Annotated in this window: 55 protein-coding genes, 1 pseudogene and 1 other annotated feature (2 of these 57 only partly in view); of the genes and pseudogenes, 11 read left to right on the forward strand and 45 right to left on the reverse strand. The window is 36.2% G+C overall.

Translation table 11 applies throughout. The features are described from left to right. From msrA to I586_RS01675, 4 genes are all read right to left on the reverse strand, one after another. Positions 1–343 carry the 5' portion of a peptide-methionine (S)-S-oxide reductase MsrA gene (gene msrA, locus I586_RS01660; protein WP_010764913.1) on the reverse strand. It extends 167 nt beyond the left edge of the window, so the window shows 343 of its 510 coding nt (coding positions 1–343); the start codon lies at positions 341–343; its stop codon lies beyond the left edge, outside the window. Positions 344–356: 13 nt separating this feature from the next. Beyond that, positions 357–1,034, reverse strand: coding sequence for a YpmS family protein (locus I586_RS01665; RefSeq protein WP_010764912.1), 678 nt, complete (start codon positions 1,032–1,034; stop codon positions 357–359). Between the two features lie 5 nt (positions 1,035–1,039). Next, positions 1,040–1,924 carry an SGNH/GDSL hydrolase family protein gene (locus I586_RS01670; RefSeq protein WP_010764911.1) on the reverse strand — a complete coding sequence of 295 codons (885 nt, stop codon included), beginning with the start codon at positions 1,922–1,924 and terminating at the stop codon, positions 1,040–1,042. Positions 1,925–2,094: 170 nt separating this feature from the next. After that, positions 2,095–2,937, reverse strand: coding sequence for a DegV family protein (locus I586_RS01675; RefSeq protein WP_010764910.1), 843 nt, complete (start codon positions 2,935–2,937; stop codon positions 2,095–2,097). A gap of 129 nt (positions 2,938–3,066) precedes the next feature. Between I586_RS01675 and trhA the strand changes: the two genes are divergently transcribed. Continuing rightward, positions 3,067–3,720, forward strand: coding sequence for a PAQR family membrane homeostasis protein TrhA (gene trhA / locus I586_RS01680; protein WP_010764909.1), 654 nt, complete (start codon positions 3,067–3,069; stop codon positions 3,718–3,720). A 160-nt stretch (positions 3,721–3,880) separates the two neighbouring features. Next, positions 3,881–4,081 (forward strand): hypothetical protein, encoded by a 201-nt coding sequence (locus I586_RS01685; RefSeq protein WP_010764908.1) that lies wholly within the window; start codon positions 3,881–3,883, stop codon positions 4,079–4,081. 76 nt (positions 4,082–4,157) lie between these two features. Here the strand turns inward: I586_RS01685 and I586_RS01690 are convergent, their stop codons facing one another. The 13 genes from I586_RS01690 to I586_RS01750 form a co-directional block, all read right to left on the reverse strand. Then, positions 4,158–4,670 carry an adenine phosphoribosyltransferase gene (locus I586_RS01690; RefSeq protein WP_010764907.1) on the reverse strand — a complete coding sequence of 171 codons (513 nt, stop codon included), beginning with the start codon at positions 4,668–4,670 and terminating at the stop codon, positions 4,158–4,160. A 2-nt stretch (positions 4,671–4,672) separates the two neighbouring features. Continuing rightward, complete coding sequence (recJ, locus tag I586_RS01695; RefSeq protein ID WP_010764906.1) at positions 4,673–6,985, reverse strand: single-stranded-DNA-specific exonuclease RecJ; 2,313 nt, start codon at positions 6,983–6,985, stop codon at positions 4,673–4,675. 121 nt (positions 6,986–7,106) lie between these two features. Beyond that, positions 7,107–7,544, reverse strand: coding sequence for a LapA family protein (locus I586_RS01700; RefSeq protein ID WP_010764905.1), 438 nt, complete (start codon positions 7,542–7,544; stop codon positions 7,107–7,109). 29 nt (positions 7,545–7,573) lie between these two features. Next, positions 7,574–8,374 carry an SDR family NAD(P)-dependent oxidoreductase gene (locus I586_RS01705; RefSeq protein WP_010764904.1) on the reverse strand — a complete coding sequence of 267 codons (801 nt, stop codon included), beginning with the start codon at positions 8,372–8,374 and terminating at the stop codon, positions 7,574–7,576. A gap of 12 nt (positions 8,375–8,386) precedes the next feature. Beyond that, positions 8,387–9,316, reverse strand: coding sequence for a ribonuclease Z (gene rnz / locus I586_RS01710; protein WP_010764903.1), 930 nt, complete (start codon positions 9,314–9,316; stop codon positions 8,387–8,389). Positions 9,317–9,384: 68 nt separating this feature from the next. Beyond that, entirely contained in the window at positions 9,385–10,680 is a 1,296-nt protein-coding gene (locus I586_RS01715; RefSeq protein ID WP_010764902.1) for a sensor histidine kinase, read from the reverse strand. Further along, the gene (locus I586_RS01720; RefSeq protein ID WP_010764901.1) at positions 10,673–11,365 is read right to left on the reverse strand and encodes a response regulator transcription factor; all 693 of its coding nucleotides are present in this window, start codon (positions 11,363–11,365) and stop codon (positions 10,673–10,675) included. The genes I586_RS01715 and I586_RS01720 overlap by 8 nt, the downstream gene beginning before the upstream one ends. 94 nt (positions 11,366–11,459) lie before the next feature. Beyond that, positions 11,460–12,023 (reverse strand): hypothetical protein, encoded by a 564-nt coding sequence (locus I586_RS01725; RefSeq protein ID WP_010764900.1) that lies wholly within the window; start codon positions 12,021–12,023, stop codon positions 11,460–11,462. Between the two features lie 69 nt (positions 12,024–12,092). Then, on the reverse strand, positions 12,093–13,961 hold the full coding sequence (locus I586_RS01730) for a carbohydrate-binding domain-containing protein (RefSeq protein ID WP_010764899.1): 1,869 nt from the start codon (positions 13,959–13,961) through the stop codon (positions 12,093–12,095). Between the two features lie 9 nt (positions 13,962–13,970). Then, positions 13,971–14,648: a DUF4956 domain-containing protein gene (locus I586_RS01735; RefSeq protein WP_010764898.1), complete on the reverse strand. Its 678-nt coding sequence runs from the start codon at positions 14,646–14,648 to the stop codon at positions 13,971–13,973. Continuing rightward, positions 14,638–15,366: a polyphosphate polymerase domain-containing protein gene (locus tag I586_RS01740; protein WP_010764897.1), complete on the reverse strand. Its 729-nt coding sequence runs from the start codon at positions 15,364–15,366 to the stop codon at positions 14,638–14,640. The genes I586_RS01735 and I586_RS01740 overlap by 11 nt, the downstream gene beginning before the upstream one ends. Before the next feature lie 190 nt (positions 15,367–15,556). Further along, entirely contained in the window at positions 15,557–16,870 is a 1,314-nt protein-coding gene (gene obgE, locus I586_RS01745; protein ID WP_010764896.1) for a GTPase ObgE, read from the reverse strand. Between the two features lie 180 nt (positions 16,871–17,050). Further along, complete coding sequence (locus I586_RS01750; protein WP_010764895.1) at positions 17,051–18,034, reverse strand: DUF4003 family protein; 984 nt, start codon at positions 18,032–18,034, stop codon at positions 17,051–17,053. 197 nt (positions 18,035–18,231) lie between these two features. Here I586_RS01750 and gap point away from each other — a divergent pair, with 197 nt between their 5' ends. After that, complete coding sequence (gene gap, locus I586_RS01755) at positions 18,232–19,242, forward strand: type I glyceraldehyde-3-phosphate dehydrogenase (protein ID WP_010764894.1); 1,011 nt, start codon at positions 18,232–18,234, stop codon at positions 19,240–19,242. Between the two features lie 121 nt (positions 19,243–19,363). On the opposite strand, the gene I586_RS01760 is transcribed toward gap, so the two are convergent. From I586_RS01760 to I586_RS01815, 12 genes are all read right to left on the reverse strand, one after another. Further along, positions 19,364–20,392, reverse strand: coding sequence for a 3-deoxy-7-phosphoheptulonate synthase (locus tag I586_RS01760; RefSeq protein ID WP_010764893.1), 1,029 nt, complete (start codon positions 20,390–20,392; stop codon positions 19,364–19,366). 84 nt (positions 20,393–20,476) lie between these two features. Continuing rightward, positions 20,477–20,719 (reverse strand) — a binding site (T-box leader). Positions 20,720–20,782: 63 nt separating this feature from the next. Continuing rightward, entirely contained in the window at positions 20,783–21,280 is a 498-nt protein-coding gene (fur, locus tag I586_RS01765) for a ferric iron uptake transcriptional regulator (RefSeq protein WP_010764892.1), read from the reverse strand. Between the two features lie 123 nt (positions 21,281–21,403). After that, positions 21,404–22,273, reverse strand: a complete 870-nt coding sequence (locus I586_RS01770; RefSeq protein ID WP_010764891.1) for a CvfB family protein — start codon at positions 22,271–22,273, stop codon at positions 21,404–21,406. Between the two features lie 19 nt (positions 22,274–22,292). After that, positions 22,293–22,619, reverse strand: coding sequence for an AzlD domain-containing protein (locus tag I586_RS01775; RefSeq protein ID WP_010764890.1), 327 nt, complete (start codon positions 22,617–22,619; stop codon positions 22,293–22,295). Next, complete coding sequence (locus tag I586_RS01780) at positions 22,612–23,316, reverse strand: AzlC family ABC transporter permease (protein WP_010764889.1); 705 nt, start codon at positions 23,314–23,316, stop codon at positions 22,612–22,614. Before I586_RS01780 ends, I586_RS01775 begins: the two co-directional genes overlap by 8 nt. A gap of 264 nt (positions 23,317–23,580) precedes the next feature. Next, positions 23,581–25,521: a cell division site-positioning protein MapZ family protein gene (locus tag I586_RS01785; RefSeq protein ID WP_010764888.1), complete on the reverse strand. Its 1,941-nt coding sequence runs from the start codon at positions 25,519–25,521 to the stop codon at positions 23,581–23,583. A 158-nt stretch (positions 25,522–25,679) separates the two neighbouring features. After that, complete coding sequence (rpoD, locus tag I586_RS01790) at positions 25,680–26,786, reverse strand: RNA polymerase sigma factor RpoD (protein WP_010764887.1); 1,107 nt, start codon at positions 26,784–26,786, stop codon at positions 25,680–25,682. Positions 26,787–26,864: 78 nt separating this feature from the next. Then, entirely contained in the window at positions 26,865–28,775 is a 1,911-nt protein-coding gene (gene dnaG / locus I586_RS01795; protein ID WP_010764886.1) for a DNA primase, read from the reverse strand. A 271-nt stretch (positions 28,776–29,046) separates the two neighbouring features. Beyond that, entirely contained in the window at positions 29,047–29,955 is a 909-nt protein-coding gene (locus I586_RS01800) for an SPFH domain-containing protein (protein WP_010764885.1), read from the reverse strand. 52 nt (positions 29,956–30,007) lie between these two features. Further along, entirely contained in the window at positions 30,008–30,241 is a 234-nt protein-coding gene (locus I586_RS01805; protein WP_010764884.1) for a hypothetical protein, read from the reverse strand. Between the two features lie 39 nt (positions 30,242–30,280). After that, entirely contained in the window at positions 30,281–32,617 is a 2,337-nt protein-coding gene (locus tag I586_RS01810; protein WP_010764883.1) for a cation-translocating P-type ATPase, read from the reverse strand. A 286-nt stretch (positions 32,618–32,903) separates the two neighbouring features. Continuing rightward, on the reverse strand, positions 32,904–33,521 hold the full coding sequence (locus I586_RS01815; RefSeq protein ID WP_010764882.1) for a lysozyme family protein: 618 nt from the start codon (positions 33,519–33,521) through the stop codon (positions 32,904–32,906). Positions 33,522–33,696: 175 nt separating this feature from the next. Here I586_RS01815 and I586_RS01820 point away from each other — a divergent pair, with 175 nt between their 5' ends. Together I586_RS01820 and mprF are read left to right on the forward strand one after the other, a co-directional pair. Beyond that, positions 33,697–34,416 carry an alpha/beta fold hydrolase gene (locus I586_RS01820; RefSeq protein ID WP_010764881.1) on the forward strand — a complete coding sequence of 240 codons (720 nt, stop codon included), beginning with the start codon at positions 33,697–33,699 and terminating at the stop codon, positions 34,414–34,416. A 10-nt stretch (positions 34,417–34,426) separates the two neighbouring features. Beyond that, positions 34,427–37,015, forward strand: a complete 2,589-nt coding sequence (gene mprF / locus I586_RS01825; protein ID WP_010764880.1) for a bifunctional lysylphosphatidylglycerol flippase/synthetase MprF — start codon at positions 34,427–34,429, stop codon at positions 37,013–37,015. A gap of 87 nt (positions 37,016–37,102) precedes the next feature. On the opposite strand, the gene I586_RS01830 is transcribed toward mprF, so the two are convergent. The 11 genes from I586_RS01830 to I586_RS01875 form a co-directional block, all read right to left on the reverse strand. Further along, the gene (locus I586_RS01830; protein ID WP_010764879.1) at positions 37,103–37,978 is read right to left on the reverse strand and encodes a PhzF family phenazine biosynthesis protein; all 876 of its coding nucleotides are present in this window, start codon (positions 37,976–37,978) and stop codon (positions 37,103–37,105) included. Between the two features lie 82 nt (positions 37,979–38,060). Continuing rightward, positions 38,061–39,248, reverse strand: coding sequence for an elongation factor Tu (gene tuf / locus I586_RS01835; RefSeq protein ID WP_010764878.1), 1,188 nt, complete (start codon positions 39,246–39,248; stop codon positions 38,061–38,063). A 267-nt stretch (positions 39,249–39,515) separates the two neighbouring features. Continuing rightward, on the reverse strand, positions 39,516–39,920 hold the full coding sequence (locus tag I586_RS16870; protein WP_010764877.1) for a hypothetical protein: 405 nt from the start codon (positions 39,918–39,920) through the stop codon (positions 39,516–39,518). A 702-nt stretch (positions 39,921–40,622) separates the two neighbouring features. Further along, positions 40,623–40,784, reverse strand: coding sequence for a hypothetical protein (locus tag I586_RS17340; RefSeq protein ID WP_010764876.1), 162 nt, complete (start codon positions 40,782–40,784; stop codon positions 40,623–40,625). Between the two features lie 356 nt (positions 40,785–41,140). Then, positions 41,141–43,123, reverse strand: coding sequence for an N-acetylglucosamine-specific PTS transporter subunit IIBC (gene nagE / locus I586_RS01845; RefSeq protein ID WP_010764875.1), 1,983 nt, complete (start codon positions 43,121–43,123; stop codon positions 41,141–41,143). Between the two features lie 21 nt (positions 43,124–43,144). Further along, entirely contained in the window at positions 43,145–43,978 is an 834-nt protein-coding gene (locus I586_RS01850) for a PRD domain-containing protein (RefSeq protein WP_010764874.1), read from the reverse strand. A gap of 302 nt (positions 43,979–44,280) precedes the next feature. Further along, on the reverse strand, positions 44,281–44,907 hold the full coding sequence (gene rpoE / locus I586_RS01855; protein ID WP_010764873.1) for a DNA-directed RNA polymerase subunit delta: 627 nt from the start codon (positions 44,905–44,907) through the stop codon (positions 44,281–44,283). 75 nt (positions 44,908–44,982) lie between these two features. Next, positions 44,983–45,417 carry a YwiB family protein gene (locus I586_RS01860; RefSeq protein ID WP_010764872.1) on the reverse strand — a complete coding sequence of 145 codons (435 nt, stop codon included), beginning with the start codon at positions 45,415–45,417 and terminating at the stop codon, positions 44,983–44,985. Positions 45,418–45,550: 133 nt separating this feature from the next. Then, the gene (locus tag I586_RS01865) at positions 45,551–46,492 is read right to left on the reverse strand and encodes a sugar-binding transcriptional regulator (RefSeq protein ID WP_010764871.1); all 942 of its coding nucleotides are present in this window, start codon (positions 46,490–46,492) and stop codon (positions 45,551–45,553) included. Positions 46,493–46,494: 2 nt separating this feature from the next. Then, positions 46,495–47,484 (reverse strand): alpha-ketoacid dehydrogenase subunit beta, encoded by a 990-nt coding sequence (locus I586_RS01870; RefSeq protein ID WP_010764870.1) that lies wholly within the window; start codon positions 47,482–47,484, stop codon positions 46,495–46,497. Then, positions 47,481–48,479: a thiamine pyrophosphate-dependent dehydrogenase E1 component subunit alpha gene (locus tag I586_RS01875; RefSeq protein WP_010764869.1), complete on the reverse strand. Its 999-nt coding sequence runs from the start codon at positions 48,477–48,479 to the stop codon at positions 47,481–47,483. The genes I586_RS01870 and I586_RS01875 overlap by 4 nt, the downstream gene beginning before the upstream one ends. Positions 48,480–48,674: 195 nt before the next feature. Between I586_RS01875 and I586_RS01880 the strand changes: the two genes are divergently transcribed. From I586_RS01880 to yidA, 4 genes are all read left to right on the forward strand, one after another. After that, on the forward strand, positions 48,675–49,034 hold the full coding sequence (locus tag I586_RS01880) for a hypothetical protein (protein ID WP_010764868.1): 360 nt from the start codon (positions 48,675–48,677) through the stop codon (positions 49,032–49,034). Beyond that, positions 49,027–49,887, forward strand: a complete 861-nt coding sequence (locus I586_RS01885) for a lipoate--protein ligase family protein (RefSeq protein ID WP_010764867.1) — start codon at positions 49,027–49,029, stop codon at positions 49,885–49,887. Before I586_RS01880 ends, I586_RS01885 begins: the two co-directional genes overlap by 8 nt. Before the next feature lie 187 nt (positions 49,888–50,074). After that, the gene (locus tag I586_RS01890) at positions 50,075–51,445 is read left to right on the forward strand and encodes an HD domain-containing protein (protein WP_010764866.1); all 1,371 of its coding nucleotides are present in this window, start codon (positions 50,075–50,077) and stop codon (positions 51,443–51,445) included. 24 nt (positions 51,446–51,469) lie between these two features. Beyond that, a complete protein-coding gene (gene yidA / locus I586_RS01895; protein ID WP_010764865.1) occupies positions 51,470–52,279 on the forward strand; it encodes a sugar-phosphatase in 810 nt (269 codons plus the stop codon). Positions 52,280–52,341: 62 nt separating this feature from the next. On the opposite strand, the gene I586_RS01900 is transcribed toward yidA, so the two are convergent. Both I586_RS01900 and I586_RS01905 read right to left on the reverse strand, forming a co-directional pair. Then, positions 52,342–52,785, reverse strand: coding sequence for a PTS sugar transporter subunit IIA (locus I586_RS01900; RefSeq protein WP_010764864.1), 444 nt, complete (start codon positions 52,783–52,785; stop codon positions 52,342–52,344). Between the two features lie 367 nt (positions 52,786–53,152). Continuing rightward, entirely contained in the window at positions 53,153–53,596 is a 444-nt protein-coding gene (locus I586_RS01905; protein WP_010764863.1) for an NUDIX hydrolase, read from the reverse strand. Between the two features lie 173 nt (positions 53,597–53,769). On the opposite strand from I586_RS01905, the gene gloA reads away from it, so the two are divergent. Together gloA and I586_RS01915 are read left to right on the forward strand one after the other, a co-directional pair. Further along, positions 53,770–54,144, forward strand: a complete 375-nt coding sequence (gene gloA / locus I586_RS01910) for a lactoylglutathione lyase (protein ID WP_010764862.1) — start codon at positions 53,770–53,772, stop codon at positions 54,142–54,144. 163 nt (positions 54,145–54,307) lie between these two features. Then, a complete protein-coding gene (locus I586_RS01915) occupies positions 54,308–55,027 on the forward strand; it encodes a gamma-glutamyl-gamma-aminobutyrate hydrolase family protein (RefSeq protein ID WP_010764861.1) in 720 nt (239 codons plus the stop codon). 87 nt (positions 55,028–55,114) lie between these two features. On the opposite strand, the gene I586_RS01920 is transcribed toward I586_RS01915, so the two are convergent. The 3 genes and pseudogenes from I586_RS01920 to I586_RS01930 all read right to left on the reverse strand — a co-directional run. Beyond that, positions 55,115–55,939, reverse strand: a complete 825-nt coding sequence (locus I586_RS01920; RefSeq protein ID WP_010764860.1) for an aldo/keto reductase — start codon at positions 55,937–55,939, stop codon at positions 55,115–55,117. A 320-nt stretch (positions 55,940–56,259) separates the two neighbouring features. Then, positions 56,260–56,742, reverse strand: a pseudogene (locus I586_RS17505) (glucosaminidase domain-containing protein); the annotation flags it as partial. 446 nt (positions 56,743–57,188) lie between these two features. Further along, on the reverse strand, positions 57,189–57,671 hold the 3' portion of the coding sequence (locus tag I586_RS01930) for a DUF6612 family protein (RefSeq protein ID WP_010764858.1). Its footprint extends 210 nt past the window's final position; the window shows 483 of its 693 coding nt (coding positions 211–693); its start codon lies off the right edge, out of view; its stop codon occupies positions 57,189–57,191.

Here is a 57,671-nt window from a genome sequence, read left to right on the forward strand (position 1 = left end):
CGTTTCGACTTTTTTCTGCAATTTGCTTTTGCTCATCATTTGTATAAAAGATAACGGGTCGATAATTATCACCGCGATCCTCGAATTGACCTAGTGCATCCGTTGGATCTGTCTGTTGCCAGTAAATTTCAACTAACTTTTCATAAGGCATTATAGCTGGGTCGTATTCGATCTCAACCGCTTCAGTATGACCCGTTGTATGACTTAATACTTGTTCATAAGTAGGATTTTCAACATGTCCACCTGTATAGCCCGACGTGACAGAATGTATCCCTGGTTGTGTATCAAATGGTTGAATCATACACCAAAAACAGCCACCTGCAAATATTGCTTTTTCGCTCAATTCGTTTCCCCCTTTAGTCAGTTGTATCGTTAGTATCTTTTGGTAAATAAATATTCATGCGAATATCATCATCTACTAAGTTTATCTTTTCTGCTCGTATGAATAAACCATTTTGCATTCTAAACTGATCTAAGCGAAGTAATATCGTGCTATCATCTGGATTTACTTCTACCCAATTAGGTAATTTATAATCTCTTTGAACAAACTTTAAGATTTCTTTCATAGGCAACCCTAAAGTTCCGATTGACAAACTTTTTGCTTTTAGCTGTACATTTCCATCATCCATTACATATGGATCAAAATAAAGATAAAATTGAATTGGGTGCCCCAAAACTTTAAAGGTTCCATTTAACATTGCTTCATTTTCTAAATAGAATTTATACGTAATATCTGATCCCTTTTGGAAATCACTTAGGTAAAAATCAATCAATTCGTTTACTTGTTTTTTCTTTGATTGGATCGCGATTACAGGGGTTCCGTCTTTTTCGACAAGTTCCGGAACAGGTTTATAGTTTGGCTCACGAACTTGTGTTATTCGCATAAAAACAAACCCTATACTTGCGATGATCAGTGCAACTAAAACAAGAAAAGCAACTTTCCAACGGTTGATTGTTTTTTTCGTTTCTAATGGTTTCCTTTTTCGTTTGTTTCCTTTTTTTTCTGTGTTTTTTTCTTCTGGTTCATTTATCATCTGTGTTACTCACTCCCTTTTTTTAGCCACTTATCCTGTGTTTTTGCCATTTCATCCCGAACCGCACTAGCCATGATTTGATACCCTAGATTATTAGGATGAAAATGATCTTCTTCGTACAATGCATTATTTTTAATATCTTGTTCACTACTAGAAGCGGTGGATTCGCTGCTTACGATTCCTACCTCATCACCAGCCCCTTTATATAATAAGTCATTGATTGGAATAAAATAGGCGTTTTTCTCAGATTTAACTACTTCTTCAGTGCCATTGTTCCAGCTATCTACTATATCCTGCATTTCTGTAATATCAGGAAAATAAAGATAAAATGGATTGTAAATCCCTAAAACATAGATTGGTGCATCTGCGTTATATTTCCGGATTTCTTTGAGTAGTTTTTCTACTTCTTTTTGATAATTTTTTAGTGGTCGACTAAAGGAATCTTTGGTCAAACGAAATACATCACCTTTGATTACTTTCATAAGATCATTTCCGCCAACAGTCAAACTGATCATATCGGCTGAAGCCAATCCGTTTTGGATATCTTCATTTTTTTTGATTCGTTTGAGTATTTGATCACTGCGATCACCATTTTTACCAAAATTATCTATTTGGACACCGTTCAAATGGTAATGTTCCTGTAAATCACGTGCAACCAATGGAACAAAACCACCAGAATTTGTTAAATCACCGATTCCTTCTGTCAATGAATCACCGATTGCTGTGTAATGTATTACTTCTTTTGTTGCACTTTTTGTCGCTTGATTAGTACCTGTACCTAAAATTGGTTTCGCTTTTGGAATAGCCACTATCAGGAATAAAAAAACAATAATGGTCGTGATGAAGAACAGTGCAACACTTGACCAGTTCTTTTTAAAAAATAATTTCATTGGATCCCTTCCTTTGCTGTAAATCATTGAAGAAGCAATTCGCTGATAAACAGGAGTTGGATGATTTACTTCTAATTAAAGTAAATTATCTCTATTTTTCTTTCATTTGTACAGAAAAATTTATAAAAGTTTTTATTAAAAAAAGCAGATCAGTTTGATCTGCTCAAAACTTAGTCCGTATAGTACATGATTGCAAAAGCATTCTTACCTGTGTGAGTTGCGATGACAGGATTGGTATGCAATACAGGAATATCCATATCAGGAAATAGTGCCTGTAAGCCTTCTTTAAATCCATTCGCTAATTCTAGTCCGTCTGCATGAGAGATACCAATTTGTCGCACGTTTGATAAAGTACTTAACTCGTTTTTTAGTTCTTCAAACCATTTGTTGAACGTTTTCATCCCTCGGCCTTTAGCCACTGGAATCAGTTCAGTATGATCAAAATCCATGACAACTTTCATATTAAAAATACTAGATAAAAGACCTGTTGCCCGACTGATTCGACCGCCTTTAACTAAATTATCTAAAGTTGATATTCCAATAAATAGCTTTGTATTTTCTTTAACGTGATTGATTTCAGCTAAGATCTCTGAAACGCTTGCGCCATTTTTAGCAAGTTTAGCTGCTTGAATCACTTGGAAAGATAGTCCTTGATCAGTAAAATCACTATCGATCACTGTTACATTAGCAGAACTAAGATTTCCAGCTTGTCTGGCCGCTTCTACTGTGCCACTCAGCCCTTTTGTCATATGGATGGAAATAACTTCGCTGCCGTCCGCACCTAAACGGTCGTATAATTCTACGAATTCACCAATCGGTGGTTGGCTCGTTTTGGGAAGTGCTTTTGCAGCGCTCATCAATTCCATAAAATGTTCGCCTTCTAAATGATCATCATCAGCATATACAACGCCATCGATCATTACAGATAAGGGCATCATATGAATATCTAAATCATCGCGTACACTTTTCAGCATTGTGCAAGAAGAATCGGTCACAATTTTAACATTTGTCATAATTTTATCACTCTTTCTTTAAAAACAACCTCAATTCATGGTAAAATACCTTTGAGGCTTAATGTCTGTTTATATTATAACAGACAAAGAATTATTTTTCACCAAATTAAAATGAAGGAAGCTGATTTCTTGGAAAAAGTAAAATTCTCGAGAAAATATTTGATTTTAAATGAAGTTCTCAATGCAGTTACCCATGGGATTGGTGCTGGATTAAGTATTGCAGGTTTAGTGATCTTGCTCGTCAAAGGAGCACGACTTGGGTCTGCTGTCCATGTTGTTTCTTATGCAATTTATGGAGCAACACTGATTCTTTTATTCCTATCTTCAACACTATTTCACAGTTTAATTTTTACTAGAGCGAAGAAGGTATTTCAAGTCTTTGATCATAGTTCCATTTTCTTATTGATTGCTGGAAGCTATACACCGTTTTGTTTGCTCAGTATCAAAGGTTGGCTCGGTTGGTTATTATTTGTTCTCATTTGGGTAATGGCGATCAGCGGTGTCGTTTATAAGTCATTGACTCTTCATAAACAAGAAACCGTAAAAAACGTTTCAACTGTGATTTATATTATTATGGGTTGGCTTTGTATAACTGCAGCCAAACCTTTATATGACTCTTTAGGGCCTATTGGTATTGCTTTATTAGTAGCCGGAGGTGTTTCTTACACGTTAGGAGCTGCTTTTTATAGCTTAAAAAGTGTTCGCTTTATGCACGTCGTTTGGCATTTGTTTGTCATGTTAGGAGCAGGTTTTATGTTCTTTTCCATTTTACTTTATACTTAAATAACTGAGAAACCTTTATTTAAAGGCTTTAGGATACTTCTTTTTGATTAATTTAAAAAGAAGTATCCTTTTTTCGTATTTATCTCTTTACAAACCGAACAAACATTCGTATAATAACTATACAAACGTTTGTTCGATAAAAATTATGAGGTGATTAAGAATGAAAGCAGTTCGTCGTGGCGGGTTATTATTTGTTGTATTGATTATTGGTATTTTCTTAGGAACATTAGGCTTACAGTCCGCTTTACTTATTGTTAGCCCTCTATTTATTATATGGTTCATGTTGTGGGACGAAAAAAGATACACGCACAATAGAAAAAAAAATGAACACCAACAATATGTCTATCGTAAGTACCCATAGATCATTACAAAGCATTTTACAGTTTTAACAAAAAAAGATCTTTACTCTGTATAAATTAAGAGTAAAGATCTTTTTTCTAATATTCCATCAAGGTAACGATTTCGTAGTCTGTAATTTTATCTCTTCCATGTAAATCCATCAATTCGATTAAAAATGCGCAACCCACAACAATACCGCCTAATGATTCAATCAATTCGATCGTTGCTTTGATCGTACCTCCAGTTGCTAGTAAATCATCACATATCAATACTCGTTGACCAGGTGTGATCGCATCTTTATGAAGGGTTAGTGTATCTGTTCCATATTCCAAATCATACGTTACTTCGATTGTTTCACGAGGTAATTTCCCTTTTTTACGAACAGGAGCAAACCCTACGCCTAGCTCATATGCAACAGGACATCCTACAATAAATCCACGTGCTTCTGGTCCTACTACCATATCGATTCTTTTTTCTTTGGCATAATCTACGATTTGTTTAGTTGCTTCACGATAAGCTTCACCATTTGCCATCAATGGTGAGATATCTCTAAAGATAACTCCTTTTTCTGGGTAATCCGGAATACTAGCAATATAATCTTTTAAATCCATTTTTATACTTCCTCCTCATTCCACAGCCATTGTTGTAATGTCTCACGATCGCTGTATAACAAAAATTCTTCTGTTTTGATTTTTTTTAAGCGAGTTTGATAGACCGTACTTTCCGTCAAAGGATGATTTTCAGGACTTTCTACTTTTCTTAAAACACCGTTTTCTATTGTAACAAATCCTAGATCAAAAAACACCTGAATCATAAAAATTAATAATTTTTCTTGAATTTTTAGATGACTTGCAACAACATTTAACTTGTATCGAACATCAACTTGTTCCTGTTGTCTCACAAATTTATAGAGTTGTGCATATTGTTCTCTTGTTCCAGTACCGTTTAAATAGGCCTCTTCTTGTGAAATCCCCATCATATATACTCGCTCAATTTTACCAGCTTGTGTAATCTGCTTTAGTAAGTTAACGTCACTTGGACAATCAACAAAAACTAATTGTTGGCTGTTGGTGTTGGTTATCGTTTCTACGATTTCATCAATCGTACTAAATAAGTGTTGATGAACTGTTTGGTCCTGGATCAATTTTTGACTCTCCTTATTGAAATAAACATACAGTGTATTTTCAGTAGGAATTTCCTTTTGACGAGCGTTTTTTCCTCGTAAATCAAATAATTGAACACCATCAACTGAAAAATCACTCACCATCAATTGAGGCTTCTTATTGCCATTCCACTCATTAATCGATAATTGTCCAGCAATGTTCGTTGTCCCTTGACCAAATTCATCGACTTGGTTTCCCATTTGAAACGCAATGGCGTCCAGTTTGACTCCTGCTTGACTTAATTGGAATTTAAGATGACTTTTATCTGCCCCGATTTGACGACCTTGTTCTACTAATACATCTTCAAACAAGAAATTGGGCACTGGGTTGTCCGTTCCAAATGGCGAAAGGATTTTTAACTGTTGAATAAACGGGATTGTTGCTTCCGAAACTTGTAAAATTTCATCGATCAACAATTCTTGCCCTTGAGAAAGATCGATTTGATGTGTTTCAAGGTAACTAATCAAGTGTGCCTTTACTTTACTAAGATTCTCAACAGGCAACGTCATACCAGCTGCCATGTGGTGACCACCGAAATGAGTAAAGGTTTCACGTATTTCGCTCAATGCGTCATATAAGTTTAATGCTGAAACACTACGCCCTGATCCTTTTGCCGTTTCATTGTTCTCATCGATAGTAAGAACGATAGTAGGTTTCCCAGTATCTTGCATGATTCTCCCCGCAACGATTCCAAGAACTCCTTCATGCCAGCCTTTTTTTGCAACAATATGGATAGGCTCTGTTGGGTCAATTAATTCAAATGCTTCCTTTGTGATTGACGCAACAATTTCCTTTCGTTCATCGTTTTGCGCATTGATATAAGTAGCGATTCTTTCAGCTTCTTCTTCATCGAACGTTGTCATCAGTTCTACACCTGGAGAGGCATCTCCAAGTCTGCCTAATGCATTCAAGCGTGGTGCAATCGTAAAGCCGATATTTTCTTCGCTGATCGCTTCCTTTTTAATATCAGCCAAATGTATCAGTATATCTAAACCGATTCTCTCACCATTTTGAATCATTTCCAGTCCCATTTTAACAAGCACTCTATTTTCATCTGTCAAAGAAACTAAATCAGCGATCGTTCCAATCGCAACTAAATCAAGAAATTCTGCAGGAAGCTCGCCTAATAACGCTGTCGCAACTTTAAAGGCAACACCGACTCCTGCTAATTCACCAAACGGGTATTGTCCTTTAGGATGCTTAGGATGGATAATCGAAAAGGCATGCGGTAATTCCGGTGGGAGCTCATGGTGATCCGTTACAATAACGTCAATCCCTTGCTCCGTCGCGTAATTGATTGCTTCATGACCTGCAACGCCGTTATCGACCGTGATAATTAATTGAACGCCATTTTCGATTTGTTCCTTGAAAACATCCAAGTTTGGCCCATAGCCGTGAATAAATCGATTCGGTAAGAAATAATCCACTTCTCCTCCGATTAATTCAATGGCTTCTTTCATAACCGTTGTACTTGTGATCCCATCAGCATCATAGTCACCATAGACTAAGATTTTTTCACCTTGTGCCACAGCATCTTGAATTCTAGTTATCGTTTTTTCCATATCGTACATTAAAAAAGGATCATAAAGATTCTCAACTGTCGGACGTAAAAATAATGCCAAATCCTCCTCAGATTGAATCCCTCGATGCCATAAAATCTGCCCTAGTAATGGATTAATTTGTTCTTTTGTTAGTATATTTGAAAATTCTTCTGGCAATTCACTTTTTTCACGTAATTGCCATGTATATTTTGCTTTTTTCACGACGTCACTCCTAACCAAGTAATTATATCAAATAGAGAGAGAAAACTAAAGAAAGTATACAAATTCAGCAAATTAAAAAGCAAAGATAAAATGTTGCTACTTTATCTTTGCTTTTTTAATGCTATATTTCTTCACCATTCCTTGGTTTCGTAAAATGATCTACGCGACTTCCAACAGGCTCTGTATTTGTAACAGGCGCAATTGGCGCTTGTGCGAGTGCTTCCTCATATTTCGCTTGCAAATCAGCTAGTTGATTTTCATAACTTCGTTTAACTTTTGCAACTTCTTCTTGAGCCAATTTCTCTGCATCGTTTTTATACACATCGATGTCTTTTTTTAATTCTTTTACTTGTTTTTTTTGTTTCCACATTGTTGTTGTAGATGTTAGTAGACCAATCAGAGCCCCAACAATAGCTGAACCTAAAATAATTAGGATTAACGGTCCTGAAATTTTTGTAAAGCCAAAACTGACTGGCACTGTTTGATTATTTAGTACAGCAAAAATGACAATAATCAAAACTAATACAAGCCCCATAACCACACGCCATTGGTTTTTCATAGTTACATCCTCCTCAATTAATACATAACTTATTTTTTATTTAATACGCCGCCAGCTAGTAAATCGCCTATATGCGGAAACAGTGTATACAATCGGTACGCACCTTCCATCACTCTTGGGCGGTTGATTTCACGTTTGCATGTTCCCATAGCACTTACAATTTCTTTCGCAAGTTTATTTGGTTCTAAAACAAAGGCATCAACCGATGCTAAATAATCGCCTGATGGATCAGCCTTGTCAAAAAACTCTGTTTGGATAGGCCCTGGGTTAACAGTCGTCACAGAAATGCCTAGAGGTTTTAATTCCAACCGTAGGGCATTAGAAAATCCCAAGACGGCAAACTTAGTGGCAGAATAGACTGTTGATTTTGCAGTCGCCATTTTTCCAGCCATGGAAGCGATATTGATAATGTGCCCTGTTCCTCTTTCAGCCATTTGAATCGCTGCTTTTTGAGTGAAGACCATCATTCCTAAAACATTTACTTCGAACATATTTCTAGCAATAGCTAAATCAATATCGACAAAGTTTTCGAATAAACCAAAACCAGCGTTATTGACTAAAATATCGATGGGTCCGACTTCATCTGCAATTTTCCCAAAAACAGTTTCTACATTTTCAGGATCAGAAATATCTAATTGAAATGAATAAGCTTGTCTCCCGCTTAACTCTTCGCACATTTCTTTCACTTTACCGATTAAATTGATTCGTCTAGCACAGATAACGACAATTGCACCTTTTTTAGCAGCTTCATAACAAATTTGTTCCCCTAAACCTGCAGAACCACCAGTTACAACCACCACTTTATCTGTTAAATCATGTCCTTTATACATTTCATTTCCTCCTTACTCTGCTTTGAATGGGATCTCTATAATTTCCATATCTTTCACGATTTTGGTATTGGGAAAAATCTCTTTGGCTTCATTTTCTAATTGAATAATATCGCCTGTTAAATAACGTGCACTGATATGTGTCAATATAAGTTTCTCTGCCTGTGCTTCTAAAGCAACTTGCGCCGCATGATGACTTGTTGAATGATAATAGGCTCTAGCCATTTTTTCTTCTTCTTTATTGAATGTACTTTCATGAACAAGAATATCAGCATTTTCTGCAAGAAGTACACTGTTTTTGGTCTTTCTAGTATCGCCTAAAATAGTAACGATTCTACCTAATTTCTTCTCACCGACAAAATCTTTACCGTTAATCACGCGTCCATCTGGCAATTCTACGCTTTCGCCACGTTTAAGTTTTCCATATAAGGGTCCTGATGGAATATTTAGAGCAGTTAGTTTCTCTACCTGTAGTTCTCCTTCATGATCAGCTTCTACAATTCTATACCCAAAACTAGCGATTCCATGATCTAACGCTTTGCAGCTAACTGTAAATTGCTTATCTGAAAATACGATACCTTCTTTGACTTCAATAATTTTTAATTCATATGACAGTCGCGTTTGTGATACTTTCAATGCAGTTCGAACATATTCGGCAATACCAACTGGCCCGTATATTTCTAGTTTTTCGTTTCCACCTTGGAAAGAGCGGCTACTTAATAATCCTGGTAATCCAAAAATGTGATCCCCATGTAAATGAGTAATAAAAATTTTTTCGATCTTTCTTGGACGAATAGTACTTTTCAAAATTTGTAATTGTGTGCCTTCACCACAATCGAATAACCACACTGCATTTCTTTCATCTAATAATTTTAATGCGATACTGCTTACGTTACGATGTTTTGCTGGAACCCCAGCTCCTGTACCTAAAAATTGTAATTCCATGGGCTACCTAACTTTCTTTAAACTTCTTCTTTATTTTAGAAGAAAGTTGTCGCTTTAGCAAATAATATTTATTTTACAGGAAAACGTAAAATAACTGTCGTCCCTTTTGGTATAGTATCTGTTAATTCGATCTTCCCCTGATGTTCATCTACGATCCATTTAGCGATTGCAAGGCCGATACCATAACCACCTGTTTTACGATTTCTAGATTCTTCTCCGCGATAAAATCGCTCAAAAACCGCCGTTTTTTTCTCATCAGTGATCCCAATACCCGTATCGCTGATTTTGATTGACCATTCATTATTTTTCACCGTTGAAAAAACAGTTATTCTCTCACCTTGAGCAGTATATTTCAATGCATTATCCAGCAAGATAATCATTAACTGGTGAATCCGTTTCTTATCAAAAGATAGTTGCTGTTCCTCACCTAAATCAATGATAAATGTTTTATCTTCAGCTACAGCTAATTCTTGGTAAGGTAACAGAACCGTATTCAAAAAGTCATTGATTTTCACAGGTTCTTTCTCCAATGTCAATGAATTAGAATCTGAACGTGCCAACAGAAGTAAATCACTAGTCAATTGACTCAATCGTTGAACCTCATCTAAAGATAACGCAATTGTTTCTGATTCTTCTAAAATTGTATGATTTGGCTTCGTAAACAATTTTTCTAACTTTGCTTGAATAATCGTCAGAGGGGTTCTTAACTCATGTGAAGCATTCTCAACAAACTCTTGTTGTTTTTTCCAAGAAACCATAATAGGTTTCATAAACCACTTAGAAAGAAAATAGCTCAACGCAATTGAAAGCAATCCGAAAATAATCATACAGATAATCAAAATCTGTTTAAATTGCTCGACTGTTCCCTTAATCGGATCTGTATTCACAAGTAGTTGGATATAAGCCACTTCTTCTTGGTTTTCGACAGGTAAAGTGATGGAACGAAATTGCAACGAACGATCGTTGCTATCTTTCGTTTGGACACTTCTTATCTTTTCTAAGTTATCCGTCGATAATTGTAAATTTTGAAAATCATAAAAACGAGAACCCAGTTCTGTCTCATTTAAAATTTCTCCCTCTTTTGACCAAAGAATCACTTGTTGTTGAAAATTATTGGGAGGTGGTGTATCAAATTTTCCTAGCTGAGGAGAATTTCCTTGCATACGTTTCGTTTGCATTAATTGATGTTGAATAAACTTTTGATCTGTTGCCAATTTTTCTAAATCGTGATCGACTGTCTGATAAATGGATGTTTGTACCAATTGAAACACGATCAAACCCAAAATAAGAAAGATACTGGCAAATGAAATCAGATTCATCAAAAAATAATTGAACCTCTGCTTTTTACTGAGCTGTTTATTCATGTTCAACATCCTCTACTGCTTCAAAAAGGTACCCAACATTTCGCAACGTTTTGATCCAACGATCAACGCCCCAGGGTTTTAAGTTTTTTCGCAAGTTACTCATATATACTTCAACCACCGTTAATGTAGTATCTGATTGAAATCCCCAAATGCGATCAAACAATTGATCTTTTGTAATGATTCGCCCCTGGTTTTGCATTAAATAGTGCAATAAGTTAAATTCTTTCCCTTGAAGAGTCAATTCGTTTCCTTTGAAATGTGCCTGACGATTATCGAGATCTAAACACAATGCTCCAACAACTAGTTCATTTTTCCCATTCATACCTAATGAACGACGAGCTAATGCTTGAACACGTAGTAATAATTCTTCGCGATGAAATGGTTTGGTTAAATAATCATCTCCACCGTTTTTAAACCCATTCACTTTATCCTGCAAACCATCTTTAGCCGTTAAAATCAAAACAGGAGTGTAAATATTTTTCTTTCTCAAAGCAGTTAAAACTTGTTCTCCAGACATTGAGGGTAGCATTAAATCCAGTACAATCAAATCATAAATACCTCGTTCGCCTTCATATAATGCTTCTTCTCCGTCATAAATTTGAACAATCTCACCAATTTCAGATAAAATTTCTAAAATACTGTCTGAAAGGATTTCATCATCTTCTACTAATAATATTTTCAACATTCACTTCCACATCCCTATACTCAAAAAAGAAGACGAGCAGAAAAAAATTTCTTGTCACGTCTTCTCACTTATTTAGTTTATCATACCGTACTGATTATTTTTCGTTTGAATCTTGTTTTTTATCTTGCCAAGATTTTTCGGCAGAGTCTTTTGTTTCTTTTTCTACTGCTTTAGCATTTGAAATTTCTTTTTCTACGTCTTCAAAATCTAAGCGGGTAATTTCGCCGCCCAACTCATTCATGATTAATTGATTTAAAGGACGATTGTCATCTTCTTCGGCAATTAAAATCAAGCCCGTTTCGCCTTCGCCAATTTGTTTTGTGACATGTTCAAAGACAGTTTGTGCACCTTGGATTTCTTTGGCATCTTGAGTAGCACCAAAGATACTTCCGGCAAACCAGCCTAATAAGATACCTAAAGGACCCCCTAATATGCCAATCAACATACCAATCATACTATTCGTTGATGTATGATTATTACCTGTAAAATCTAAGAAATCATCGATTTTAAACTGATGAACGCCATCATTTACATGGGTTACGACAGCCATTTGTTCACCTTTGATTTTTTTCTCAACATATAATTTTTTTATTTCTGAAAATGCTTGATATGCTTGGCTCTCTACTTCAAAATGCATAATAATAACTCGTTTAGACATTTGACCACCTCGTTCTATTTGATATCCTTATTCTATCAATAAACTAGCTGTTAAAGCAATGAAAATCGTTTATTGAGGTGGTTGACCACCAGGACCACCGCCCATTTGGCCACCACTCACTTCAGTACCAGATTGATCAACCGAAGTGAGTATGTCATTGATCGAAATTTTGGTCAGTTCTGTCCCATTTGAATAAGTACCATTCGTGTATACACCATTTTTTTCAGTACCCGAATCTTTTCCTCCAGTAGAAACCGTGATAGCTTCGCCTACTTTTAAGTTAGACGAACTGATCGCTAGATGAGAAAAGTCTTTTTGTGGTGCAAAAGAAATAACTGTATCTCCAGCAGCATTTTTTATATTGATCAACGTTCCAGCTTTTTGTGTTTCATCAAAGTATAGGCTTAACGCTGCTTGGGAAGAAGTATCGCTGGCACTCATTGCCATGCCGGCACTTCCACTTGCAGCAAGAGTGCCGCCATCCATTGTAAAGGTCCCGTCATAATCAAGTGCTGCATTCCCGTTATCTGTTGGCCCGTTTACAATCAATGTTCCATTTGTCATACGGACATCACCATTACTATCGATGCCGTCTCCATCTGCATTTACATAAGTTGTACCACCATTTATTTCGATAAATTTGGTGCTGTCTCCACCACCACCTGGTTGTCCAAATGAGTCTGCACCAAATTGACCTTCTTCGCTTGCTTCACCAGAGCTTCCCCCAGCAGCATTAATCCCATCATCGGATGCATTAACGATAATATCACCCTCATTGATTGTAACTGTTGCACCTTCTAATCCTTCATAAGAGTTATTTACAGCGATTTTCCCATTATTGATCACTAAATCTGTATCCGCATGAATCCCATCATCACCACTAGCTAATGTGAATGTCCCATTGTTGAGTGTAACCGCCGCGTTGGCATGAATTGCATCATCGGCTGTGTTTAATGTAAAGGATCCATCATCTATGACGATATTGTTTGACGCTTTTAGTCCTTTGTAACTGGCAGTTGAATCGGCAGATTGTGTCTCGTAGCCATCAGCTGTTTTTATGTTGATATCAGCATTCGCAATAGATAAATTTGTCTCTGCCTGAATCCCATCATTGCCAGATTGAATCGCAAACGTACCTCCATCGATCGCAATCCAGCCTTTCTCAGCTTCAGTGCTATTATTTGCTTGGATACCGTCACCTTCTGTTGTGTTTAAAGAGAATGTTCCTCCTTCAATAGATACAGAATCTTTCCCTTTGATGGCATTATTTTTTGCTGTTACTGTTAATTTTCCATTTGTAATAACTAAATCATCTTTGCTGCGAATCCCATTGCTGTAATTACCATTCACTTCAAGAGCTCCCGCACCATTAATCGTCAAATCATCTTTGCTAAAAAATGCTGCATCTGGCTCTGTTTCATTTGCTGAAGCAAATGTATAATCGCTGCCATCCGATAGTTTATTTTTCGTTCCATCTGCCAATGTAGTAATCACTTTTCCTGCTTGTTCAACATAAATTGCAGACGAAGAATCATTCGTAATCATCACATTGTTTAGAACTAAATGAACTGTTTCGTCGTTCGCACTTATTTTTATTTGCCCATTATAACTACCAGATAAAATATACGTCCCACCCGCTGTAATAGACAGAACATTGTCTTTTTCTGAAGCACCTGAACCGTCAATTTCGCTATTAGAGTCTTTTAATTCGATTTTCGTCGCTGTTTTTTCATCATAACTTTCATCAAAATCATCCTCGTCATATGTCCCATATTTCGTTTCGGATGTTTTTTTCGCTGCTTGAACAGCAACAACTTGTTCAGCACTTTTAGATGTCGAAGTTGCTGTTGTTGTGCTTGTTGTTTTTTCTTTTGTGCATCCAGCAAATAAAATGAGAACTATCGTCAACGCAGTTAAACTAAATCTTGTTTTTTTCATCCTACTCACCTACAATTCTTCTCTATTTGTTGAAACTTTCCCTGACACTATTGTTAAGTTACCATTTCTAACACGCATCGCATCCATCAGCTCTTTTTCCATTCGACTATCCTTTAATGTCACACGATAACGCAATTCATACAAACTACCCATATTGGTTGTTTTAACTGAATCTAAATTCGCTGAATAAGTATATTGCTCAAAGAGGTCGTCAAACAAACCTGGATAATCTAAATCTTCTGGTATCGTAATTTTGACTTCTCGCTCAGCAACCTTTTGCTTTTCACCAAAATGAATAGTATTTAAAATTAATAAAAATAATGCAATGATTACAGAGAATAATGCAATGTAGCCAACGTATCCCATTCCAGTAGCAAGTCCTATGCCCATTGACCAAAAGATGCTTGTGATTTCTTTGGCACCACCTGCTACAGAACGAAATCGAATTAAACTGAATGCGCCCAAAACAGCAACACCTGTTCCTAAATTCCCATTTACCAACATAATGACCAATTGGACTAAAACGGGTAAAATAGCTAATGTGATCACAAAATTCTTACTATAAACATTTCTATACATATGGACACGGGCCACTAATAGACCTAATAAAATAGATGTAATAATACAGACAAACAGTTGTTTATAGGACAAATCAACTGAACTTTCTACTAAAAGACTAGACAACATGCTGGAAATCCTCCTTACAATATAAATACCGTTGATACGTTTGAGCATATTTTGAAAATGATGTTGGGTAGATTTCAAGTTCGGATAAAAGATCGGAGAACCAAACTGGATAGGCTCCTAACGCTTTCACTTCCATTAAAACATCGATTTCTGGTGCTACACTTTCACCCTGATCATCAATTGTGTGGGCTAACTGTTCTTTCCGATAACGAATATTAAAGTCAAACGTAATTCGAAAATCTTCGTTTTTTAAATCAAACAACGCTCGCCGATCATACGCAATCATCACTTTAGGTTCCAACCTTTTTCTGGCGAATAACCAGTCAATTTCCTGTTTGATTTGCTGGTCTTTTTTTGTGTTTAGCTTAAAAGAATGAGGTTTTTGAATATAACTTTTCGCTGACTGATAAGTCAATGCCACTCTTCTTTTATATACGACACCACTTACCTTCTTTTTGATCTCAAGAAAAACAGTAGAGTTTTCATGAGGAATACCGTAACTTCTGATTCTAAATTTTTCTTTGTACACTGGTTTTGCTATCGAATGACGGATCATCTCGTAGTTTTTCGTATCAAAATAAATCGAAATAATTGTATGTAATCCATATTCATCTTCCAACATATAAAAGGCTAATTTCTCTCTCAATTGTTGGTAAGTCGAATTAGATAAAGCATACTTTTTTTCTTTTCTTTGAAAGCTATTTTTTAATTTCACCATTTTATTTCCTCCTTTGATTGAATTCAGTATATAAAAGGAAACATAAATGAAGCTTAAAGATAAAAAGAAAATGTTATGATGTATAAAAAAAGCTAAGGTACAACTCAAAGAGTTATACCTTAGCTTTAAAACTATTCAGATATCCAGTAGCTTATTACCAAAGCTAGGTGCGCTTGGCAAACCATCTTCTTTATTCTACAAATTCAAATTCATATTCACCAATTCTTACGATATCGCCGTCTTTTGCTCCACGAGCTCGTAATGCTTCATCGATTCCCATACCACGCAATTGGCGAGCAAATCGCATCACACTTTCATCGTGTTCGAAGTTGGTCATTTGGAATAATCGTTCTAATGATTCTCCTGATAAAATCCAAGTAGCATCTGAATCGCGATCGATTGAAAACTCTGGTCCTTCTGGCTGGAAACCATAATGAACAGTATCTTCGATGACTTCTTCTTCATATAATGGGAATTCAGGTGTTATGTCGATCAGATCTGCTGTTGCATTAAGCAACGGTTCAATTCCTTTACGAGAAACACCAGAGATTGGGAAAATAGGTAAATGATCCGCATACTCATCCGTACGTTCTTTTTCAATTTGTTCTTTGAATTTTTTTAAATTCTCTTCGGCTTCCGGCATATCCATTTTATTTGCTACAATAATTTGCGGACGTTCCATCAGACGTAAATTGTGAGAAGCTAATTCTTTATTAATTGCTAAATAATCTTCGTAAGGATCTCGGCCTTCCATACCACTCATATCGATTACGTGTAATATAACTCTTGTCCGCTCAATATGACGTAAAAACTGTGTTCCAAGACCAACACCTTGAGACGCTCCTTCAATCAACCCTGGTAAATCAGCTGCAGCAAAGCTACGGCCATCACTTGTAGACACCATGCCAAGGTTCGGCACAAGGGTTGTGAAATGATAGGCACCAATTTTAGGTCGAGCTGATGAAATAACGGACAACAACGTAGATTTTCCAACGGATGGAAAACCAACTAAACCTACGTCAGCCAAAACTTTCAATTCTAATTCAATTTTTCTTTCTTGACCTGGCTCACCATTTTCAGCAATTTCTGGAGCTGGGTTTTTAGCCGAAGCAAAACGAATATTTCCTCGTCCACCTCGTCCACCCTTTGCAACAGTCAGCGTTTGGCCATTCTCAATCAAATCACCGATCAAGGTGCCAGTCTCAGCATCACGAACGGTAGTACCAGGCGGAACTTTTACAAAAGTATTCTCTGAACCACGACCATGCATACCTTTACTCATCCCATTTTCACCTGGTTGTGCTTTAAAATGACGGTTGAAACGGAAATCCATCAATGTACGTAATCCTTCTTCTACAACGAGGATCACATCTCCTCCTTGACCACCATCTCCTCCGGCAGGTCCACCATCGGGTACATATTTTTCTCTACGAAAGGCAACCATTCCATCTCCGCCTTTACCAGCCTTGACGTCAATTGTTACCTGATCTAAAAACATGGACATATTTTGTCCTCCTATCTTAAAGAGATTGACATAAAGTCGTACTTTATCTCAACATTTCTTCGAGTTTCATTCTTTTACAAATCTAATGGTTAGTTTTGTATCGCTTTTTCACAACATTTTCAGTTTGAAAGCCTTTCTTATTGTAAAGGGTAAACCCGAATTTGTCTAGCCAAATTCGTTTTATGAACTAGAATTAGAAGCTGATATGGCGATTACCGCTGCTGCAGCGCTAGCCTCTTGTGCCATCATCATTGTGATCGTTAACGCCGATATATTTAAATTAGCATCGGATAAGCCGCTCATTTCCTCTTGTACAAGCAAACCTAGTGCTAAAGTAGAACGAAAATCCTTATAGAAACGTAAATGTGTTTTTTCTTCAATTAGTTCTAAATATTCAGCTAATACCTCATACCTTACTTTTTTCATAGTGCCTAAAAATGCAAGCATCACAATACTTGTGTAAAACTCAACTTTAAGCCTAATGCCCATTTGTTTCAGTGCACCTACCACATCGTTTATTCCTTCAATCAACTCAAAAGAAAATGAACCTGTCAGCATCGCTGCACTAGCTGCAGCAAACTGTAACTGGTTTGATTTAAAGAATCCACAGTCGTTCAATGCTTGATAATAGGCTTCTACCAAATCACCTACTTGTTCTGTCGTAAGGGATTCTAATTTTTCTTGTTGTGCTAAAGAGATTGCGATTGTTCCGTCTTCGGCTCCAGTAAGAAAAGAATGACGTGCTTTTAATTTTTCAAAAATACTTTGACCACGTCGTACAACAAATTCTTTTTCTGCCACTTCTGTAAATTGAAGTAAATAAGCTGAAAAATAGGAATAAGAAGATAGTAAAAAACCAGCCTCTCGTAATCGTTGATAATCCGAAATCAATGTGTGAATATCTAACTCTTTTGTTTTACCATTTGCTAACATCATCCCTAATAAAATACCACGGACAGGTTGTCCTAGCACGTTAAAAACACCCAATTCTTCTTTAATGACCTCTTCCATACGACGATAATCACTATCTGAAAAAAGACGTTCTTTTGATACAAACGTTCGAGCAATTGTATAGGAAACTCGTTTATCAAACCATTTTCCCTTACCTTCTTTAATTGCTTCATAATTTGTTTGGAGTAACTCAACAACACGACTTCTATTCATTTTTTTCCAACTCATTTCCTATAAAGTTCAGATTTTTGACAAAAATTTAAAAAGCGTTCATGCTACTAGTATAGCGTATATAATCGTTTTTTTAAATATGCGATTATGGGCTGAATTTTTTGCACCATTGTCTGTCGTTATGTTTTTTTAGGATCAACATGTTCGTTACGCATTTAATCTAAAGGAGGAAATTTAGTATGACAGTAAAAGTAGGGATCAATGGATTTGGAAGGATCGGTCGCCTTGCATTCCGTCGCATCAAAGAAGTTTCCGATGATATTGAAGTGGTAGCAATCAATGATTTGACAAGTCCGACAATGTTAGCCCATTTACTACAATTTGATTCAACGCATGGCACTTATCCTGGCAAAGTGACTGCAACAGATGATTCCATCGTCGTGGATGGGGAGAAAACGAAAGTTTACGCAGAAGCGGACGCTAGCAAATTGACATGGGTCGAAGAAAATGGAGTGGACATCGTTCTAGAATGTACTGGATTTTACACTTCTGAAGCAAAAGCACAAGCTCATTTAGACGCAGGTGCGAAACGTGTCGTTATATCAGCACCCGCAGGAGACATGAAGACGATTGTTTACAATGTTAATGATGACACATTGACGCCAGAAGACAAAATCATCTCTGCTGGCTCATGTACCACAAACTGTTTAGCTCCTATGGCTTATTTCTTAAATAACGAATTTGGTATTGAAGTGGGCACTATGACAACGGTTCATGCTTATACTTCGACACAAATGCTTTTAGATGGACCAGTCAAAGGGGGCAACTTACGTGCTGCTCGTTCTGCCGCGGATAATACAATTCCCCACTCAACAGGAGCTGCTAAAGCGATTGGCTTAGTGATTCCAGCGTTAAACGGAAAATTACAAGGTCATGCGCAACGTGTACCTGTTGTCGACGGGTCACTAACTGAACTAGTTTCTATTTTAAAAACCAAGGTTACTGCTGACCAAATCAATGAAGCAATCAAAACACACACAGTTGATAACCCTTCATTTGGCTACGACGATCGTGAAATTGTCTCAGGTGATGTGATTGGAACAACAGAAGGATCTATTTTCGATCCAACGCAAACAGAAGTAACCACTTCTGGTGATTTCCAACTAGTCAAAACAGTTGCTTGGTACGATAATGAATACGGCTTTACATGCCAAATGATTCGATTACTAGAAAAATTTGCTAATCTATAGAAAAAATAATCATTCATGATTTATTTTGTAAATGAGGGTGGGAGCAAAAGCTTATTTCCTAAGGAAGTGCTTCTGCTCTCACTATTTATTTAGCCTCATTTTAATTATTCTTTTTTTTCATTCAAGCATGTTCTGCAATGTATTTCACCAATTCTTCCGTCTCATCCCAACCTAAACAAGGATCCGTGATGGATTGTCCAAAAACTTTTCCATCCGCTTCTTGACGACCACTTTCAAGAAAACTCTCAATCATGAAACCACGAACCCATTTTTTCATCTCTTCATTCCACGTACGATTGAACAAAGTCTCCTTAACGATTCGGATTTGTTCTTTGTATTGTTTTCCAGAATTGTCATGATTTGTATCGATGACAATAAATGGATTATCATACTGGCCCGCCTTGTATAGACCAACCACTTTTAATAAATCTTCGTAATGATAATTTGGACTATTTTCACCATATTCGTTCAAACCACCTCTTAATACGACATGAGCAAGTGGATTAGAGCTTGATTCAACTTCCAATCCGTTGAAAATGAATTCTTGTTTTTGTTGTGCTGCATATATTGAATTGAATAATACGTTTAAATTCCCACTTGTTGGATTTTTCATACCGGTGGGCTGATCGATTCCGCTAGCAACAAAGCGATGTTGTTGATCTTCTACCGAACGTGCGCCAACAGCAATATAGCTAACAAGATCTTGAACAAACTCAAGATTTTCAGGATAAAGCATTTCATCAGCAGTTGTTAAACCCGTTTCGGTAATAACACGGTTATGCAAACTACGCACAGCAGCAATTCCTTTGATCAAGTTACTTTCACCTTCTGGATTTTGTTGATGTAAGAGTCCTTTATAGCCGTCGCCATTCGTCCTAGGTTTATTCGTATACACACGAGGTACCATAAAAATCTTATCTTGAACTTTTTCTTGCAGTCTCGCTAAACGGTGGACATATTCCATAACCGCCTCTTCATTATGAGCGGAACAAGGACCAATCACTAAAAGAATTTTCTCGCTTTTTCCTTCGATGATATCTCGTAATTCTTGATCACGAATTGCTTTGTTTTGTGCTTGTTTCGGTGTTAGTTTAGATAGTGATTTGACCTGTTCAAAATTGATTGGTTGACTTAATGCTTTAAAACTCATACGATAACTTCCCTTCATTTTTCATATAATCAAACAATAAATATAAAATCAGTAAAATAAAAAAGCCTCGTCCTTTTCATTTCTGAAAAGGACGAGACCGAATGATCCGTGTTACCACCTTTGTTTACAATCAGTTTACACTCATTGACTTGTCAGGTACAAAATTATACCTTGGCACAATAACGGGTGCACGTAACCGTCACAGCCTACTCGATTCGGTGTGAAGTTCAAAGAGGAATTCAGATACATTAGGTTTATGCGCCTCTCAACGACCGGCTACTTTCTGTACACCTGTATTATCTTACTAGTTCTTATCAAAACTTTTATTGTTTATTGAAGTCATTGTATGAGATTCTTTCATAATTGTCAATCTTTTTCAAAAAAGAATGCTTACTCTGCACTTGAAAGACCCGAAATGACTTCCTCACTGGGCTGATTTTTCTTTTTTTGTTGACATTCTTCGCAAATTCCATGGAACGTTAAGCGATGATCTTTTACCATAAAATGATAACGTTGTTCAATTACTTGTTCGACTTCACCTAACAAATCCTCTTCTACCTCTTCAATATTGCCACATTCCAGGCATAAAAGATGGTGATGAAAATGCTTAGCGCCTTCTTTGCGTAAGTCATAACGAGCCAATCCATCGTTGAAACTTACCTTGTCTACGACTTTTAAGTCAGTTAAAATTTCTAATGTACGGTAAACAGTTGCCAAACCAATCTCAGGGCTTTTTTGCTTTACTAAAAAGTAAATTTCTTCAGCCGATAAATGGTCCTTTTCATTTTCTAGTAAGACTAAAACCGTTGCTTCACGTTGAGGCGTCAGTTTGAAACCAGATTCATGCAATTGTTGTTTTGTTTTTTTTAAAGCAGCAGTAGAATCCATAAATGCAGCCCCTTAATTATAATTATTTCAATCTAGAACCATATTTTACAGTAACAAATTATAATAAGTATAAAATAACTCGAAAACATTTGCAAGTGATTCTCAATTAGAATAGAAAAACAATTACTTTTCAGCTGATTCTTCTTTCAAACTAGTAAAACCTGCTTCTTGAGTAATCTTGCCTTGTTTCAATAAATTACCGATTGCGCGTTTAAACTGTGCTTTACTAATACCGAAAGTTTGTTTGATCTCTTCTGGATTAGATTTATCCGTAAATGGAATTTTATGATCAGCAGAACGTTCTAAAAAGGTCAAAATCATTGCTGCATCATCACTGATCACTTCATATCCACGCGGCTTTAAGGAAATATTCAATGTACCATCTGGCCGTACGCCAATCACACGCCCATTTACTCTTTCACCTAAACGTGGTTCTTGATAACGCTCTGACGGATGGATAAACGCAATATAAAAATCATCAGTCAATACAAATGAACCAATCATTTTCAAACGATAAACAACACCGCTGATATTTTCATTTTTTAATTCTTCTGTTCCAGGTTTAGCCATAGCCTTGAAGATTTTCTCATCTGCCAATTCGCCCCAAATACGCTCTTTATTGTCAACCTTTAAAGACACCATCAACTGATCCCCTTTTTTAGGCCATAATTCACGCATTACAGGTAATTCGTCTAAAGATACCACAACGTCCTTATCTTTTAAACCAATGTCCACAAAGGCACCTAAATCACGTCTAGTACCCGTTACTGTTCCAAAGGCATATTGTCCTATACGAGCCGTAGGAATCATCGTTGTCATCTCAGGTTCTTGTTTTTGATTCATATAACCAAAACCTTCTACTGCTTCACCGATTTCATGATGTCCTTCCTCTTTGGATAATCGCAAAGTAATACCGTTTTTTTGTAAAAAGTAATAACTTTCATTTTCATCGATCACTAATGCTGTAAAAATTTGCGCTAATAGTTCGTTCATAATTTTCTCCTTCTGGCACTTAGCCTAAAAAAATACGTAATAATGCAATCGTAACAATTCCTACTACAACTGTCTTCATTAAATCTTTGGTACGAATAGCAACAAGTAAAGTAGGAATACAACTTAACGCTTCTAACGTTTTTACTTTAGGAAAGCCTGTTGCCTGAACATCTAAAATACTCTGAAATAAGAGTGCCGTCAAGATACAAATTGGGATGTACGATAAAAATCGAAGAAACCAGTCTGGAAAATCCACTCGTTTAGAAATCAAAAAAGGAAAAATCTTCGGAATCCATGTAACGATCGAACAACCTAAAATTGTTAATAATACATAATTGCTACTCATTATGAGACACCATCCCAACTGTACACCCTAAAAGAGTTGAAAATAAAACTGAAATCTCTGGCGAAAAAAAGCCCATAAATACGTACAAAGATATACAAACCGTGCCTAAAACGAGCAATGTCTCTTTCGTGTATTTCTTTATCGGCCCGTCAACTTGCAAAATAAATAGCCCAGCAAACATTGCCACTAAAGCAAAATCCAGCCCTAATAAATATGGATCTGGAATCCAAGTACCTAATAACCCGCCCACAATGGTGGAAAAAATCCATGTCAAATACGCCGTAATATTTAACCCATGTGTCCAAGCAGAACTAACTCGATGATCGTTTGACAAAGCTGCCATGAGGACGCCATATGATTCATCTGTCAAAAGTGTTCCGATCCCGATACTCGTAATTAGCGGTTCTTTTTTAAAATAAGATGCCACTGACATGCTCATTAGAAAATGTCGTAAATTCACTAAAAAAGTTGTAAAAATAATTGCTGAAATTGGTGAATAAATCGCAAGCATACCACAAATAATGAATTGTGAGCCACCTGCATAAATCAAAATAGACATCAATGCTATCTCAAGAATTGATAGACCAACATTTTTCCCGACCACCCCAGCCGCAATCCCAATTCCCAAATAACCTAAAATGGTTGGTATACACGCGTTTACACCTTCTTTAAAAGTCATATATTCTTTGTTTTCCATACTGTTCTCCTTGTGTAAAATCAATCGTCATTGATTTTTTACTTTAGTAAACACTAGAAGATAAACGAGGTTTGGACAGTAATGTTTAACTCCGAGAAATAAGAGGAAATTCACGAAAATTTGAAAACCAATTTTCGTGAATTTCTGTTTATTTCCAAAGCTTCAACGCTTAGTGTTTTAGCACTTAGAATTTGATATGATCGAAGTGTAACGCAGTCGTTGCTCTGCTCCCAGCCTCATCTTCTTTTCTAAAGTAACAACCCGTTATCTTCCAGCATTTCTTGATGCATTTCCTTTGAACCATCCAGTTTTTGCATTGATTGTTACGAGATACTGGTTATCAGATCCATATAAGTTGTAGTACCCTTCGCCATTAATAATTCTTGCTGGTTGTAATGAGTAGCCACCTGCTGTAATATAACCACGCTCAATACATGTTGCAATTACTTTTTCCTGAACGCCTGGCGCCCAAGCCCAAGCCGGATTGCTCATGTCACTTACATCTGTTGGATTAACTGAATATACAGGATCTGTATAAACACCTTGAGCATTTGGCGCTGAAAAAGTATTGGAATCTGGCTGCGCACCATTCGTTGTTTGGGTATTATTCCCTTGATAATCCGTTACCCCATTCAATTCTGTTGGTGTTTGATCAGGCGCAACTTGTTGGGCAGCGAAAGCCGCTTCAGCATCTGTTAACGATTGATCTGCTTTTACTAATACATCGTTTAAAGGTTTACGCAATGGTTCACTTTTTACTTTATCAACCTCTGCTTTTGCTGCATTATAATTGTCTCTTGTCAACGCTTCAGTCAACTCATTATATTGATAAATGACATCCACTACAGCTTTTGCCTTTTGTAATTGGTCGTATTGACTCACCCCTTGAGCTATTGCTTGATTGAGCAATTTATCAAAGTCATCTTTTTCTTCACGTTTAGCAAGGTCAATCTTTTTATCTGCTTTGATTGCTACATCTTTTAATTTGTTTCCATCAACAATTGGTTGAGCAAACAATTCATTCACTTTTGTGATTGCTGCCTGCTTGTCGGTCACCTTTTTGTACAGAGACTCAAGATCTTTGTAGTTGGTTTCGTCTTTAAGCGTAGACAAATTCTCTTCGATTCCTTTGGGACTAACGCTAACCATTTCTGGTTTAAGAAACATCAGCTTTTCATCAGTGAAATAACTCTTTAATTCTTTTTCAGTCTGAGTCGCCAATTTTTCTTGTTTTTTAGTTACTTCTTCACCAGTTGCAGCTTTTTTTTGTGTCTGATCATACGCAAACCACGAGCCACCTGCAAGAACGACAACTGCTGCTAAAATAATCGACATTTTTTTGTAATTTTTATTAGATGATGATTTTGATACGTTACTTTCCGAATTTTGGACCGTGGTTTCTTTAGGTTTCTCGAATTGATTTTTTGATTTTTTTACTTCTTCCGCATCTTTAAAAAAGATTGGTGCTGCATCCATTTCGATTTCTTCTGGCTTTTTACTTTTTGATGGAATGCTAGTTGTTTGATTCGGTAATGCCTTAGGTCCAATTGTTTGAGATTCCTTAGGTTCTATTTCCGGTTTAGTAAATTTTGTAATTTCCTCTTTTGGTGTTGGTGATTTCTCAGTATCTTCTGTCGATTTTTGCTCTGATTCGTTTGATTTCACGTCATCTTGTCCTTTATCTTTTGATTCTGAAGGCTTACTAGAAACGCCAACAGGCTGTTTTGTTTCTGTATTTGTTTCTTCAGTCGCTTCTATATCAGCTGGTGCTTCGATGATTGGTTTGTCATTCTTATGTGCATTGATGTATTGATCTAAAGCAGCAGTATTCAACAGTTCATCTTTTTTTTCGTCATGCGAAATAGTGTCTTTTTCGACAGGTTCGCTTTTTTCTTCAATTGACGGTTCTTCTTTTTTGGGCTGTTGCTCTGTCGTATCTTCTGTTTCTATTATTTTTTCTTCTGCTTGTTGCTCATTGAACATCGTCATCACATGACCAATACTCATATCTTTTAATTCAGACCATTCAATGTTTTCATTTTGTTCTTTATTTAAAAAATTTGAAGTATCTTCTACTTTTTCACTATGCTCACTATTTTCGTTTGATGCTTCTTCATGTATTTCCTTAAAAGAATAGCCGCATTCTGGGCACACTTCTTCTTTATTGTCTATTTCAGATCCGCAATTCGGACATTTTTTCGTCATGCATTCCGCCTCACATTCTACACATTCGTAAATCTAATCTACCATAAAATCGCGTTTCTTCCAATATGTACTATCTAACTTTTTTGTTACGATTGTTTAAAAACAGCCCTTTCCGAAAAAAATCGAAAAGAGCTGTTCAAATTTCCAAAGAAAATTTCTTATTCTAAGAAATCTTTTAGTTGTTTAGAACGAGAAGGATGGCGTAATTTACGTAATGCTTTAGCTTCGATTTGACGAATCCGTTCACGTGTAACACCAAAAACTTTACCAACTTCTTCCAATGTACGAGTACGTCCATCATCTAAACCAAAACGTAACCGTAATACATTTTCCTCACGGTCAGTTAATGTATCTAATACATCTTCCAGTTGTTCTTTTAATAATTCATACGCTGCATGTTCTGCAGGACTTGTTGCATCTTGGTCCTCAATAAAATCTCCAAGATGTGAATCATCTTCTTCACCAATTGGCGTTTCTAAAGAAACAGGCTCTTGTGCAATCTTTAAGATTTCACGTACTTTTTCAGTTGGTAAATCCATTTCAGCACCAATTTCTTCCGGCGTTGGTTCTCTACCAAGATCTTGTAGCAATTGACGTTGAATACGGATTAATTTATTGATTGTTTCTACCATATGAACAGGAATACGAATTGTTCTAGCTTGGTCAGCGATTGCACGGGTAATGGCTTGGCGAATCCACCAAGTAGCATATGTTGAAAATTTAAATCCTTTACGATAGTCAAATTTTTCAACTGCTTTCATCAGACCCATATTTCCTTCTTGAATCAAATCAAGGAATTGCATCCCGCGTCCTACGTAACGTTTTGCGATTGAAACAACCAAACGCAAGTTAGCTTCTGCTAAACGTTGTTTTGCTTCTTGGTCGCCTTCTTCGATTTTAAGGGCTAACTCTACTTCTTCTGCTGCCGTTAATAATTGAACACGTCCAATTTCTTTTAAATACATACGAACAGGGTCATTGATCTTAACACCAGTAGGGGCAGATAAATCTTCCATTTGGGCTTTTTCAGCAACTTTTGCATCTTTTTTAAGACTATGTTCACTTGGATCGCCGTTCTCATCAACAACACTGATTCCAGCATCCTCAACTTTTTGAATTAGTTTTTCCATTTCATCGGCATTCAATGTGAACGGTGTTGCCAATGTGTTTGTTAGATCATCATAAAAAACATTGCCTTTAGGCTTGTTTTCTTTGATAAAGGCTGCCAATGCAGCTGCATATTTTTTTTCTGTTTCTTTTTCCATGAAAGAAGGCCCCCTTCATTTTTCCATTCGGTTAAATATATAAATAATAGTCTAATACATTATCCAATAGCTTTTCTATTAAGATGCTGTACGACTTTTTTGCAATTGTTTAACTAGATTGATAACTTCAATCGCTAGTTCGTCTACTAACTGTTTGTTGCCAATACGTTCCGCTTCTTTTTTTTGTAGTTGTTTTTCCTTGATTTGATCTTCTAAACTCGAGTTTCCAATCACTCTTATCACATCTGCGATTTCACGATCGGAACTTTCTTCTGAAATCGTCTGTAGAGAAATATCAATCGCTAATTTTTTGATAGTCTCTTCTTTAAGATAATCGATAAAATCGGCAAGAAGAAAATCAGAATGAATACTCATATAACTGTCTAGCAGTAAATAAAGTTCTTGATAGTTATCATGAGCAAAACTAAAATCAGGTAGCTGAATCACTTGGTTTCTAACACTTTGTTCATTCATTAGACGATACAATAAGGTACGTTCGGCTTTTTCCACTTGAGTTAATGGCAGTTTATTCTGCACAGAAGGAGTTGACACTTCTTCAAACATCATCTCTGGTGGTTCCATCATATCATCGATTTCATAAACTTGAGGTTGTGGTGCTGTCTGCTGTTGCCGTTCTCTTCTTTTGGTAGAACGTTGTTGTGTTTCAAGTTGTTTCAACTGCTCTTCTAAAGAATGAAACGATAATTGAAATTCTTGTGCTAACTGATTCAAATAACGATCTCGTTCCAATGGTGACTGGACCAAAATTAGCTCTTTAAGTAAATCATTTACATAATCCAACTGTTCTTTTTCGTTGTTCATATTCCGAGTCAAGCGATGGTAATCCATTTTAAAACTAAATACTGTTTCACGACCATGCAATGCTAACTCACGAAATGACTCATTGCCATATTTTCTTAAATACTCATCTGGATCCAATTTTTCTGGAATACTGACGATACTTAATTGAAAACGACTATGTTCACTTAACAAGGAAATAGCTCGATTTGTAGCTTCCACTCCTGCAGAATCGCCATCGTAACAAACCACAAGTTCTTTTGCTACTCGTTCAAGCTTACGGATTTGCTCATTGGTCAAACTAGTTCCCATTGATGCAACACCACTTGTAATACCTGCTTGCCAAGCTGCGATAACATCCATAAATCCTTCAAATAAAAAGACTGTATTTTCTTTACGAATCTCTTTTCGGGCTTTATCAAAGTTAAATAATGTATCTCTCTTATTAAACAAGACTGTTTCCGGACTATTTAAATACTTAGGCATATCATCACCCGGAAAATCATCTGTTTTAAGTAATCGTCCTGAAAAAGCTATTACATTCCCACGATCATCATTGATCGGAAACATGACCCGTTGATAAAATCGATCTAAAAACTCACCATTATCACGTTGAATGAACAAGCCTGACTCTTTCGATAACGTTTCAGCGACTTCTTCATTTTGAAAAACTTGAGTCAAAAAATCACGTTTTTGAGGTGCAAAACCAATTTTGAACGTTTCGATAAGCTCTTTGGTCAAACCACGCTCTAATAAATAATTCAATGCAGGTTCACCGATTTGCGTATTCATCAACACATGATGGTACAAATCCGCTGCCTTTTTATGAAGTTCTATTAGTTTGCGATTTTGAAGATTTTCAGTTGAATCTGAGTCTGTTGTACTAACCCAGTCAATGTTTACTGGAATTTGTTCTAGTTCAGCAACTCTTCGTACAGATTCTGGGAAATTGATTCCTTCTATTTCCTGCAGAAAATTAAAAACAGTTCCACCTTTTCCGCAGCCAAAACAATGAAAAATTTGTTTGTCTTCTGCTACTGAAAATGAAGGGGAACGTTCTTCATGAAACGGACATAAACCCATGTAATTCTTACCGGATTTCTTCAATTGAACATACTGTCCAACTACATCAACAATATTCGTACGTTGCCTAACTTCCTCTATCACTTCTTGAGGAATTCTTTGTGCCACTGTTCTCACCTCCAAAAAATAGCCAAAAGCTAATTTATGTGATAGTCAGTAAAAAAGCACTGAAATCTTCAGCGCGACTTTCAAAAGACACAATTACACATGTTTCATTGTATCACACTAAGCATAATTTTCAAGTAAATTGCATTTATCTTTTCATGAATTATCGTTTTACTTGATATCAGTTTACATAATATTATTATGGTAACTATAATCAGAGAAAGAAAAAGAGAAAACAGATAACTTGTCTCTGCTTTCTCCATAAATTAATGAATCAATTTACATCATGTTTTGGTTGATTTTGACTATCTTGAGCAGTCCATAACTCTTTTGCCACAGGGATATTTCCTAGTTCTGTCATGTTGCTCGGCAGAATAACTGTATTCGTTTCGCTTCTAACAACTTGTTTAAATGCTTCTATGCCTAAATACGCTAAGGCTTGTTCATTTAAATCACTTTCTTTGATGGCTTTATTCAACGCTAAAATACGTTGCCTTTCGGCTTCTGTTGTAATGCGAATTCTTTCCGCTTCAGCATCTGCATCGATTTTTGTGCGTTCTGCACGGGCTTCAGCATCAATTTTAGTTTGTTTCGCACGAGCTTCAGCATCGATCTGCATTTGTGATGCATTTGCTTCAGAATCTAAAATGATTGATTGTTTTCTACCTTCTGAAATTGTGATTGTCGATTCTTTATCACGACTTGCTGTAATCAGTTTATTCATAGAGTTGACAATTTCATCAGACACAGAAATTTCACCGATATTGATTCGATCAATCGACAAACCGTAACCCGCGGTAATGTCTTTCACGCTCTCAAATAAGCTCACATTAATTTCTTCAGTTCCGTTGAGCACTTCGTTTAAATCCATTTTACCGATAATACCACGTAAATTTGACTGACAATCTTGAATCATTGATCGAACAGAATCTTCATTATCATAAACAAACGCTCGAACATCTGTTACATGATATTTGATTGCTTCATCAACTTCTACTATTACGTTATCACGCGTAATAACGCTTTGAGAATCGATTTCTAATGGTGTTTGTTTTAACGATACTCTACCTCTTACCTTGTATAGCACTGGAATCAAAAAGTGCAAACCTGGATCAATTGTTTTAACATATTTCCCAAAACTTTCGACGATTTTTACTTCACCTTGCTGAACAATGATCACCATTTTTGAGACAAGAACTAAAATCAACACAAGAACAATAATAAAAATCAAACTATTAAGGATTATCAATATAATTCACATCACTTTCGAATAAATAGTTGTTTACTGTTACAAATAATTCGGTACTGGAAAAGTCGATGACTTCAAGCATCGCCCCCTTTTCGGGGATACCATTTGTGACACGATACATGTAAGGACTACCGTAAATTCGGATCATCCCATTGAAATCATCTGTTTTTGACCGAAAACATTTGCCGATAGTTTTGTGCATTTGATACTCTCCACTCATCAATACGCCTCCCTATTTTCCACACTTTTCCACTCCATTTTAAAGCTCTTTGATTGTTTTACCTGCTCGTTTCATTTGAAAAAGACCGATCATGATTCGAACAAGTATGTTAATCAACATCATAACTGCAAATATCGGTAATGTTTGTTGATTTAAAAAACCTACTTCTAAAATACTATGGAACAACATTGCTGCGACATAGATCCCGCCAACTGTCGTAACAGCTAAAAAGATTCGTAATGGATTGAACGGTAAACAAGCACGAACAACGGCCATACAACTAATACCGATCAACAAGTAATACATTAATGTGGTTGTTTCCAGTTGGGTAAATCCTTGATTTTGTCTCATCAAGTAAACAGTAACAATATTTAGTACTACTAATATTGCATTTACCGAAGCATTTCTCAAGGCTGTCGGTAAGAACTTGCCTTGTACTTTCCGCTTATCACTTTCAAATGATAAAAAGAAGGCTGGATATCCTTCAATGGCTAAATCAATCAACGTGATTTGAATTGGAATGAAAGGAAATGCAATTGTGGTAATCACACAGATCATTGACAAAATAAAAGAATAGATTGTTTTTATAAAAAAGACACTCGCAACTTTTGTTACATTGTTTACTACACGTCGTCCTTCAAACAACACATCTGGTAACGTTGTAAAATCAGAATCTAATAAAACCAAATTAGAAATTTGTCTTGTAGCACCATCACCTTCAGCCATGGCAATACTACAATCTGCCTCTCTCAAAGCTAGAACATCGTTAACCCCATCACCAGTCATCGCAACAACATGGTCATTATCTTTTAGTTCACGAACGATCGTACGTTTTTGCTGTGGTGTAACACGACCAAAAACAGTATACTCATGAACAGCTTTACGCACATCTGCTTCTGTTTCCATCGTTGACATGTCGATATAAGACTCATAGCCAAACAGTCCAGCCCGGCGAGCAATATTAGAAACAGTCACTGGATTATCTCCAGAAATAACTTTAAGATCAATGCCCTCTTCACGTAAATAAGCTAATGTCTCATTGGCATTTTGGCGAATCGGATCATCAATTTCTAGAACTGCTAATGGTTCTAAATAAGGCATCTTCTCTTCATCTAATGCTCTATTTCCAGCAATTCCTAACATTAATACGCGGTAACCATTTTCTTGTGCTTCAATAACTTCTTTAGGTAAACGAGCTACATCAACTAATTTTTCAGGAGCACCTAGATAAACAGTCCCTAATTCGTTAAACTCGATTGCCCCCCATTTTCTTTCAGATGAAAATGGTAACGTCTTAACTGCTCCATATCGATTAGACAGTTCAAAATGATCTCGAATCGCTTGCATCGTAATATTGTTATCTGTACTTTCAGCTAAATAACTTCCGATAATCTGCGGAAAATTCTCATGATAGTCGGCATGTAAAATTTCGACTTTTTGTACTTTCATTTTTCCTTCGGTGATCGTTCCAGTTTTATCTAAGCATAGTGTATCAACATGAGCTAATGTTTCAATCGAATACATATCTTGAACAAGAATCCGTTTTTTTGCTAGTTTGACAACACCTGTCGTCAGCGTAATGCTGATCAATAATACAAGCCCTTTTGGCAACATTCCAAGTAAAGCTGCTGCAGATGCAACCACTGAAGCTTCTAAGCCAGAATCTCGAACCAAAAAGCCTTCAACAAATAGAACAATCCCTAATGGAATAATCACTAAACTCGTGAATTTAGAAACTTTACGAATCGAATTAACTAATTCCGACTGGATCGGTTTATGCACTTTTGCTTCTGCAGTGATTTTAACTGCATAATTGTCTGCTCCGACATGGATGACTTTTCCGTGAACTTGTCCACTTGCTAAGAAACTACCAGATAATAAAATATCTCCTTCGATCTTCTCGATCAAGTCCGATTCACCAGTCAGTAAGGCTTCATTGGCTTCTGCTTTTCCATCCAAAACTTCTAAATCAGATGGAACTTGTTCACCTGCAGAAATTACAACGATATCATCCATCACTAATTCACTCGTATCGATCTCGACTTGTTTACCATCACGAATAACATGAACACTTTCTTTGGCAACAATCGATAATTTTTGTACTAAGTTTCTCGCATGGATTTCTTGATAGATTCCCATTCCCATGTTCACTAATATAATTGCTAAAAACGCTAGATTAGAGTATGCTCCGACAAAAAGTAAACACAGTGCAATACCAAAGTTTAAAAAGTTGAATAAGGTCATTACATTGTCATAAATAATGTCCTTAGTTGATTTGGCCACATTTTCCTCATAGTCATTTTGTAATCCTTGCTTTTTTCGTTCTTCTACTTCTGATTGAGTCAATCCTTGTTTCAGGTCAAACTTATTTGTCATGGATTTCGTTCCCTACTTTCTCCTTGTTAAAAATACATCTTCTTTAGTTTACTTGTTAATAGAAAGAACTTCAAGAAAATCATTAAGAATTTCTGTTTCTAAAAAATATTCTGTATAAAATATGCCCTAGAATCGGGCGTACTTATAAAGCTAGCTATCGCATGTAGCAGTATATTTCTTCAAACCGATTTGCTACAATAATAAACAGCTAATGAAAATCAGAAAAAGAAAATGTATTCTTTCTCTAACTGCCATTAGCTGTTTTACACTCGTGTTAAAACGAGCATCATTTTAACCATTTAATAAACGCCTGATTCATCTTAACTAAATCCGCATAGAACATATTCCCGCCGTTATTGTATAGATAGCCACCATTATAAATTAGTGCCTGCGGCCGATAGTAACGATACTGTTTTTGATCTGTATTTCCTAACAACGGTGAGAGTACTTCTTTTGAATATTCTTCAGCAAGCCGAATTGAGTTTTTTCCGCCTCGTTCTTTTACAAATTGAATATAGTCTAATCCAAAATTATACGCTTGAACTGCGGTCCAAATATCACATCCCGCTTCGTTTGCTTTTTCGATAGATTGTGCTAAGAAAGCGACACCTGTATCAATACTTTCTTTCGTTGTTCCGATCATTTGTCGTTTACCATAAGCACTCTCACTACTTTGCATCAAATCTTCCGTGCGGCCTTTTGATTCGGTATAAATAATTGCCAGAACTAAATTTTTGTATTCAGGAATATTGTTTGCTTTAACTGCCTGTTCTACTTCATCTTCGAACGTTATCACTTGTTGAACATTTTGATGGATTTGATACCCTAAATATCCAAGACCAATAACCAGTACTAAAAAAAACAAGAGCAGTAATCTTTTTACGATTTTCATCATTTTGCCCATCTTATCATCCAAACTTTTTGTGAGTAGGTTTCATCATACTGTATTATTCTAAAAAAATCTAAAGAAAGGTTAATTCTTTATTATTCTTTAATAAAAATTTGAATTTTGATTTTACCATTTCAGTTTTAAAACGATAAAAAAACCGATATACTAAACTAGAGTAGGTGGTAAAGAAATGGAAAAACAAAAAAAGCTATTACTAACGACGGATAAGAGTCTGATTTATTATGAAGTAACTGGTCAAGGAGAGCCATTATTTTTGCTTCACGGAAACGGTGGTAGTGGAAAATACTTTGAAAATCAAGTGCCTGAATTTAGTCGATATTTTACAGTTTATACAATTGATAGTCGCGGTCACGGTCGTTCTACGAACCGAAGCAATACATTAAGCTTTGCATTGATGGCGGATGACCTTTATTCAATCATGAAGCAAGAAAACATCCAACAAGTCGATATTGTAGGGTTTAGTGATGGTGCCAATTTAGCAATGGTCTTCACTAAAAAATACCCGGCTCTTGTTCGTCGCTTAGTCCTTAATGCTGGCAACACTAAAGTTCAAGGTGTCCGCTTTTTCGCAAGAATAGTGACATTTGTCGAATATGCTTGTCTAAGGCTGTTGTCTCTCGTTAGTCAAAAAGCGAAGCAACAAGTTCCTATTGTTAGTCTGATGATAAAAGATATTGGTGTCACTGATTTTGACTTAACCCATTTTTCTCAAAAAACTTTAGTGATCGTTGGAAAGTATGATATTATCAAACGAGCTCATTCGATTAGTTTAGCTAAAAAAATTCCACATGCAACTTTCGCCTTGATTCCAAAGCAAGGACATTCTTTTGCTAAAAAAGAGCCACAACTATTCAATCATGAAATCTTAACATTTTTAAAAGAAAAGTAGGTGCTATTAAATGAAAAAAATACTTCAGTGGACCAAAGACCATATTAGTTACTTTAAAACAATTTTTATTTTTTCAGTAGCAATTATTGTTTTTCGCGAATTGCTGTCTATTGGTAAAACAGTTTCCTTTGAACAACTCGGCATTATTTTTCAAGATCTTGCCTTCTGGAAAATTGGTTTAATGTTTCTCATTGGATTGGTTGCTGTCTTGCCAATGGTTGGCTACGATGTGATTTTAAACAGAATTTTGAATCAAAAACCCAAAAAGCTTTTTCTGCTAGAAAGCAGCTGGATGGTCAATACGATTAACAATATTGCCGGATTTGGCGGTTTGGTTAGTATCGGTTTACGTTCAGAATTCTATGGAAAAGAAAAAGACGGAAAACTCGTTGTTCGGGCACTATCAAAGATTTTTATTTTCCTGATGTCTGGGTTATCTATATACAGCTTGGCTTCTTTCTTTTTAGTAATGTTCGGACATACCAATGAATATCTACAACAATACTGGATTTGGTTAGTAGGCGGCGGCTTGTATTTTCCTATTGTTTTAATCATAAGTTTGATTAAAAAAGATGAATATATTGGTGATATTGATTCCAGGACACGTGCTGGACTTATTTTGACTTCTTTTCTAGAATGGACTGGCGTTTTAGGAAGCTTTTTACTAATTGGTCTGTTAATGGGTGTTAAAATGAATCCCTTGCAAGTGATGCCCCTCTTTATCGCTGCTTCTGTTATCGGGATTGTTTCAATGATTCCTGGTGAATTGGGAAGTTTTGATATCATGATGATTATTGGATTATCTGCTTTAGGAATTGAACGTGAAGTGGTGGTTGCATGGATTTTACTTTATCGACTATTTTACTATATCGTACCCTTTATTATTGGAACGATTTTCTTTATTAAAAACCTAAGTCACAGCTTAAATAACCGTTATTCTGGAATTCCTAGAGAGTTATCAACGGAATTGGCTCACAAAGTCGTCGTGTTCTTAATGTACTTTTCTGGCATTATGATCGTTCTTTCTGCAACCATTCCTGAAGCGTTTAGTCAATTTAAATGGTTAAAACAATTAAACCCACTCTCGTTTCATCTTATTACACAGTTTCCAGCTATTTTGCTTGGATTTTTATTGCTGATTACTGGACGAGGAATTGCTGCAAGAGTTAAGCGGGCTTATCTTCCAACAATCGGATTGATTATTGTAACATTGATTTACACCTTTATTATTGATTTTAGTTGGGGTGTTATTATTTTTCTAGCTCTGTTACTTGTAATCATCGTTTTTTCAAAAAGAGAGTTGTTTAGAGAACAACTGGTCTATTCTTGGGAGATGGTAACAATCGATGGCTTCATTTTTCTGGCACTGACTTTATTATATATCGTGATCGGTGTTTATAATTTACCTACTTTCCCTCACCACAAGCATCACTTTATCGAATTCTTTTTCTTTCCATCGGAAAAAATTTGGTTTTCAGGATTTGTTGGTATTTTATTCGTGACGTTGTTTATTTACTTATTTATTCGTTATTTGGAAGGAAGCCGACATAAAATTGGTCTGCCACTTGATGAAGAACGTGCCTTTACACTTCTTACAATATATGGGGGGAATACTGATAGTCAATTGATTTTTCTTAAAGACAAAGATATGTATATCTATACCGACCAAAACAACGAAGACACTGTATTACTCCAGTTTAAAACAATCAATAATAAGTGTATCGTCATGGGCGATCCTTCTGGTAAAAAAGAAGATTTTTCAGTTGCTGTAGAACAGTTCATCAATGAAGCTGATCGTTGGGGCTACCTTCCTGTTTTCTATGAAGCCTCTGAAGAAGTTGTGATGTTTTTACATGAATTTGGGTATGACTTTATCAAAATGGGTGAAGAAGCCCATGTTGATTTACCCAACTTCACCCTTTCTGGTAAAAAAATGAAAAGCGAGCGGGCAGTTATGAATCGTTTTTCAAAAGAAAATTATCACTTCGACGTATTGGCTCCACCTTTTTCAGAAGAATTAATCCAAGAACTAAAGTCTGTCTCAGATGAATGGCTAGGCAGTCGTAAAGAAAAAGGCTTCTCATTAGGTTTCTTTTCTGAGGATTACTTACAACGAGGAAAAATCGCAGTTGCACGAACCCAAGAAAATCACATTGTTGCATTTGCAAATATCATACCAACTTATACGGAAGAAGAAGCGACGATTGATTTGATGCGTTACAGTAAAGAAGCTCCTTCTGGCGTGATGGATTACTTATTTATTTCCTTGTTCAACTATATGAATGAAAGAGGCTTTTCTTACTTCAATTTAGGAATGGCCCCCTTATCAAATGTTGGGACATCTAAAAAAAGTTTCTTTCAAGAACGAATCGCTTATCTTGTTTATGAATTTGGTTCACGTTTCTATTCTTTCCGTGGGTTAAGAGATTATAAAGAAAAATATGCCGCAAAATGGGAATCTAGATATACATTATATTCAAGAAAAAGTTTTATCGCATATGTCATGGTTGCTTTATTGATCATAGATAATGCTCCAATTGAACAACAAAAGAAAATGTATGGTGTTCGTCGGATTCTTAGGAATAGATATCAACGATAATCCTAAACTGACTAAGGTCAAACTCGTAGAGTTATACCTTAGTCTGTTTTTATGAAATAAATTAAGCGATTTGCCAAATCCGATAGTTTAAATACTTACTTCAAATTCGTCATTCCAACAAGCGGTTCCTGAGATACTAACTTGATGTGCTTCGTCTAGTTCTCTTATAACATTTACTGTAACCATTCCTTCTCGTTGAACATGTTTTCCTTGTAAAACACTGATTTCTTTCATTTCATCACGCTGATAAATATGATTCAACACATACGCTCCCATTACACCTGATGCAGTCCCTGTCACAGAATCTTCTTGCGTTCCTGAAAAGGGCGAAGAAAAATGTCTTGCGGTAAACGTCCCTTCTTGTTTCGAAATAACAGCAAAAGGATGAATCGACGCTTTTGGCATTTCGTTTAAAATAGATGGAAATAATTCAGGCATCGGCTTCATTTTATCTAACACAGACAGATGTTTCACTGGCAAAAGCAAAGTCCACGAGCCAGTATTCCCATATTGAATTGGCAAAGTCGGATGCAAGTCAGTCATTTTAATGCCTAGACTTTGACAAAGTGCAAATGGATCTCCTTTGAAATCAATAAATGTTGGTTTTGCTTGATTCATTGTAATTCGTTGTTCCGCTTTTTCATATACTAGTGGTAGAATTCCAGCTCCTGTTTCGATTTGTAACTGTTGGTCTTCCGCTCTATTGTATAAAGCAAAAATCGCCCCTATTGTCGCATGTCCGCAAAGGGGTGTTTCATGACCCGGCGTAAAATATCTTAATTTTAACGACGCTTTTTTATTTTGACTTTTACAAATAAATACTGTCTCGTTAAAACCAACTTCCTTAGCGATTTTCTGCATTTCTTCAGTGGTATATTGATCCCCTTCAAATACGACTCCTGCTGGATTCCCTTGTCCCGCAATTGTTGTAAATGCATCTATTTGTACAACCTTACACTTCATTTTTTTAACTCCTTGCTTTTTGTCAAATAGTATAGCATAAAAAAAGAATCTCCGATAAATAGCATCGAAGATTCTTTTTCATTTATTTTTCTATTTCAGTCACAATACCTGAACCGACTGTTCGTCCACCTTCACGAATTGAAAAGGTCGTTCCTTGTTCTACTGCGATTGGATGAATCAACTCAACATCGATTGTTACATTGTCTCCTGGCATAACCATTTCAACACCGTCTGGTAACTCAACAACTCCCGTCACATCCGTTGTCCGGAAATAAAATTGTGGACGGTAATTGGTGAAGAATGGTGTATGTCGTCCACCTTCTTCTTTCGTTAAGACGTAAACTTCCGCAATGAACTTTGTATGAGGCGTAATTGAACCAGGTTTCGCAATAACTTGACCACGTTCAATTTCATCACGAGTGATTCCTCTCAAAAGTACTCCGACATTGTCTCCTGCTTCTCCATAGTCTAATGTTTTACGGAACATTTCGATTCCTGTAACAACTGCTTTTTGCGTATCGGGTTTAATCCCAACGATTTCGATTTCATCCCCAACGCTTACTTTTCCGCGATCGATTCGGCCAGATGCTACAGTTCCTCGACCTGTGATTGAAAAAACATCTTCCACTGGTAACAATAGAGGTTTATCTGTATCTCTTTCTGGTGTTGGAATATAGTCATCTACAGTGTCCATCAATTCCATGATTGCTGCTTCTGCAGTTGGATCACCTTGTAATGCTTTTAAAGCAGAACCTTTGATGATTGGTGTGTCATCACCAGGGAAATTGTATTCATTTAACAACTCACGAACTTCCATCTCAACTAAGTCGATCAGTTCATCATCATCCACTAAATCAATTTTATTCAAAAAGACGATCAAATATTTTACCCCAACTTGGCGTGATAACAAGATATGTTCTCTCGTTTGTGGCATTGGACCGTCCGTTGCAGATACGACTAAAATCGCACCGTCCATTTGAGCTGCACCTGTAATCATATTTTTTACATAATCTGCGTGCCCTGGTGCATCAATATGAGCATAGTGGCGTGCTTCGGTTTCATACTCAACATGTGAGGTATTAATTGTAATGCCACGTTCGCGTTCTTCTGGGGCTGCGTCAATACTAGCATAGTCTTGCGGGTTTGCTAGGCCTTTTTTCCCTAATACTGTGGTGATCGCAGCGGTCAATGTTGTCTTTCCATGATCGACATGTCCAATTGTGCCGATATTTACATGTGGTTTACTTCTGTCATAATGTTGTTTTGCCATAATTTACAAACCTCCTATTTTGGTTAAAGGTTAAGTAGATGATCCGTTCTAAACTGACCATCCCTGACCTTTATAGTGTTATTATATACCTTTAAAATTATAACACAACTTATTTGCTTACTATTTGTAAGCAGAAAAAAAGAGCAGAAATTAATCTGTTCGTTCTACTATATCCACAATATAAACCACCTTAAACCAGACCAAAAAAGATAACGTTTAAATACATTTAATCATTAATATTATTACTTTAAAAACCGAATAACCTCTTTAAATACCGTAATGCACCAATACTTTGTTTTCTTCTAAAGCTTTATTGCACAGTTCAACAATGCTGTTTAGTTTGTCTAGTAGCAACTTTTTTTTGATTGATTCATCAGGATAAAGATCACTTTTTAATGATAGTTCATCTGGCGCATTTTCAAACAATGAAATCCAACTTGATAAAATGGATTTAAATAGCTTTATTTCATCATCATAAAAAAAAGTTACCCCATAATAATTAAGTCCATTCTTTTTCTCTTTTAAACTATTCCAGCCACCCTTTAGCCAACTCAAAGAATCAGATATATATATAATTAGACTGTCGTCAATGGACACAACGTCTACTAATTCAACGTCCTTATAGGATAAATTTTGTGAATACTGAACTACTTTAAAATCATGTTTTGGCATTAATATTTCTCCCCTTTTCTGCTACTTTCCAAAGGACAAGATAGATCCATCAGGAGCTAGATCGATATATCTTCCATTTTTCCGAAATCTTTTTACATTAGCTGTGTATCCTGGTACGTCCACTCCCTTTACGCCTTTCTTAACTGTCCTTGCAAACTCTTCTGCTTTTCTTTTGTATTGCTCAATGTCTTTAGCATTGACTTCTCTTCCGTGTTTTTTAAAGAAGGATCATTCCAAGTTATACCTTTGATAGAAGCTGTCCTCCACTATGTATGCTTGTTAAACTATTCTTTGCATTTGTATTCCCGCTGACACACCACCTACAACAGATAAACTACTATTAATGCCCAATTTATTCTCCTTTTTGTTTAGTAGATAATATTCTAACTCAAAAAGAAATGTATTTTACAACTATTAATATAACAAACCTGAATTAATAATATATAATCTTTCGATAGAACCATACAAACAAATTCTCCTATAAATATGTATTCTCTCTTGATTAGTTGTTTGTTCAAGCTATCTCAATTTGTGCAAAAGTCTTATGGTTATTTAACAGACTTACATTCTTTAAACGTTCAATAAACTTAAAATGATTAGAAAAGGCACCTTCTCTAAATGAGAAAATGCCTAAAAAATTGTAAAGCTTTACGAGCTTTTTTAAAACCTGTTTTTTTATGTTCTACCATCAAAAATAGTTATTTACTTTTCAATAAATTCATCCATCTTTTTCTCAACGGTTTCCCCGCAAATATTAGCAAATTCTGCCGATAGCCGTCGAAGTTCAATGGCTTCATCTAAAGAAAGATCTTCATTCTGAAATCTCTGCATCAATCCTAATAATCGTTCCATATTGTTACTCATACCATTACCACCTTTTATTCTCTATCAATCACTTGCTCATAGTCTTTTTTTAACTGGTCATGATAACCTATTTTTTATAAGACTTTGGTGCATCATAAATCCATTATATCTAATTAAATTGTTTGCCTACAAAACTATTTGGATCGTCAAGTGTATTGTGTTTTATTCTTGTTCTCTAAACTGCTATTTGATTTATTTACGCTATGAAGTCATTTCATTATCGTTGTACTAGAAAGACTGAATGGATTAAACAAAATGACTTAAAACAATCACACTTTAACCATATCATAGAAAAAAAATAAAGCAACACTAGAAAAAAACTATCCAAGAAAATCCCTTGGATAGTTCATACTTACTTATTTTACAGTTACTTTACCAATTGAATCATTAGTAGCAACTGTTTGATTTGCTTTTACCAAATCGTAACTAGCTACAACATCTTGGTTGGTGAAAACAACAATCAAATCAGATTTTTTACCAGCAGCTTCTAGTGCTGCTAAATCGATTGTTGCAACTTTATCACCTTGTTTCAAGACTTGTCCTTCCTCAACATGTAAAGTGAATGGTGCACCTTTTAACTCAACAGTATCTAAGCCCATATGCAACAATACTTCAATACCAGAATCTGTTTGGATTCCCAAAGCATGTTTTGTCGGGAAAATACTTGTGATTTTACCAGCAACTGGTGTTGTTACTTCACCATCTGTTGGGATCACAGCAAAACCGTCACCCATCATTTTTGCTGAAAAAACATCATCTTGTACTTCTGAAATTGGAATAACTTTCCCATTTGCAACAGCGTATATCTCTGTTTCTTTCGTTGTTGCTTTTGGTTCTTCTGTTTTCACTTCAGGCTTTTTTACTGGTTCACCTGAAACGGGTGCTGCTCCGTTGCGAATTTTGTTCATTTCATCGGCAACAAATTGCACTTCGGTTCCTACAATAACTTGAATATTCGTGTCATCGATCACTTTCACACCTGGAACGCCTGTTGCTTTGATTTTTGCTTGATCGACTTTACCGGTATCGCTAACCGTTAAACGTAAACGAGTCGTACAGTTATCGATTGACGTTACGTTAGCATCTCCACCAAGACCTTGATAGATTTTGCTCGCTAAAACAGCAAATTTGTTATCACCAGTTGTATCGATATCTGGCGTTTCTTCGCCTTCGCCCTCTTCACGACCTGGAGTCATTAAGTTGAATTTTTTGATTGCAAAATCAAATACGAAGAAGTAAAGAACTGCCATAACTAACCCTTGAACGATTAACATGTATGGTTGGTTCGCAATCGGATTACGTAAACTCAAAACAAAATCGACTAAACCAGCACTGAAAGCAAAACCTGCAGTCCAGTGGAATAATGCAGAAATAAATAGTGAAATTCCTGTTAAGATAGCATGTAAAACATATAAAGGCCATGCAACAAACATGAATGAGAATTCTAATGGTTCAGTGATACCAGTGAAAAATGAAGCAAATGCTGCTGCGATCATTAATGATGCAGTTGCTTTTTTCTTTTCAGGTCGTGCATTACGGTAAATTGCATAAGCACCTGCTGGTAAACCAAACATCATCATTGGGAAGAAACCAGCTTGGTACATACCTGTGATTCCTTTTTCGCCAGCTCCAGATAAGAAGTTCCCAATATCGTTAATACCAGCTACGTCAAACCAGAATACTGAATTTAATGCGTGATGTAATCCTGTTGGGATCAACAAACGGTTAAAGAATCCATACAAACCAGCACCTACTGCGCCTAATTTAGAAATAGACTCCCCGAAAGTAACTAAACCAGAGAAAACAACTGGCCATAAGAAGAATAATACGCCTGATGCAACTAACATTGCTAAAGCAGTCATAATTGGAACTAATCGTTTCCCACTAAAGAAAGATAAAGCCATTGGTAATTTCACTTGACTAAATCGATTGTACATTGATGCTGCAATCAATCCAGATAAAATCCCGATAAATGCATTTCCGATTTTAGCAAATGAAGGATCCACTTGTTCTACTGGAATACCTTTCATAGCACCAACTGCTGCAGTTGAAAGTAATGTTGTTACAACTAAAAATGCAACCAGTCCACTAAGAGCTGCTGCTCCATCTTTATCTTTTGACATACCTAATGCTAAACCTACCGCGAATAAAACAGGCAGATTATCAATAATTGCGCCACCAGCTTTAACTAAAAATACAGATAGAAAATTTGGATCTCCTAATCCTGTCATTACGTTTGGATCGATCCAATACCCAATGCCCATTAAAATCGCTGCAGCTGGCAATACCGCTACAGGAAGCATCAATGAGCGTCCCATTCTTTGCATATATGCTTTCATTTTTGTTTCTCCCCTTACCTGTTATTTGATCATCTTCAGCCGTTCGATATGAATAGCTAGATAACCTAATTCTTCATTTGGTACTTGATAGTGAAAATTTCTCATTAACAAAACTTGAACTTTTTTCGATATCTCATAGCTTTCCGCATACTTCTTACGTACTACGTCCAAAATCTCATCGTCTAGCACTGCATATTGACTTTGTTGGAAACGATGAATAAACAATCGTAAATGATTCACTAGTCGCGAATAACTCAGACTCATCTTTTCATCATGGATGTTGATCCCTAATTCCTGCTCGATTAAATGAATAATTTCTGAAACGATTGTGACCTCACGAATACTTTTACTATTATCCGTGCGTCCACTACGAGCACTATGAATATGGATCGCAATGTAGCCTGCTTCATCATAACTAAATGGAATTCCTAACGTTTGCGTCAAATAATCCACCGCCCACTGTGCTATTGAGAACTCTTCTGTATAAAGAATCTCGATTTCATTTAAAAGCTTATTTCGCACAATGATATTATTTTGGATATTTTCAGCTGCAAACGCAATATGATCACTTAAACCAATATTGATATGTTCATTCAGCTTTTCACCAAGAATTGTCTCAGCATGAGCAATGATTTCTTCTGTGACAAAAAAATACTTTTCATCGATTTGTGATAATAAAACTTGAAGCTTTTTCAAGCCTTCAGGTTCCATCACAAACATCCGCTCCACTTGTTGTGGGGATAACAAATCATTTTTCTTTTTGTTAAAACCCACGCCTTTGCCAACAGCTACTTTTTCTTGTTCTTTGTCGATGACGAGTACAGCATTTTGATTGAGCACCTTTTTAATTTTCATAAACATTCCTCTTCTGCAGAAGTAGATTGTCCGCTAACTTGTACCAAGACAACAAAAAAAGCATAGAACAATCCCGTCAAAATATGAGTATATCATATTTTTTTGAAATTCTTCCATGCCTAGTATTATCTAGTCACATGAAAACGCTATTTGTTTTTGTTAACAGTGATAGTTTACAAAGATATAGACCATTTGTCAATCATTTTGATTCACTTTTTAACCATTGTCGTAAAATGACTGATTTAAGTGCGTTTCTAAAACAATAAGTGCTCTCGTCACTGAGAACACTTATCGTTATTTGACTACTCTTCTACTTCTGGATACTCGTCTTCGTCATCGAAGTCATCATCCACATCATCTTCATCGATGATCGTAAGATCCTCTTCAATTCCAGGTAAATCTTCTTCTTCGTCATCAGAATCTGCGCCAATTTCTTGCAGATCTGAGTTGTAAGCTTTGATTTCTTCATCTTCTTCATCATCGTCATCGTCATAAAGAATATCGTCATCATCTTCATCCGTTAATTCAGCATCTTCCGGATCATCATCGTTGTAGTCGATCACGTCTTCATCATTCGCATCAATAATGAAAGCATTGACTTTCTTACGTTTTCTACGGCGTGGTTTATCTTCTTCATCTTCATCCAAACCATGTGTTACTTCTTCGTCGATAGAATCGATTGGATACCATGAGCGCAAGCCCCAACGGTTATCTCCAAGAGAGATAAAACTGCCATCAATATTTAAGTCAGTATAAAATTGTGCTAAAGAGTCACGAATTTCGCTGTCAGATTTTCCAAGATAGTTTTGAATTTGGTTTACTAAATCAGAGAAGTCCATCACATCTTCACGTTGTTCTAAAATTGCGTGCGCAACTTCGATCATGGATAATTCATCTTTGTTCAACCCGTCAAATACATTAATTTCCAAACGGTACACGTCCTTTCACAGTCTACTCCTTATCATACAAAAACATGAAGAAAAAATCAATTGATTATTGCATAATTAAGCAGTAAATTCTAGTTCTAAATGATATTCCCCTATTTTTTCTGCCTGAGAGTATAAATCATAATCAATCAAAATACTACCAGCAACTGGTTGATCTTTCAAACTAAAGCGCAAATTGCGGGTAAATGTTGTAATCTGAAATAGACCATACGGCGTTTTATAGCTCGTCTCTAACCGTTCTTGGTATGCAAATTTCAACCGCATTCTAAGACCGCCTGCACGAATCAATTGTATTTTGCCATCTGGTTCTACTTTGATTGTTACAGGTACTGAGTCGCCTTCTTCTTGTTCTTCTTTATAACGAATATATAATGTGTCACCGATTTTTACGATTTGACCTTCCAAATCAAAATAAAAATTCTTTTTCTCACCAGCTTGATCTACAATAGTCTTCAATTGAATAGATACTGGTGTTCCTTGTGATAAATCCATAAAAAACACTCTCCTTAATTTAAAAGCGGTACAAGTGAAATCAACCTCAACTGAAAGATACGAAAAATTGACTGTGTCATTTTTCTTACGATCCACCTTTGTATTTTAGCGCCCACCTAGATACCAGTCAAGTTCAAACTAATGCTTCTGCAATCATTTGATCAACAACTAGAATCGTACAGCACTTACCAAGCAATAAAGGTTTAATACTTTCGGCTTTCTCTTCACCACAGCCAATGACCATTACATCTGGTATATTCACGAGATCTTCTACTTTGATTCCTAACATCCGCTTGCTTATTTCATTGTTTACTGTTTGACCATTTTTGTCAAATAAGGACGCTACTGCATCCCCTTTGACACCTGTTTTTTTAATCAGCTGGGACTCTTTTTTTTCGATATACCCCAAACGATTCCACGTAGAACTTTGATTTGGATTCCCTACACCAATGATGGCGAAATCCACATGTTTGGCTTGCTCCATTGCATTACGAACGAGTTGTGATTCATTTAAAACATCTGCGAGTTCGATGCTTTCTGCTAATGCTGGCGCATAAAAATACTGACAGCGGCTATTAAGTTTCTCCGCTAATCTAAAAACTAAGTGATTTGTATCAAAATAAAGGTGCTCACTGGAAACCCCACCAACTAAAGGGCAAACATTAATAGTCGGAAATGAACAATAGGCTATTTCATCAATCATATCCGCTAAAGTGGTTCCCCACGATAAGCCTAAAGTCATCCCTGCTCTTAATTGTTCTTTGACATACAAAGCGGCTGCCCGACCGACTTCAGTTTTTATTTTTTCCTCTTTTTTTTGCTCATTTGTAGGAATGACAAGGACATCCGCAAGCTGATACTTTTGCTCCAAACATAAACCTAACTCGACCGCATAAGCAGATTCATCTTTAATCGAAATCGAAACGATTCCAGATTCTCTAGCCTGTTGTAACGTTTTCGAAATAACGGGTCGAGATATGCCCATTTTTTTTGCAATAGTCGCTTGAGTCAAGCCTTGTTCATAATACATTGTCACGATCTTCAACATTTTTCTGCGGTCTTCACTGATTTTCATAGTCAATCTCCCTCTTTTAGCATCAACTGCTTCACAGCGTTAACCAATGAATCTACCTGAGGGATTGCCTGAGCCTCTATCATTCTTTGGGCAGGAATTGGTACAAATGCTCCACCCAAACGAATAATTGGCGCATTTAGTTCCATAGAAATTTTAGATTCAGCAATAATCGCTGTTATTTCAGCGCTGAAGCCGCTGTTTTTAACTGCTTCAGTTGCGACAATCACTCGTTTTGTCTTTTTGACTGACGCCAAAATAGTTTCCGTATCTAATGGCACCAAAGTTCTTGGATCAACCACTTCAACTGAGATGCCTATAGATGCGGCTATTTCTGCAGCCTCTAATGCTTTATTTACCATGATACCTGTTGCAATGATCGTTACATCTTCTCCCTGCCGTTTGATATCAGCCACACCGATTGGAATCCTATATGGTTCATTTGGAACTGTTCCTGATGTTTTATAGAGTAATTTATGCTCGTAAAACATTACTGGATTATTGTCTTGAATTGCCGCATGCAACAATCCTTTGGCATCATAAGCATTACTTGGCTGAATTACTTTTAGTCCTGGTATATGTGCTAGCCAGTTTTCTAAGCTTTGCGAGTGTTGGGCGGCAGCACCGGTACCTGACCCACCTGCCGTTCGCATGACTAATGGAACTGTTGCCTTTCCACTATACATATAATGAATTTTTGCGGCTTGATTGACTAGTTGATCCATCGCTACGGTAATGAAATCAGAAAATTGTAATTCCAACACCGGGCGCATGCCTGTCATAGCAGCTCCCACAGCAGCACCTGTTATAGCACTTTCTGAAATCGGTGTATCTCGAACTCTTTGTTTCCCATATTTTGCCTGAAGACCTTGCGTGGCACCAAATCCTCCACCGTAAATGCCAATATCTTCTCCTAAAAGAAATACACGTTCATCATTAGCCAAAGCCTCATCTAATGCTTCATTGATCGCTTCTAAATAGGTGATTGTTCTCATACTACATCCTCCGAATAAACATGCGTCCATAAATCTTCTACCGTTGGCTCGTTATCTAATTTTACAGAAGCCACCATATCGTTCAATTCTTTTCGAACAGTCATTTCTAACTGCCTGATTTCAACTTCATTGGTTACTCCTTGTTGAATCAACTTTTTTTCTAACCGTATGATTGGATCATTTGTTTCTTGCCATTCACGACATTCCTCTTCTGAACGGTATATTAGCTTATCAGACTTCGAATGGCCTTTATGACGATACGTCAGTGCCTCAATCAAGGTAGGGCCTCCGCCAGCTCTTGCCTTACTCACTGCTTTTTCAACTGTTTTAGTCACTAAGTCAACATCGTTGCCGTCAATTGTTATGCCTTCAATACCGTAACTTTCCCCTCGGGCAGAAAGTTTATCGATATTGACCATCTGTTCAATCGAACTGCTCATACCGTATTGGTTATTTTCAATCAAATAGATGACGGGTAACTGCCAAATAGAGGCGAGATTCAATGCTTCATGAAAACTGCCCTCATTTGTTGCCCCATCTCCGGCGTAACAAAGAACAACCTGATCCGTCCCTTGCATTTGAGCAGTCATAGCAGCACCTGCAGCAATAGGAAAACCAGCTCCAACAATCCCATTTGATCCTAAATTGCCGACCGCTAAGTCTGCGATATGCATACTGCCGCCTTTGCCTTCATTTGTACCAGTTTTCTTGCCAAGCAATTCAGCAAACATAGCTCGGATATCGGTTCCTTTCGCTATGCAATGTCCATGATTTCTGTGAGTTGAGACAATCCAGTCACTTTTCTTCAGAGTACCTGCACCACCAACAGCTGTCGCTTCTTGTCCAATGCAAAGATGCATGGTGCCATACAGTTCTCCTGAATCAAATAATTCTTGAATCGTTTCTTCAAAAATACGGATTTCCCACATTTTTTTTAAAACGTTTAAGCTAGCTATTTCACTGGCTTGCTCCGTATCTATTTTTTTTTGCTCCATTCCCTCACCTCATTTTACATTTGTTCACTTTCGAATCATATGTAAACATTTTATAGTTTTCTTTAACTGATAGCAAGATTTTCTCATCAAATTTGTTATTTCCTCAAAATTAATTCGTTTTACTAATTATTTCTGTACAGATTAGCATGATTTTTTGTTTAAATCGTTTATAATATAGATTGGAGGTGGAAAAAAATGTTATTTCACGATGAAGAGGCAGTGTTATTTTGCATGCATTGTCAAAAAGAGACACTCCATGGTATTCAATATATGAATGAAATTATTTCAAGTATTGAATGTACGGATTGTCATAATCAAATGAGTATCGATATTGATGCAATGAATCAGTTTTATCATTATCTTTATGAACGCTTAATTTCTAAGCCAGGTCGTTTAACTGAAGAAGCTAGACAAGACTTCAGTAAATTTTTAGCCACCATGCCGATGAGGATTATCAGTAAACCAATGCGTTTTACGAATGAATATAATCAAATGAATAAAGAAGTAAAGGACTACGTGTCGCGCGTACAACAGGATGATGATCAAGATGACTAATTTTAATGAACTATTTACAAATAATACAGAGACTGTCTTTTTATATGATCAACATTGCTTGACTGAAAAAGACTATTATCTTCCCTTTGCATTAACGGATACTTTAACAACCTTCGCAGGAATAAACACGCAACCAATTATTCACTTTTGGCAGTTAGATCAGGCTATGATTCTAGGAATGAAAGATACTCGAGTCGATGATTTAAAAAGTGGACTGAACGCTTTAAAAGAGGATGGCTATAATAGTGTGATCCGTAATGCTGGCGGTCTTGGGGTCATTGCAGATGCGGGTGTTTTGAATGTTTCATTGATTCTCCCAAATGAAGGAAACAAAAAAATCAGTATTGATGAAGCTTATACGTATATGTGGGATTGGATAAAGTGTGCATTTGAAGATACTAACCATAGTATCAACGCCTTTGAAGTCACTGAATCCTATTGCCCAGGAACATTTGATTTGAGCATTAACGGCAAGAAATTTGCTGGTATCGCTCAACGACGAGTAAAAGATGGTACTGCTATCATGATTTATTTAAGCGTTACTGGCGATCAACAAAGGCGAGGTAAAAGTGTTCGTCGATTTTATGAAACAAGTTTACATGAGAATTTCGGTAAAAACGGTTATCCACCTGTTAATCCTTCTGTTATGGCAAACTTGGAAGACCTACTTCAAAAAAAAATGACGATCAATGAAGTGAAAAAAAGGTTAATTAGCGTATTATTAGATAACATGTCCATTTCGATTGATGAGCAAATCGTGCCTAAGTTACTAACTTCTGACTGGTTTGAGACTGAAATCAATAAACAGACGGATAAAATGCACCAAAGAAATTTACTGTTGAAACAATTATAATGATCATTTTGTTTAACATGAGCTTGTAACGTATTCGCTGTGTTTCACTATTTTATTTCCCTGTTCACTTGGTTCTGAAAATAAAATAGTAGTCATTTTGGGACACAACGAACTCTTCGATGTCGTTGTACTGTTCAACATCAGCTCATAAATTATTCGCTGTGTTTCACAGCAAAGGAGTGAAGCAATGTCAACCCCTTATAAATATCAAATTTTACCTATTGAGAAAGTTTTTAGAGATCCTGTTCATAATTACATCCATGTACAGCATCAAGTTATTTTAGATCTGATTAATTCTGCTGAGGTTCAACGTTTGCGCAGAATCAAACAATTAGGTACGTCTTCTTTTACATTCCATGGTGCAGAGCATAGCCGTTTTGCCCATTCTCTAGGTGTTTATGAAATAACTCGGAGAATTTGTGATATTTTCCAACGTAATTATTCGTCCGAACGACTTGGCGAAGAAGGTTGGAATGATGACGAGCGGCTTGTTACACTTTGTGCAGCTCTTCTTCATGATGTTGGTCATGGACCTTATTCACATACCTTTGAACACATCTTCAACACAAATCACGAAGCGATCACAGTGGAAATCATTACCTCTCCTGAAACAGAAGTATTTCAAATATTGAATCGTGTTTCGGCTGATTTTCCTGACAAAGTAGCTAGTGTCATTACTAAAGAATATCCGAATCCTCAAGTGGTTCAAATGATTTCCAGTCAAATCGATGCTGACCGTATGGATTATTTATTACGAGATGCTTATTTTACAGGAACGGAATACGGCACCTTCGATTTAACCAGGATTTTACGCGTGATACGACCGTATAAAGACGGCTTGGCTTTTGCTATGAACGGGATGCACGCAGTCGAAGATTATATTGTTAGCCGTTATCAAATGTATGTACAGGTTTATTTCCATCCTGTTTCTCGTGGCATGGAAGTCATTTTAGATCACTTGCTACATCGAGCAAAGGAATTATATGAAAAACAACCTGAGGACTATCAGTTACATTCACAGCTTTTGGTTCCTTTTTTCAAAAGTAATTTTTCATTACAGGAATATTTAAAATTAGATGATGGCGTCTTAAACACCTATTTTACACAATGGACTTCTTTACCGGACCCTATTCTCAATGACTTAGCGAATCGATTTTTAGTCCGAAAACCGTTGAAATCTGTAACATTTTCTGGTGATCAAGATTCTGTGACGATTCGTCATCTAACGGCCTTGATTGAAAAAGTAGGCTATAATCCTAAATATTACACTGCTATTAATTCTAGCTATGACCTGCCTTATGATTTTTATCGTCCGGAAAAAAACAGTCATCGTACGCAAATTGAAATCATGCAAAAGGATGGCACATTGATTGAGCTATCAAAGATCAGTCATCTCGTTGCAGCACTAGCAGGTCAGACTCAAATCGATGAACGCTTCTATTTCCCAAAAGAAATGGTTGACCCGAAAAGACAACAGCACTATGATTTATTTGATGACACTTATCGTGAATTTGCTGCATATATTCATAATGGTGCATTAGTTGAAGGAAAAAATTAGAGAATTTATCTACAGGAGGAAGTTATGACAGTCAAACTAGTTGCAATCGATATCGATGGAACATTACTAGATTCAAATCGAAAAATCACCCCGAAAGTGAAAGAAACTCTGCAAAAGGCGAATGAGAACGGTATGTACATTGTTTTATGTACAGGACGTCCCTTACCTGGTGTCAAAGAACAATTAGCTGAATTAGATTTGTATGGAGAGAATGACTACGTCATCACATACAATGGTTCGTTAGTTCAAGCGACAAAAACAAACGAAATCATTTCTCAATATTCCTTGAGTCAGGATGACTTTTTAGAAATAGAATTAATGTCTCGTAAAGCAGGCGTTCATTTGCATACAATTGATGATAAAGCCATTTATACAGCGAATCGAGATATTGGTAAATATACAGTCCATGAGGCCTATTTAGTAGATATGCCACTTAAATATCGTACAGTAGAAGAGATGACGCCAGACATGTCGATCATAAAAATGATGATGATTGACGAGCCTGAAATTTTAGATCAAGCAATCAGTCAGCTACCTGATAGCTTCATCGAGAAGTACACGACTGTTAAAAGTACTGATTTTTACTATGAGATTCTAAACAAAGAAGCAAGCAAAGGAAATGCCTTGGCTAAACTTTCTGAGCATTTAGGCATCACCCAATCCGAAACCATGGCAATCGGGGATAACGAGAATGATCTGTCGATGATTGAATATGCTGGTATCGGTGTAGCAATGGGAAATGCTACTGATAGTGTTAAAGCAGCTGCTGATATTCAAACAACAAGCAATGATGAAGACGGTGTTGCAGAAGTCTTATTAAAATATATGGACTAGTTTTATTTAAGAAGCAACTTGCACCATTTTTGCAAGTTGCTTCTTTATTTTTAAAACCTATTTCATTTCTGGCCCAGGTAATGATAAATTTCATTTGGATCTTGACTTGTATCAAGCAAGAAAAAAAATTGTGGATCATCTAACAAGTTTACTAATTCCGCCATTGCATTTAGATGTCGATTGTTTTCGGTGGCAGCTAAACAAAATATATATTTAACAGGATCATTTTCCTTACTGCCAAAAACGATTGGTTCTTTTAGCACGCTGATACTCATTCCTAATTTTTCTACCCCATCGATTGGTCTTGCATGAGGGAGTGCAACATGTTTAGTGACCACAATATATGGGCCTAAAGTTTGAGTGGTTTCAATAATTTTTTCAATATATTCTGCTGTTATTTTTCCTCCTGAAAGCAGCGGTGCAGCGGATTTTCGAATGGCTTCTTCCCAATCGCCTACCTCAATTCCCAGTTGAATAAATTCTTCCTTGATCATCTCACTTAACAATATGCAACACTCCTTTTGAATTTCACCAAGCGTACGACTTATTGGTTCTTCTACAATATAATCTGTATATGAAACGGTTTCAATCTCTTTTGATTCCTTATTTTGTGACCTGTGTTTACAAAATGCGGTCTAAAAAACTGACTTCATTCCACTAAAAAAACGATTTGACAAAATCAGAGCAACAAATGTAAAGTATCTTGTTCAAAAAAACAGTTTGCTTATCTGTCTATTTCAAAAAATGTTTCTATGAAAAACAATTATCCTACCGAACGGTTTAAATCTAGTCCTTGTATTTAGTTGTTTCATGATAATTCTCGAAAAAAAAGTAAACCCGTTTGGATTTACTTTCTGTGATTATTCGATTGCTTTATAGAGTTGATTTCCATTTATGTACTGCCCATTTGTGACTCCCACGTTTCAATAAATCGATTCCTTCATCAACTGATACCCAGCAAATTGTATTTGTTTTTTCTAGTGGTTCGCACACTTGTGTCCAACTATCGGCTACAAAAAAATAGCCCGGATTATGATAATCTGTACTTCGATGTCTCGAATGAAAATATTCATCTGCTTGACCTAAATAATCTCCAATAACAACTTCGATGCCAAGTTCTTCAATCATTTCACGATGAATCGCACGTTCTTTCGTCTCCCCTTGCTCAATCTCTCCGCCTGGTAAAAAATAAGCTCCATTCGGTGCTTGGACTAGCACTATTTCTGTTGCGTTGTTTCTTGATACAATAATGTAAGCACCTAGCCTTTTTTTATAGACCAATGTTTCCAATTTTTCACCAAATGACGGTATCCCCATAAAAACAACTCCCTTTTCTTTTAATCTAATTTTACATGAGAATTTTCTCATGAACAAGTATTATCTTATCATTTCACTCACAATTTATGTAAAGTCTATGCTACTATGAAATTGTCAGCAGATTTCAGACTTTATCTGCGATAATATCCATTCGCGAAAGGAAGATGACTCATATGAAAATGGCTCACACTTGTGTCCGTGTCAAAGATTTAGAAGCGTCGCTGGAATTTTATCAAAAGGCATTCAATTTTGAAGAAAGCCGCCGTCGTGATTTTCCAGAAAATAAATTTACTTTGGTTTACTTAACATTACCTGGTGATGGTTATGAACTGGAGTTAACGTATAATTATGATCATGAGGCTTATGATTTAGGTAATGGTTACGGTCATATCGCAATCAGTACAGATGAAATCGAAAAACTACATGAAGAACAAAAAAATGCTGGTTTCACTGTAACTGATATGAAAGGTTTACCAGGAACTCCTCCATCATATTACTTTATTACTGATCCTGATGGGTACAAAATCGAAGTTATTCGTACTAAATAATAAAAAGACAGTTAGCCACTTTTTAGTTTTTTCCTAAATTGTGGGTAGCTGTTTCTTTTATACATTACTATTACTCAATACTAGTTTTAAAAGCCATTTCTACCCTTATTTCAAAAAAAAGTGATACACTGTTATCCTACATATTAATTGAGGACGTGATCAAATGACAACCATTATCGGCATAGCTGGAAATCAAATTATTCAATCTGTTGAGGTATTTAACGGAAACCATGTAACCTATACACCTCAAGGATTTGTTACAGCAATCCAAAATGCAGGCGGGCTACCAATTGTTTTACCGATTGGCGAAGAAAAAAATGCGGCCGCATATATTTCTAAAATCGATAAGTTATTATTAGCAGGTGGACAAGATATTTCTCCTGACCTTTTCGGTGAAGAGCCTCATCCAAAACTAGAAGAAACGAATCGTAACCGCGATCTTTTTGAGTTAGCGTTAATTAAAGAGGCAATAAAACAAAACAAACCAATTTTTGCCGTTTGTCGTGGGATGCAATTAATTAATGTTGCATTAGGCGGCACATTATACCAAGATCTATCTTTATATTCTGAATGGAAAGTAAAGCATGGACAACAACCAACACAACCACAATTCGCAACACACGGGATCAAAATCGAACAAGATAGCGTGTTATATCAGCTATTTGGTGAAAATTATCGGGTTAACTCCTACCACCATCAAGCGATCAATACCTTGGCTCATTCATTAAAAGTAACAGCTAGATCTGATGATGGCATTGTAGAATCGATCGAATCAGCTGATGGTAGCCAAAGAATTTTAGGGGTACAATGGCATCCCGAACTACGTTTTGATGTTGATACGAAAGAATTTGATTTATTCAAGTATTTTGTAAATCAATTATAAAAAAATGAGCCTGAAACATAACTAAAAAAGTTATGTTTCAGGCTCTTAATATCCTAATAACCGGTAGGCTTCGAAAATAAGCTGAAATTAAAAATCAAAGTTATCTGGATCTGGTCCTAATCGCTCATTCGTATTTAGTGCATCAATACGATTGATATCTTCATCTGTCAATTCAAAATCAAAGACATCAAAATTTTGTTTAATACGGTCTTCATGTACCGATTTTGGAATCACAATGATATCGCTTTGTAAATGCCAACGAATAATTACTTGTGCGGCTGTTTTATTATATTTTTCACCAATTTCAACTAAGGTTGGATTTTCTAAAATTTTTCCTTGTCCTAATGGAGACCATGCTTCAACTGCAATTTTATGTTCTGCTAAAAACTTACGCAATGGTTCTTGCGTTAGGGTAGGATGGATTTCAATTTGATCAACCATCGGCACAACGCTTGCCTCTTTTAGTATGTCCTCAATATGGTGTTCATGAAAGTTTGAAACACCGATTGCTTTGGCACGACCACTTTGATAAATTTCTTCCATCGCCCGCCAAGACTCTTTATATTTCCCTTCAACTGGCCAATGAATCAAATACAAATCAACATAATCCAATCCCAATTTATCTAAACTTTCATTAAAAGCTTTAAAGGTTGAGTCATAGCCCTGATCTGCATTCCATAATTTTGTGGTAATAAAAATTTCTTCTCTAGGAATTCCAGATGCTCGAATTCCTTCACCAACACTTGCTTCATTTTTATAAGCTGCAGCAGTATCAATCAAACGATAGCCAGCTTGTAAAGCCCATTTTACAGAGTCTACAGCTTCTGAGCCATCTTTTACTTGCCATACGCCTAATCCTAAACGTGGGATGATTGAACCATTTGCTAACTCTTTTGTTTTCTCAAAAGACATGTTTTCGTCATTCCTTTCTTTGAAAAACTAAGTACAATTTAATTATACTCCTTTAAAGATTATATTCAAACAACTGGTTTTCTTGGTCACTTGATGGTTTTTTATTTGAAACAGAAAATTCGGATGTTCTAGCCTTTTACCAAATATAAAAATTTAAGTAAGTTAAACCTAACTTTTCCCATTAAGTTTTTAAGGTATTTTAGTTTCCTTTCCCTTACGATCCTTTTCACGTTCTTTTTTGGAATTTGGATTGTCAGTATACTTGCTGTTTGTTCACTTACTTTATCACTTTTCAACTCTGTTCTTTCGAGGTCACTGACTATTGTATGCTTAAATTCATCATATCGAGTCAATTGATAGATATCGATCAGATGGTTTAATTTTTCTCCATATTGAACATCTGTCGCGTACTTACCCGTTAAAAATAATGTTGCTTCTTGATAGCTATCTGTTTCACTTTTCCAAGCACCTTTATAGAAATCAGAATTCCACTCCAAACCATCTTTGAGTAGCTTAGCATAATCCTCTAGAGACTCTTCGTAAGAAGGATATTGGCGAAAGAAGGACTCGATCGTAAATAAATTGCCAATTCCATCATCTTCTTGAGTTTTCATTACAATAGCTGCACCTTTATAATTTCCTTTAATACCAAATAAATTATAGTACGGTGATTGCGCTAACTCACTATTTCCAGATTCTGACTCCAATATTGCCTGAGCAATCATCACAGACGCATATAAATTATAGTTAGAAGCAAGCTTTTTTGCATCTTCTCCAATCATTTTAATGAAGACATCTGTTTTTAAATTTTGACCACGAACAAGCTCAGGTAGCGTGACATCCGACAACTTAGGCAACCACTCCTTACGTTGTTCCAAGTTTCCATCACCTGCTAATTCATCAGCAGAATCCGAGATAGTCCTCATGTCTTCTTGATTCATTTTTTCAATTAGTGGCATTTCGGTACTATCTGCACGTTCAGTTATATCTTCTAAATTCTCGATTGTATCTGTCACTTTCTCGAAGGTTGCACGTTGAGATTGTATTGTCTTAGTAAGAGATGAACCAACTGCATTCGTTGGGATCACCCCTCCATTCAACACTAACAGAGTAAACAACATTGTCTTTTTCATGGGAATCTCCTATTCTAAAATTTTCTTCCTAGAATAGTAATACGCATTTATTTATATTTTAAATTAAAAAAAAGAAAACAACGAAACTCTTTCGTCATTTTCTTTTGCTGATAGGATTAATCTTCTTCTGGCAACTCTATTTTTTCAATTGAATTGAACTGATCATATTGTGAATCAATGTTGATACTGACTTTTCCTTTTTCATTTTTTCCAATAACTTTTATCATTGTTTCTTGTACTCTCAATGACTTTTTATCTACATTTATATCCATCTTAATCGTCAAGTCTTCAGTCGTGTCAAACCCTGTAAAAGAAATATTATAGTATTTCTTTAATGTTTTATATAATTTTTTATCGTACCCTTCATAGGTGAAATAATAGCCATCATCTGTCGTTTCAAAGTTCAAATCTTCTGTAACCAAACCAAGTACTTCTAACGGCACACTATAATCGGCTTGTCTGCTAAATTCTTTTGCATCGACTTTTGCTGTTTTTTTCCAAACACCAGGGCGATCTTCTAAGTAAGCTTTTCCGTCTTTTATAATGACCTCAAGTTCTTCTCCATCGGCATTTATTACATCTGATCTATACCGATTATT

The sequence above is a fragment of the Enterococcus moraviensis ATCC BAA-383 genome, from assembly GCF_000407445.1.
GTDB lineage: Bacteria > Bacillota > Bacilli > Lactobacillales > Enterococcaceae > Enterococcus_L > Enterococcus_L moraviensis.

Bases quoted from the DNA above. Each gene is read 5' to 3' on its own strand.
- I586_RS01800 (WP_010764885.1), bottom strand. From the start codon at position 29,955: ATGGTGATCATTGTTCAGCAAGGTGAAGTAAAAATCGTCGAAAGTTTT.
- I586_RS01760 (WP_010764893.1), bottom strand. From the start codon at position 20,392: ATGAGTTTTAAAGCATTAAGTCAACCAATCAATTTTGAACAGGTCAAA.
- I586_RS01880 (WP_010764868.1), top strand. From the start codon at position 48,675: ATGTTATTTCACGATGAAGAGGCAGTGTTATTTTGCATGCATTGTCAA.
- I586_RS01830 (WP_010764879.1), bottom strand. From the start codon at position 37,978: ATGAAGTGTAAGGTTGTACAAATAGATGCATTTACAACAATTGCGGGA.
- I586_RS01725 (WP_010764900.1), bottom strand. From the start codon at position 12,023: ATGTCTAAACGAGTTATTATTATGCATTTTGAAGTAGAGAGCCAAGCA.
- I586_RS17340 (WP_010764876.1), bottom strand. From the start codon at position 40,784: ATGAGTAACAATATGGAACGATTATTAGGATTGATGCAGAGATTTCAG.
- yidA (WP_010764865.1), top strand. From the start codon at position 51,470: ATGACAGTCAAACTAGTTGCAATCGATATCGATGGAACATTACTAGAT.
- I586_RS01785 (WP_010764888.1), bottom strand. From the start codon at position 25,521: ATGACGAAAAAATGTCCGAATTGCGGATCTGAAATAGACAATAAAGAA.
- I586_RS01820 (WP_010764881.1), top strand. From the start codon at position 33,697: ATGGAAAAACAAAAAAAGCTATTACTAACGACGGATAAGAGTCTGATT.
- I586_RS01850 (WP_010764874.1), bottom strand. From the start codon at position 43,978: ATGAAAATTAAAAAGGTGCTCAATCAAAATGCTGTACTCGTCATCGAC.
- I586_RS01890 (WP_010764866.1), top strand. From the start codon at position 50,075: ATGTCAACCCCTTATAAATATCAAATTTTACCTATTGAGAAAGTTTTT.
- I586_RS01715 (WP_010764902.1), bottom strand. From the start codon at position 10,680: ATGAATAAACAGCTCAGTAAAAAGCAGAGGTTCAATTATTTTTTGATG.
- I586_RS01675 (WP_010764910.1), bottom strand. From the start codon at position 2,937: ATGACAAATGTTAAAATTGTGACCGATTCTTCTTGCACAATGCTGAAA.
- rnz (WP_010764903.1), bottom strand. From the start codon at position 9,316: ATGGAATTACAATTTTTAGGTACAGGAGCTGGGGTTCCAGCAAAACAT.
- I586_RS01670 (WP_010764911.1), bottom strand. From the start codon at position 1,924: ATGAAATTATTTTTTAAAAAGAACTGGTCAAGTGTTGCACTGTTCTTC.
- tuf (WP_010764878.1), bottom strand. From the start codon at position 39,248: ATGGCAAAACAACATTATGACAGAAGTAAACCACATGTAAATATCGGC.
- I586_RS01810 (WP_010764883.1), bottom strand. From the start codon at position 32,617: ATGACAAATAAGTTTGACCTGAAACAAGGATTGACTCAATCAGAAGTA.
- I586_RS01780 (WP_010764889.1), bottom strand. From the start codon at position 23,316: ATGGAAAACAAAGAATATATGACTTTTAAAGAAGGTGTAAACGCGTGT.
- I586_RS01685 (WP_010764908.1), top strand. From the start codon at position 3,881: ATGAAAGCAGTTCGTCGTGGCGGGTTATTATTTGTTGTATTGATTATT.
- I586_RS01870 (WP_010764870.1), bottom strand. From the start codon at position 47,484: ATGAGAACAATCACCTATTTAGAAGCGATCAATGAAGCATTAGATGAG.
- I586_RS01700 (WP_010764905.1), bottom strand. From the start codon at position 7,544: ATGAAAAACCAATGGCGTGTGGTTATGGGGCTTGTATTAGTTTTGATT.
- rpoD (WP_010764887.1), bottom strand. From the start codon at position 26,786: ATGGAAAAAGAAACAGAAAAAAAATATGCAGCTGCATTGGCAGCCTTT.
- I586_RS01750 (WP_010764895.1), bottom strand. From the start codon at position 18,034: ATGAATAGAAGTCGTGTTGTTGAGTTACTCCAAACAAATTATGAAGCA.
- I586_RS01690 (WP_010764907.1), bottom strand. From the start codon at position 4,670: ATGGATTTAAAAGATTATATTGCTAGTATTCCGGATTACCCAGAAAAA.
- I586_RS01775 (WP_010764890.1), bottom strand. From the start codon at position 22,619: ATGAGTAGCAATTATGTATTATTAACAATTTTAGGTTGTTCGATCGTT.
- obgE (WP_010764896.1), bottom strand. From the start codon at position 16,870: ATGTCCATGTTTTTAGATCAGGTAACAATTGACGTCAAGGCTGGTAAA.
- I586_RS16870 (WP_010764877.1), bottom strand. From the start codon at position 39,920: ATGCCAAAACATGATTTTAAAGTAGTTCAGTATTCACAAAATTTATCC.
- mprF (WP_010764880.1), top strand. From the start codon at position 34,427: ATGAAAAAAATACTTCAGTGGACCAAAGACCATATTAGTTACTTTAAA.
- I586_RS01915 (WP_010764861.1), top strand. From the start codon at position 54,308: ATGACAACCATTATCGGCATAGCTGGAAATCAAATTATTCAATCTGTT.
- I586_RS01815 (WP_010764882.1), bottom strand. From the start codon at position 33,521: ATGGGCAAAATGATGAAAATCGTAAAAAGATTACTGCTCTTGTTTTTT.
- I586_RS01730 (WP_010764899.1), bottom strand. From the start codon at position 13,961: ATGAAAAAAACAAGATTTAGTTTAACTGCGTTGACGATAGTTCTCATT.
- fur (WP_010764892.1), bottom strand. From the start codon at position 21,280: ATGGATTCTACTGCTGCTTTAAAAAAAACAAAACAACAATTGCATGAA.
- I586_RS01875 (WP_010764869.1), bottom strand. From the start codon at position 48,479: ATGGAGCAAAAAAAAATAGATACGGAGCAAGCCAGTGAAATAGCTAGC.
- I586_RS01905 (WP_010764863.1), bottom strand. From the start codon at position 53,596: ATGGGGATACCGTCATTTGGTGAAAAATTGGAAACATTGGTCTATAAA.
- I586_RS01735 (WP_010764898.1), bottom strand. From the start codon at position 14,648: ATGTTGTCTAGTCTTTTAGTAGAAAGTTCAGTTGATTTGTCCTATAAA.
- I586_RS01885 (WP_010764867.1), top strand. From the start codon at position 49,027: ATGACTAATTTTAATGAACTATTTACAAATAATACAGAGACTGTCTTT.
- I586_RS01805 (WP_010764884.1), bottom strand. From the start codon at position 30,241: ATGAGTGGAGAGTATCAAATGCACAAAACTATCGGCAAATGTTTTCGG.
- gap (WP_010764894.1), top strand. From the start codon at position 18,232: ATGACAGTAAAAGTAGGGATCAATGGATTTGGAAGGATCGGTCGCCTT.
- I586_RS01740 (WP_010764897.1), bottom strand. From the start codon at position 15,366: ATGGTGAAATTAAAAAATAGCTTTCAAAGAAAAGAAAAAAAGTATGCT.
- I586_RS01865 (WP_010764871.1), bottom strand. From the start codon at position 46,492: ATGAAAATCAGTGAAGACCGCAGAAAAATGTTGAAGATCGTGACAATG.
- I586_RS01720 (WP_010764901.1), bottom strand. From the start codon at position 11,365: ATGTTGAAAATATTATTAGTAGAAGATGATGAAATCCTTTCAGACAGT.
- gloA (WP_010764862.1), top strand. From the start codon at position 53,770: ATGAAAATGGCTCACACTTGTGTCCGTGTCAAAGATTTAGAAGCGTCG.
- I586_RS01705 (WP_010764904.1), bottom strand. From the start codon at position 8,374: ATGTATAAAGGACATGATTTAACAGATAAAGTGGTGGTTGTAACTGGT.
- I586_RS01920 (WP_010764860.1), bottom strand. From the start codon at position 55,939: ATGTCTTTTGAGAAAACAAAAGAGTTAGCAAATGGTTCAATCATCCCA.
- nagE (WP_010764875.1), bottom strand. From the start codon at position 43,123: ATGAAAGCATATATGCAAAGAATGGGACGCTCATTGATGCTTCCTGTA.
- I586_RS01860 (WP_010764872.1), bottom strand. From the start codon at position 45,417: ATGGATTTATCACAAGGAACACCAGTATCTATTCAATTGAAGACTATT.
- I586_RS01770 (WP_010764891.1), bottom strand. From the start codon at position 22,273: ATGAACGAACTATTAGCGCAAATTTTTACAGCATTAGTGATCGATGAA.
- I586_RS01665 (WP_010764912.1), bottom strand. From the start codon at position 1,034: ATGATAAATGAACCAGAAGAAAAAAACACAGAAAAAAAAGGAAACAAA.